Origin of the sequence: Myroides sp. WP-1, assembly GCF_014145635.1 — a bacterium.
GTDB lineage: Bacteria > Bacteroidota > Bacteroidia > Flavobacteriales > Flavobacteriaceae > Flavobacterium.
Genome location: NZ_JACHTC010000009.1, coordinates 57672 through 115342, shown reverse-complemented (window position 1 = coordinate 115342; position 57671 = coordinate 57672). Strand labels below are relative to the sequence as shown.

50 protein-coding genes and 2 tRNA genes (2 of these 52 cut by a window edge) are annotated in these 57671 nt (G+C 36.6%); 21 read left to right on the top strand and 31 right to left on the bottom strand.

Going from position 1 to position 57671, the window contains the following annotated elements; all coding sequences use genetic code 11:
• The 6 genes from H4K33_RS10205 to H4K33_RS10180 form a co-directional block, all read right to left on the bottom strand.
• Positions 1–498 carry the 5' portion of a hypothetical protein gene (locus tag H4K33_RS10205; RefSeq protein WP_182648558.1) on the bottom strand. Its footprint begins 126 nt before the window's first position, so 498 of the gene's 624 nt are visible here — the first part of the coding sequence; its start codon is at positions 496–498; the stop codon falls past the left edge of the window.
• Positions 480–1052 carry an RNA polymerase sigma factor gene (locus tag H4K33_RS10200; protein WP_182648556.1) on the bottom strand — a complete coding sequence of 191 codons (573 nt, stop codon included), beginning with the start codon at positions 1050–1052 and terminating at the stop codon, positions 480–482. Before H4K33_RS10200 ends, H4K33_RS10205 begins: the two co-directional genes overlap by 19 nt.
• Before the next feature lie 653 nt (positions 1053–1705).
• On the bottom strand, positions 1706–2686 hold the full coding sequence (locus tag H4K33_RS10195; protein ID WP_182648554.1) for a polyprenyl synthetase family protein: 981 nt from the start codon (positions 2684–2686) through the stop codon (positions 1706–1708).
• A 99-nt stretch (positions 2687–2785) separates the two neighbouring features.
• Positions 2786–3826, bottom strand: a complete 1041-nt coding sequence (gene rlmN / locus H4K33_RS10190) for a 23S rRNA (adenine(2503)-C(2))-methyltransferase RlmN (protein WP_182648551.1) — start codon at positions 3824–3826, stop codon at positions 2786–2788.
• Positions 3827–3917: 91 nt separating this feature from the next.
• Positions 3918–4658 carry an SDR family NAD(P)-dependent oxidoreductase gene (locus H4K33_RS10185; RefSeq protein ID WP_182648549.1) on the bottom strand — a complete coding sequence of 247 codons (741 nt, stop codon included), beginning with the start codon at positions 4656–4658 and terminating at the stop codon, positions 3918–3920.
• Positions 4659–4814: 156 nt separating this feature from the next.
• Positions 4815–6416, bottom strand: a complete 1602-nt coding sequence (locus H4K33_RS10180) for a fumarate hydratase (protein WP_182648547.1) — start codon at positions 6414–6416, stop codon at positions 4815–4817.
• A gap of 269 nt (positions 6417–6685) precedes the next feature.
• On the opposite strand from H4K33_RS10180, the gene H4K33_RS10175 reads away from it, so the two are divergent.
• Positions 6686–7543: an alpha/beta hydrolase gene (locus tag H4K33_RS10175; RefSeq protein ID WP_182648545.1), complete on the top strand. Its 858-nt coding sequence runs from the start codon at positions 6686–6688 to the stop codon at positions 7541–7543.
• A gap of 130 nt (positions 7544–7673) precedes the next feature.
• Complete coding sequence (locus tag H4K33_RS10170; protein ID WP_182648543.1) at positions 7674–8465, top strand: hypothetical protein; 792 nt, start codon at positions 7674–7676, stop codon at positions 8463–8465.
• A 76-nt stretch (positions 8466–8541) separates the two neighbouring features.
• On the opposite strand, the gene H4K33_RS10165 is transcribed toward H4K33_RS10170, so the two are convergent.
• The 9 genes from H4K33_RS10165 to hemA form a co-directional block, all read right to left on the bottom strand.
• Positions 8542–8955 (bottom strand): c-type cytochrome, encoded by a 414-nt coding sequence (locus tag H4K33_RS10165; RefSeq protein ID WP_182648541.1) that lies wholly within the window; start codon positions 8953–8955, stop codon positions 8542–8544.
• A gap of 149 nt (positions 8956–9104) precedes the next feature.
• A complete protein-coding gene (locus H4K33_RS10160) occupies positions 9105–11444 on the bottom strand; it encodes an outer membrane beta-barrel family protein (RefSeq protein WP_182648539.1) in 2340 nt (779 codons plus the stop codon).
• Positions 11445–11609: 165 nt separating this feature from the next.
• Positions 11610–12602, bottom strand: coding sequence for a porphobilinogen synthase (gene hemB / locus H4K33_RS10155; RefSeq protein WP_182648537.1), 993 nt, complete (start codon positions 12600–12602; stop codon positions 11610–11612).
• Between the two features lie 186 nt (positions 12603–12788).
• A complete protein-coding gene (gene hemF, locus H4K33_RS10150) occupies positions 12789–13703 on the bottom strand; it encodes an oxygen-dependent coproporphyrinogen oxidase (RefSeq protein ID WP_182648535.1) in 915 nt (304 codons plus the stop codon).
• A gap of 39 nt (positions 13704–13742) precedes the next feature.
• Positions 13743–14102 carry a hypothetical protein gene (locus tag H4K33_RS10145; RefSeq protein ID WP_182648533.1) on the bottom strand — a complete coding sequence of 120 codons (360 nt, stop codon included), beginning with the start codon at positions 14100–14102 and terminating at the stop codon, positions 13743–13745.
• 60 nt (positions 14103–14162) lie between these two features.
• Positions 14163–15191, bottom strand: a complete 1029-nt coding sequence (gene hemE, locus H4K33_RS10140) for a uroporphyrinogen decarboxylase (RefSeq protein WP_182648530.1) — start codon at positions 15189–15191, stop codon at positions 14163–14165.
• Between the two features lie 36 nt (positions 15192–15227).
• Positions 15228–15884, bottom strand: a complete 657-nt coding sequence (locus H4K33_RS10135; RefSeq protein ID WP_182648528.1) for a uroporphyrinogen-III synthase — start codon at positions 15882–15884, stop codon at positions 15228–15230.
• Position 15885: 1 nt separating this feature from the next.
• Complete coding sequence (gene hemC, locus H4K33_RS10130) at positions 15886–16821, bottom strand: hydroxymethylbilane synthase (protein ID WP_182648526.1); 936 nt, start codon at positions 16819–16821, stop codon at positions 15886–15888.
• Positions 16814–18073, bottom strand: a complete 1260-nt coding sequence (gene hemA / locus H4K33_RS10125; protein WP_182648524.1) for a glutamyl-tRNA reductase — start codon at positions 18071–18073, stop codon at positions 16814–16816. The genes hemC and hemA overlap by 8 nt, the downstream gene beginning before the upstream one ends.
• 227 nt (positions 18074–18300) lie before the next feature.
• On the opposite strand from hemA, the gene H4K33_RS10120 reads away from it, so the two are divergent.
• The 5 genes from H4K33_RS10120 to H4K33_RS10100 are packed head-to-tail and all read left to right on the top strand — an operon-like array spanning position 18301 to position 23012.
• Positions 18301–19176 (top strand): AraC family transcriptional regulator, encoded by an 876-nt coding sequence (locus H4K33_RS10120; protein WP_182648523.1) that lies wholly within the window; start codon positions 18301–18303, stop codon positions 19174–19176.
• Complete coding sequence (gene hemH / locus H4K33_RS10115; protein ID WP_182648521.1) at positions 19176–20195, top strand: ferrochelatase; 1020 nt, start codon at positions 19176–19178, stop codon at positions 20193–20195. The genes H4K33_RS10120 and hemH overlap by 1 nt, the downstream gene beginning before the upstream one ends.
• A 9-nt stretch (positions 20196–20204) precedes the next feature.
• Positions 20205–20747, top strand: a complete 543-nt coding sequence (locus H4K33_RS10110) for a CopD family protein (RefSeq protein WP_182648519.1) — start codon at positions 20205–20207, stop codon at positions 20745–20747.
• 4 nt (positions 20748–20751) lie between these two features.
• A complete protein-coding gene (locus tag H4K33_RS10105) occupies positions 20752–22221 on the top strand; it encodes a PAS domain-containing sensor histidine kinase (protein WP_182648517.1) in 1470 nt (489 codons plus the stop codon).
• 11 nt (positions 22222–22232) lie between these two features.
• Positions 22233–23012, top strand: a complete 780-nt coding sequence (locus tag H4K33_RS10100) for an enoyl-CoA hydratase/isomerase family protein (protein WP_182648515.1) — start codon at positions 22233–22235, stop codon at positions 23010–23012.
• A gap of 85 nt (positions 23013–23097) precedes the next feature.
• Here H4K33_RS10100 and H4K33_RS10095 read toward each other — a convergent pair.
• Both H4K33_RS10095 and H4K33_RS10090 read right to left on the bottom strand, forming a co-directional pair.
• A tRNA-Gln gene (locus tag H4K33_RS10095) sits at positions 23098–23168 on the bottom strand.
• Positions 23169–23564: 396 nt separating this feature from the next.
• Positions 23565–23635, bottom strand: a tRNA-Gln gene (locus H4K33_RS10090).
• A gap of 177 nt (positions 23636–23812) precedes the next feature.
• Here H4K33_RS10090 and H4K33_RS10085 point away from each other — a divergent pair.
• The 6 genes from H4K33_RS10085 to H4K33_RS10060 all read left to right on the top strand — a co-directional run bounded on the left by H4K33_RS10085 (position 23813) and on the right by H4K33_RS10060 (position 35079).
• Complete coding sequence (locus H4K33_RS10085) at positions 23813–27067, top strand: DUF2723 domain-containing protein (RefSeq protein ID WP_182648513.1); 3255 nt, start codon at positions 23813–23815, stop codon at positions 27065–27067.
• 135 nt (positions 27068–27202) lie between these two features.
• Positions 27203–28246, top strand: a complete 1044-nt coding sequence (thiL, locus tag H4K33_RS10080) for a thiamine-phosphate kinase (RefSeq protein ID WP_182648510.1) — start codon at positions 27203–27205, stop codon at positions 28244–28246.
• A 139-nt stretch (positions 28247–28385) separates the two neighbouring features.
• Entirely contained in the window at positions 28386–28760 is a 375-nt protein-coding gene (locus H4K33_RS10075; protein ID WP_182648508.1) for a hypothetical protein, read from the top strand.
• Between the two features lie 186 nt (positions 28761–28946).
• The gene (locus H4K33_RS10070) at positions 28947–29324 is read left to right on the top strand and encodes a hypothetical protein (protein WP_370576674.1); all 378 of its coding nucleotides are present in this window, start codon (positions 28947–28949) and stop codon (positions 29322–29324) included.
• Positions 29325–29552: 228 nt separating this feature from the next.
• Positions 29553–33911 carry a CusA/CzcA family heavy metal efflux RND transporter gene (locus H4K33_RS10065; RefSeq protein ID WP_182648505.1) on the top strand — a complete coding sequence of 1453 codons (4359 nt, stop codon included), beginning with the start codon at positions 29553–29555 and terminating at the stop codon, positions 33909–33911.
• A gap of 10 nt (positions 33912–33921) precedes the next feature.
• Positions 33922–35079, top strand: a complete 1158-nt coding sequence (locus H4K33_RS10060) for an efflux RND transporter periplasmic adaptor subunit (RefSeq protein WP_370576676.1) — start codon at positions 33922–33924, stop codon at positions 35077–35079.
• 31 nt (positions 35080–35110) lie between these two features.
• Here the strand turns inward: H4K33_RS10060 and H4K33_RS10055 are convergent, their stop codons facing one another.
• Positions 35111–35515 carry a hypothetical protein gene (locus H4K33_RS10055; protein ID WP_182648501.1) on the bottom strand — a complete coding sequence of 135 codons (405 nt, stop codon included), beginning with the start codon at positions 35513–35515 and terminating at the stop codon, positions 35111–35113.
• A gap of 229 nt (positions 35516–35744) precedes the next feature.
• On the opposite strand from H4K33_RS10055, the gene bla reads away from it, so the two are divergent.
• The 3 genes from bla to H4K33_RS10040 all read left to right on the top strand — a co-directional run bounded on the left by bla (position 35745) and on the right by H4K33_RS10040 (position 38839).
• Entirely contained in the window at positions 35745–36488 is a 744-nt protein-coding gene (gene bla / locus H4K33_RS10050) for an MUS/TUS/MOC family subclass B1 metallo-beta-lactamase (RefSeq protein ID WP_182648499.1), read from the top strand.
• A gap of 88 nt (positions 36489–36576) precedes the next feature.
• On the top strand, positions 36577–38121 hold the full coding sequence (locus H4K33_RS10045) for a glycine--tRNA ligase (protein WP_182648497.1): 1545 nt from the start codon (positions 36577–36579) through the stop codon (positions 38119–38121).
• A gap of 142 nt (positions 38122–38263) precedes the next feature.
• Positions 38264–38839, top strand: coding sequence for a YceI family protein (locus tag H4K33_RS10040; RefSeq protein WP_182648495.1), 576 nt, complete (start codon positions 38264–38266; stop codon positions 38837–38839).
• 60 nt (positions 38840–38899) lie between these two features.
• Here the strand turns inward: H4K33_RS10040 and H4K33_RS10035 are convergent, their stop codons facing one another.
• The 3 genes from H4K33_RS10035 to H4K33_RS10025 all read right to left on the bottom strand — a co-directional run bounded on the left by H4K33_RS10035 (position 38900) and on the right by H4K33_RS10025 (position 40203).
• On the bottom strand, positions 38900–39532 hold the full coding sequence (locus H4K33_RS10035) for an NAD(P)H-binding protein (RefSeq protein WP_182648493.1): 633 nt from the start codon (positions 39530–39532) through the stop codon (positions 38900–38902).
• Positions 39533–39635: 103 nt separating this feature from the next.
• Positions 39636–40007, bottom strand: coding sequence for a YchJ family protein (locus H4K33_RS10030; RefSeq protein ID WP_182648490.1), 372 nt, complete (start codon positions 40005–40007; stop codon positions 39636–39638).
• A 1-nt stretch (position 40008) separates the two neighbouring features.
• Complete coding sequence (locus H4K33_RS10025) at positions 40009–40203, bottom strand: hypothetical protein (protein ID WP_182648488.1); 195 nt, start codon at positions 40201–40203, stop codon at positions 40009–40011.
• A 104-nt stretch (positions 40204–40307) separates the two neighbouring features.
• Here H4K33_RS10025 and H4K33_RS10020 point away from each other — a divergent pair, with 104 nt between their 5' ends.
• Entirely contained in the window at positions 40308–40988 is a 681-nt protein-coding gene (locus H4K33_RS10020; protein ID WP_182648486.1) for a ComF family protein, read from the top strand.
• A 68-nt stretch (positions 40989–41056) separates the two neighbouring features.
• Complete coding sequence (locus H4K33_RS10015; RefSeq protein WP_182648484.1) at positions 41057–42664, top strand: Ig-like domain-containing protein; 1608 nt, start codon at positions 41057–41059, stop codon at positions 42662–42664.
• 41 nt (positions 42665–42705) lie between these two features.
• Here the strand turns inward: H4K33_RS10015 and H4K33_RS10010 are convergent, their stop codons facing one another.
• Positions 42706–43929 carry a hypothetical protein gene (locus tag H4K33_RS10010; RefSeq protein ID WP_182648482.1) on the bottom strand — a complete coding sequence of 408 codons (1224 nt, stop codon included), beginning with the start codon at positions 43927–43929 and terminating at the stop codon, positions 42706–42708.
• Positions 43930–43939: 10 nt separating this feature from the next.
• Positions 43940–46528 carry a DUF2339 domain-containing protein gene (locus H4K33_RS10005; protein ID WP_182648479.1) on the bottom strand — a complete coding sequence of 863 codons (2589 nt, stop codon included), beginning with the start codon at positions 46526–46528 and terminating at the stop codon, positions 43940–43942.
• Positions 46529–46912: 384 nt separating this feature from the next.
• Here H4K33_RS10005 and H4K33_RS10000 point away from each other — a divergent pair, with 384 nt between their 5' ends.
• Both H4K33_RS10000 and H4K33_RS09995 read left to right on the top strand, forming a co-directional pair.
• Positions 46913–47335, top strand: a complete 423-nt coding sequence (locus H4K33_RS10000) for a lipocalin family protein (protein ID WP_182648477.1) — start codon at positions 46913–46915, stop codon at positions 47333–47335.
• A 21-nt stretch (positions 47336–47356) separates the two neighbouring features.
• Positions 47357–47773, top strand: coding sequence for a lipocalin family protein (locus tag H4K33_RS09995; RefSeq protein WP_182648475.1), 417 nt, complete (start codon positions 47357–47359; stop codon positions 47771–47773).
• 46 nt (positions 47774–47819) lie between these two features.
• On the opposite strand, the gene H4K33_RS09990 is transcribed toward H4K33_RS09995, so the two are convergent.
• From H4K33_RS09990 to H4K33_RS09960, 7 genes are all read right to left on the bottom strand, one after another.
• Entirely contained in the window at positions 47820–48587 is a 768-nt protein-coding gene (locus H4K33_RS09990; RefSeq protein ID WP_182648473.1) for a nitrilase family protein, read from the bottom strand.
• Positions 48588–48743: 156 nt separating this feature from the next.
• Entirely contained in the window at positions 48744–49523 is a 780-nt protein-coding gene (locus H4K33_RS09985) for a hypothetical protein (protein ID WP_182648471.1), read from the bottom strand.
• A 95-nt stretch (positions 49524–49618) separates the two neighbouring features.
• Positions 49619–50425, bottom strand: coding sequence for a hypothetical protein (locus H4K33_RS09980; protein ID WP_182648469.1), 807 nt, complete (start codon positions 50423–50425; stop codon positions 49619–49621).
• 129 nt (positions 50426–50554) lie between these two features.
• Positions 50555–51295 (bottom strand): succinate dehydrogenase/fumarate reductase iron-sulfur subunit, encoded by a 741-nt coding sequence (locus H4K33_RS09975; protein ID WP_182648467.1) that lies wholly within the window; start codon positions 51293–51295, stop codon positions 50555–50557.
• A gap of 51 nt (positions 51296–51346) precedes the next feature.
• Entirely contained in the window at positions 51347–53347 is a 2001-nt protein-coding gene (locus H4K33_RS09970; protein WP_182648465.1) for a fumarate reductase/succinate dehydrogenase flavoprotein subunit, read from the bottom strand.
• A gap of 17 nt (positions 53348–53364) precedes the next feature.
• Positions 53365–54192: a succinate dehydrogenase cytochrome b subunit gene (locus H4K33_RS09965; RefSeq protein WP_182648463.1), complete on the bottom strand. Its 828-nt coding sequence runs from the start codon at positions 54190–54192 to the stop codon at positions 53365–53367.
• Positions 54193–54374: 182 nt separating this feature from the next.
• Positions 54375–55229 (bottom strand): ChaN family lipoprotein, encoded by an 855-nt coding sequence (locus tag H4K33_RS09960; RefSeq protein ID WP_182648461.1) that lies wholly within the window; start codon positions 55227–55229, stop codon positions 54375–54377.
• A gap of 157 nt (positions 55230–55386) precedes the next feature.
• Here H4K33_RS09960 and H4K33_RS09955 point away from each other — a divergent pair, with 157 nt between their 5' ends.
• Complete coding sequence (locus H4K33_RS09955) at positions 55387–56172, top strand: alpha/beta fold hydrolase (protein WP_182648459.1); 786 nt, start codon at positions 55387–55389, stop codon at positions 56170–56172.
• Between the two features lie 42 nt (positions 56173–56214).
• Here the strand turns inward: H4K33_RS09955 and H4K33_RS09950 are convergent, their stop codons facing one another.
• On the bottom strand, positions 56215–57671 hold the 3' portion of the coding sequence (locus H4K33_RS09950) for a PD-(D/E)XK nuclease family protein (protein WP_182648457.1). It continues 1303 nt past the right edge of the window; the window shows 1457 of its 2760 coding nt (coding positions 1304–2760); the start codon falls outside the window, past its right edge — the gene reads right to left on this strand; its stop codon occupies positions 56215–56217.

The window sequence follows — 57671 nt, the reverse complement described above, 5'->3', positions numbered from 1 at the left end:
GCTATTCACAATAACTCTCGATGGTTCACTGTTTTTCCATTGTTCTTTGAGCCCCACTGAGTCTGTCATTTCGCGTTCTGCTTGTACTGGAATCTTCACTTCCATTCCGCGTTCTGCCAATTCAAGTACTTCTTGTTTCAGAACAAGACGTTGTGTTTTTTTCAGGGGTATTGCCTCTTCCTCTCTTTGGTTAGCCTTTGAATTACTTGACTCTTCTTTTATCTGTTCTTTCTCTGTCACCACATAGTGTTCTTCTACAGAAAAATCAGTAGGAATGGGTTGTAGTATAGGTTCTGTCTTTAAGAAAAGCAGCCCTAAAATACCCCCAACAACCAAACAAGCAGCGATACTCATCCACTTATAGTAGCTTCTTTTTTGGGTTTTCTTTTCTTGACGATCTAACTGGTTGGCCAATTTATCCCATGCCTTGGTTGAAGGAACTATGGTTCTCTCGTCCAATCTATCTTTCCACTCCTGTTCTATTTTACGCCATTCCATACTCCTTGATTTTTTAAAGTTCCTAATTGTTGTTGTAACAGTTTTCGCGCTTGCGCTAATTGCGACTTAGATGTTCCTTCTGTCACTTGAAGCATTTTTGCAATTTCTTGATGTTTATATCCCTCAACGACATAGAGATTGAAAATTGTTTTACACCCATCGGGGAGTTGATCAATCAGGCGTTGAATATCTTCGAGTGAAAGATCACAGTCGTACGCTTCAATTTCTTCAGCTGGGTTCATCCACTGCTCATCAAAATACGTTAACTGCTTTTGCGCTCGTAAAAAAGAAATGGATTCATTTACCATGATGCGACGAATCCAACCTTCGAAACTTCCCTTATTATCGTATTTATCCATTCTTGTAAACACTTTCATAAAAGCAGAAACCATAACATCTTCGGCATAGTGAATATCTTTGATGTATTGTCTACAGACGCTCAACATCTTACCCGACAACAGCTGGTATACCTCTTGTTGGGCCGTTCGCTTCTCCTTTCGGAGATCATCAATGTAGTCTTCTACTTTTTTAGGATATAGTCGTATCAATTTCATTTGAATTTGGCTTTGCTAATTTCAAAAAATATAATTTACAAAATCAGCTTTTCTATAATTTAAGATAAAACAAGAGAGACAAATGCCCAGATGATTTGCAACAAACTAACGATAAGTAGTAATAATCCTTTCATAATGGTTGATGTATTGGTTGATCTATTACATAGACGCAAGAAAGTTGAAAAAGGTTGGAAAGAAAATTACTTTTTTTTATTTAGAAAATAAAGCTTTGATTTCATCCTAACATAAAAACAAGAGAGCCCCTTATATGGGGCTCTCTGTACAATTTAAAATGAGTTGGTTACGCTAACGGAACCAACGGAAAAAATTCTTCGTTCATTAGGTTACGAATTACCTTCAGTTTGAATAACTGATTTATAATCTTTCTTTTACTCTTCGTTGGTTAGACTTGATGTAATATACGCCAATTCTAGGTAAATTTCCAAAATTCAAACGACTATTTTTCTATTTGAATGTTAATACGGCTTTATTTTATTTACTTTTAAGCCAATATCCTGTCTATATAGGAAACAATATCTGCGAAATAATTCACTTTTCTATTGCTTCGACCTCTTCAAATGTTCTGGAAATAGAATCTTTGTTCTAGTAGACGCAACGATCCAACAAAGGTTGGTTTTCGATTTAATTTTATTTTATTTTTTTCGCTCAATTACATAATTAACCATCGTGATTAATGCTTCTTTAAAAGGAGAAGATGGGAAATCCTCAAGTATCAACAAGGCTTCTTGTTGATAGTCGATCATTTTTTGACTTGCATAGGTTAATCCACCCACTTCTTTGACGTAATCAATCACCTCTTTTACTCGACGCTTGTCTTCATTGTGGTTTTTTACGGAGTTAATGAGCCATTTTCTTTTTTCTTTTGTAGCGGTATTGAGTGCGTAAATTAGAGGCAAGGTCATTTTTTGCTCTTTGATATCGATACCAGTTGGTTTACCGATAGGGCCATCGGTGTAGTCAAACAAGTCGTCCTTAATTTGAAAAGCCATACCGATAACTTCACCGAATTTGCGCATTTTCTCAATGAGTTCGGTATTATCAGGTTGTACAGAAGCAGCACCTAGAGAACAACAAGCAGCAATAAGAGTAGCTGTTTTTTGACGGATAATTTCATAATAAACCTCTTCTGTAATATCCAAGCGACGGGCTTTTTCGATTTGCAGTAATTCTCCTTCGCTCATTTCACGTACAGCTACTGAAATAATACGCAACAAATCAAAATCTCCGTTGTCAATAGAGAGTAAAAGTCCTTTAGAGAGTAGATAATCGCCAACTAAAACGGCGATTTTATTTTTCCACAGGGCATTTAAAGAGAAGAACCCTCGGCGTTTATTGCTGTCATCCACTACATCATCGTGAACCAAGGTAGCGGTATGAATCAATTCGATAACCGATGCTCCTCGATATGTGCGTTCATTGACTCCGTTTTCACAGACCATCTTCGCAACGAGAAAAACAAACATCGGTCGCATTTGTTTTCCTTTGCGGTTTACAATGTAATACGTAATTCGATTTAGTAAGGCTACTTTGGTAGCCATGGATTTGTGGAACTTCTTTTCAAAAAGCTCCATTTCAACCTTAATTGGTTCCTGTATTTGCTGTACAATATTCATTATAAACAAATTTATGACATTTTATGTCATAGTACACAACTATACACAATATCTAGTTAACAAAAAAAGACAGTTTGCCTTGATTTGATTTCACTTTTGTTATGATTTATTGGCTAATTGCCCGCAAGCGGCATCGATATCTTTTCCGCGACTGCGTCTAACCACCACTGTGATATCATTGCTTTCTAAGGCTTTAATGTAATTATTGATGGCTTGGTCATCTGCTTGTTGGAATTCTCCATCATCAATGGGGTTGTATTCAATTAGATTAACTTTACTCGGCATTTGCTTACAGAACTTTACCAACGCATCAATAGATGCTTTGTCATCGTTAATACCTCTCCAAACAACATATTCAAACGTAATTCTACTTTTTGTTTTGCTATACCAATATTGTAGTGCATCTCTTAAGTCTGTCAGTGGAAAACTCTTAGAGAAAGGCATAATGCGATTACGCGTTTCTTCAATAGCAGAATGCAGTGAAACAGCTAGTTTGAATTTTACTTGATCATCTGCTAGTTTTCGAATCATTTTTGGAATTCCAGATGTAGAAACGGTAATGCGTTTTGGTGACATTCCCAAACCTTCTTCTGAGGTGATCTTATCAATTGCAGCTTGCACGTTGTTGTAGTTCATCAACGGTTCACCCATCCCCATGAAAACGATATTTGACAAAGGACGACCGTGATTTTGTCGGCTTTGTTGATCAATAGTTAAGACCTGATCATATATTTCGTCTGGATTTAAATTTCGCATGCGTTTCAATTTTGCTGTAGCGCAAAACTCACAATCTAAACTACAACCAACTTGAGAAGAGACACAAGCCGTAGTACGGGTTTCGGTCGGGATCAAAACAGATTCCACAATCAATCCGTCGTGTAATTTTACCCCGTTTTTGATTGTTCCATCCGAACTAATTTGCATATTATCAACGCGAATGTGATTAATCACAAAATGATCTTCCAACATTTGACGGGTAGCTTTAGATAGATTGCTCATATCCTCAAAAGAATGAGCACCTTTACTCCATAACCACTCGTACACCTGATTCCCTCTAAATGATTTATCCCCTTGAGAAACAAAAAAATCTCTCAATTGTTCTTTTGATAAACTACGTATGTCTTTTTTCTCTAATTGCATGCTGCAAATTTACTTTTTTTAGTCGAATAATTGCCATCTCAATTTTAGATATAAAAAAAGGATTTAGTCGAAACAACTAAATCCTCCCTATTTATTTTGCTAAATAACCTCCTTCAATGGGATAATAACCTCCTGTTGCAAATGAAGCTTTATCGGATGCTAGCCAAAGTACCAACTCTGCTACTTCTTCTGATGTCCCCAAGCGCTGCATAGCGTGTTGAGATTCTAAGAAATGCTTGACCTTGGGATCCATCGATGTTAGCAATGGGGTTTCGATAAAACCAGGACCGACAGCATTGACGCGAATACCTTGCGTACCGTATTCCCAACCTGCAGATTTTGTTAATCCTACTACACCGTGTTTAGCAGCAACATAGGCCGAAGAGCCCGCAAAGCCAACTTGTCCTAAAATAGATGCCATATTAATAATACTTCCCTTTCCATTTTTCAACATTGCTGGAATTTGATAGCGCATGCCATAAAACACGCCATCTAAATTAATTGACGTCACTTTTTTCCATTCATCAATATCATATTCTCCTGTAGGAGCACTTGCTCCACCAATTCCCGCGTTATTCACTGCAACATCTAATTTGCCAAATTTCTTTAGCGTTTCTGCAACTAACGTTTCATTGTCTGCGGGTAAAGCTGCATTTGATTTTACAAAGTGTGTATTCGCACCTAGACTAGTTGCCAATTTATTTCCCAATTCTTCATTCAAATCCGCAATTACCACTTTTGCTCCTTCTTTGACAAATAATTCAACAATGGCTTTTCCAATTCCTGAAGCTCCTCCAGTAACAATCGCAACTTTATTTTCTAATATTTTCATATTTATTGTTTTTTAGTTCCTATTAAGTTACGCATTGTAATTGAGAATACTGGTTTCCAATGATTTAATTAACAGAGTTTTAATTTTCAAAGGCAAAAAAAAACTGCCTTACCGAAGTAAGACAGCTTTTTCTCGTTATTGAGTTATTTGTCTATTTTACAAATTTTGGAAGAAATCATTTCCTTTATCATCTGTGATAATAAAAGCAGGGAAATCTTTTACCACGATTTTGCGAACCGCTTCCATTCCCAACTCTGGGAAATCAACGACCTCAACGCTCAAGATATTCTCTTTTGCTAAGATTGCTGCAGGTCCACCGATTGATCCTAAATAGAATCCACCGTGTTTTTTACAAGCATCTGTTACCGCTTGCGAACGGTTTCCTTTGGCTAGCATAATCATGCTTCCGCCAACAGCTTGGAAGGAGTCTACATAAGGGTCCATACGTCCTGCTGTAGTTGGTCCAAAACTTCCTGAAGGCATTCCCTCTGGGGTTTTTGCTGGTCCGGCGTAGTAAACAGGGTGATTTTTGAAATATTCTGGCATCGCTTCGCCATTGTCTAACATCTCTTGAATCTTCGCATGTGCAATATCGCGAGCAACGATAACTGTTCCATTTAACATTACACGTGTTTTTATTGGATGCTTAGTCAATTCTGCCAATTGTTCTTTCATTGGTTTATCTAAGTCAATTACCACAGGCTCTTCCAAGTGAGGAGCTACTGCAGGCAATAAACGCGCTGGATTTTCTTCCAACTGTTCAATGAATAGTCCTTCTGCTGTAATTTTCGCTTTGATGTTGCGGTCTGCAGAACATGAAACACCTAATCCTACAGGACAAGAAGCTGCGTGACGAGGTAAGCGAATTACACGTACGTCATGGGTAAAATATTTACCACCAAATTGTGCTCCAATATGAGACTCTTGGCAAATTAATTGTAACTTTTTCTCCCATTCAATATCGCGGAATGCTTGTCCCCCCATATTACCAGAAGTAGGTAAGTTATCGTAATATCCTGCAGATGCTTTTTTCACTGCCGCAAGGTTAGCTTCTGCCGATGTACCACCAATCACTAAAGCTAAGTGGTAGGGAGGGCAAGCTGAAGTACCTAGGTCCATGATTTTGTCTTTGATAAACTCTGTTAAGTTTTTATCATTCAACAAAGATTTTGTCTTTTGGTACAAGAACGTCTTATTGGCAGATCCACCACCTTTTGCCAAAAATAAGAATTCATATTTTTGACCTTGTGTAGCGTAAATATCGATCTGTGCAGGTAAATTTGATCCTGAATTTTTCTCTTCAAACATACTGATGGGTACAATCTGAGAGTATCGTAAATTCTTCTTTTGGTACGTATTAAAAATACCTTTAGATAACGACTCTGCATCATTGGATCCCGTATAAACATTTTCTCCTTTTTTGGCTACAACAATTGCTGTTCCTGTATCTTGACAAGAAGGTAATTGTCCGTCTATAGCTACAACTGCATTTTGCAATAAATTATATGCCACAAAACGATCGTTATCCGTTGCCTCAGGATCGTCTAAGATTGCTTTTAAACTTTCTAAGTGAGCCGTTCTCAACATGAAAGAAACGTCTGTCATTGCTGCTTCAGACAAAACTTCTAAAGCCTTTGGATCAACAACTAAGATTTCGCGATCGCCTACTTTTTCGATTTTTACAAAATCAGAAGAAATTTTTTTATACTTCGTATCGTCCTTTTGAATGGGATACGGATCTTGATATATAAAGTCCATTAGATTGTTCGTTTATTTTTGAAGGATAAAATTACGAATTATACTAATCAAATAATATTAGAATGCTTCTAAATAACCCGTCACTACTAGGGTTTTCATCGATGCTCCTTTTTCTTTTTTGCCTTTTTTTACCTAAAAAACAGGTTCTAATTCAAACAAGTTGAACTTCCCTCAACTTTGTTTTGCTTCAAATTATCTATTCTTTTTCAGGTTTAAACACCGTTCTCCCTGACATTTTAGTTACATTTGAAATTATTAATTTATAACCTATGACAGTTTTAAACAAAGTGCTTACTGCTGCTTTTTTCTTACTTGCTTTTGTAGCATTTGGACAAAAAGAAGCACAAAAAATATCAATTGGCGAATCGATTACTTTAGAATCGAATATCCTAAACGAAACGAGAACGATTAATATTTACCTACCTCCCTATTACCAACCCAATGACACAATTAAGTATCCTGTAGTCTACATTTTAGATGGTGGAGTAGAAGAGGATTTTGTTCACTTAGCGGGGATTTTCCGCGTGAGTTCACAACCTTGGATCAATCGCTTTCCTGAAGCTATTGTGGTAGGGATTGAAAACGTCAATCGTCGAAGAGACTTTACCTTTGCTGTGCCAAATATTGATTTTTTAGATAAAGTAGGGTTCAGTAGAGACTACTTTACACAATATGGAGGAGCAGAACCCTATGCTGCCTTTTTAGAAGGAGAGTTAATTCCCTATATCAATCAACATTATCCCACTACAGATGAACGAACAGTTGTAGGGGAATCTATGGCAGGGCTAATGTCTGCCTATCTGTTGACCAAACACCCCCTGATCTTTACGAATTACATCATTGTTAGTCCGAGTTTATGGTGGGGTGAAGAGCAACTGTTAGACGAGACAACGGCTTGTTTATTGAAAAAAATAAAAAATCCTGTAAACGTTTATGTTGGCGTTCCTAATGAAGCGGAAGATCAAATGATGTTTGACGAAGCCAAGCGTTTTTACCACATGCTACAAGCAAATCCACTGATTCACTCTCATTTTGACTATATGGAAGATGAAGTACATGCTACAGTTTTACATCAAGCGACTTTAAATGCGTTGAAAAAGAAATTCCATCATAAAAGCGAACAATAAATCGTTCACTTTCGGACACTTTTCGTATTAAACAATACGCATTTAGCTGAAATACAACCGAGTAACAAATAGATTAGTCATGGCACATTGATTGGATTATACTATACAATACGTATAATCCAATCAAACCATGAAAAAAACATTACTCTTGTTCTTACTAGGCACAACCTTAGCCTTGGGGCAGAAGCAAAAAGACAACTACATCAAAGAACATTTTCCTTTGTTACTTGAAAACTTATCCTCAGAAGAGCTACAGGCCTTTAAAAGCACAATGAAAATGGCTTCTAAAGACAAGCTCAAATACATCGACTCCAATTTACTCCGAAAAGGTAGTGGAGATCAATTTGGTGTGTACTACCAAATTTTTTCTTATGATCTTACAGGGGTTCACAATCGGGTAACGATTATAGATGAAGACAATAGAGAGATTGTAATTGAAGTAGACGGGACCATATCTTTTGACAATACCCAACCAACAGAAAAGGTAGCTTCAACGCCTCTTGCAACAGAGGTAACTCAATTTACTACTTTCGCAGGTCAAACGCATGAATTGGAGGATCTTTTGGCAAGAGATGGAGTGTTTATCATAACTTCTACAAATTGTGGTCCATGCATGCAAGCCTATCCAGCGCTTAATCAGTTAGCAACTGATCCTGCTTATAAAAATATTCCTTTCACCGCCTTGTACATTAGTTCGGCTGCTAATTTGAAAAATTACACAGAAGGCAGTGCTTATAAAAACTTTGGGTCACTTGAGAACCCTTGGGATGTATTTACCTCAGAAGTATTGATCAAACACTTAGTTCCCAACTACAATTTAAAGAATAAAGCTGTTCCTTATGTTATGGTGAAGAAGAATAACAAAGTCGTTTACTCTTCGAATCGAGGTATTAAAATCGATCAAATCAAAAAGCATATCTAACCAATGAAAAAGCTTGAGTACCGAATCTGTACTCAAGCTTTTTATTTAGATGACAATAACGTATAAAAAAGGATACTTACATGCTACGCATGTAGGCTTCCAAAGCCTCTAACTCAGCATCACTAAATTTCTTAGTAATCTCTAAGTTTGCCTGCATAATAATAAATTGTGCAGGATCCACGATGGCTTCTTCTTGTCCTTTTAAAAAGGAAATTAGACTCACATCGTGTTTATCGTAAATCTCAATAATTTCTCTAACACTCGGACCAATTACTTTTTTATCTGCAATATGGCAAGAAGCACAGGTTCCTTTTCCTTCAAAAATTTGTTTTCCCAAGGCAATTTTCTCTGCTTGGCTCATTTCTGTTGCACCACCACGCTCAGATTCATATACAGGTTCCGGCATCGTTGGTTTTTCTTCTTTTTTACCACATGATACTAAAAGAACTGCAGCAAAAAACGGTATGGTTTTAAGTAGGTAGTTACGCATAGGTTGTTTGTTTTTTTTTGTTGTATCAAATGTACAAAAACAATTTGGGTTGCCTCTTTCACAAATCACTCCAATTCATGTAAAAAAACGACATCTATCTCCCTTTTACTTACATTAAAAAAACACGAGCATTTAGTATCCCTATTAACTTAATACCTACCTTTCACTTCTTCAATTTCCATGCTTCTAATGTCTTCCTCTACTTCCTTTCCTCTGTTAAAATTATATTTGATGGATAAAAAATAACTTCTAGAATTATACCGTTGATCTGTATAACTATATAAATCATTAATATTGTATTCATGACGTGATTGCAAAGAATCAAATAGATCATTTACCCCAAATATCAAGCTAAATGAAGGAGATAAAGGATAGTATACCGTGCAATTGACAGTACTAACTTGTTTAATCTTTGTATATAGAACTCGATAAGCTGAAGTGTAAGAATAATCAACATTTAATTCCATATCACGAAAGAGATGCCATGTGTTGTTTATATTAAGATTTGCATACAATGAGGAGAACTTCTGATCTGGCAATTTAAAATTCAAATATGCACCTGTAGCTTTAGTTGAAATTTCCCACCAATTAGCGATTGTATAAGGCCAAGAAATAAAGGCAAATAAATCATTTCGATAACCCGCATTTATTGGGTTAGTAACTACAATCCCCTTAACATTTGAAGGCAGAATTACAATGTTATTCTTTACATAATTATACCGCCAATTCAAGGATATATTATTTCTTAATCGATACCCCATTTGGAGACTATAAATATCCGTAGGTTTTAATTTATCATTTCCTCTGGAAGCACTTATAGGACTATCTTTGACATAAGTGGTATTAAATAGCGCATAGCTTGGTCTTGACAACCGTTGAGAGGCTGAAATGTAAAAAGGGCTACCATCAAATGTAGTATTATAATTCAGGTTAGGTAGTACTCTAAAGTTATTGTTATTTCCCTTCTCAGCAGAAGTGCTAAAATCGTTATAGTTATATTCTGCTCTGATTCCAACGGTGAGTTTTGACTTTTTCGCCATGGGAAGAGAAAGATTGGCAAAAGTGGAATATATGTATTCTTTCAAGCAAAAATTGTTAGAAAAATCCATTTCTTCACTCCAGTTACTTTGGGTTGATTCTACAAAATGAAAGTAGTCTTTGTTATTTATCCACGAAACTCGAGTTCCTAAGGTTAGTGTTTTTTGGTTAGTATACTTCTTCTGCCATTGTGCATTTAGCACATAGATAACATTTCTTGCTTTAGCATTTTGAGTATTTTGCTCTCTTGTGATTACTTGTGCTTTTTGGTATTCATTTTGTTGTGCAAAAGGATTGAAGTACTTTTTCGTTGCAAAGTCAAAAGCCACTGTAAATTTTGACCCTAACGTATCTAAATTACTTGTATAGGATAAAGAAGAAGAATGCATCTTATTTACTTGATCAAAAAATGTTCGAGATAGAATTAGAGAATCAGAAGCTAATGTAGGTCCCGTAATTGTAGAAAGAACTGTTCGTTGGTGATCATCATCTTTATCATCTTCAAAAAGATACAACAGACTAAAACTACTGTTTTCATCCAATTGATAATCTGCTCCTATTGTCAAATAATCACTCTTTCTATTCACCTTACTTTTTTCTGTATTAGCGTAGTGAAGTGTCTCGATATTCTCTTCTAAAACTCCTTTTGCTTGTGCAAACGTTTTATGTCTTGCGTGATAATAATTTCCAAAAACTCTAAATTTTTGACGCTCATAAAATAAACTCGCATCCGTCGAATACCCCCATTTATCGTTATATGAGGTGTTTTGGCGTATATTTCCTGTCCAGCCTTCGTTTTGAATCGTGGTAATTCTGATTATTCCCCGCTTTTCTCCTTCTATACTTCCATCCACACGATCGACTATTTCAATTTCATCAATAATACTTGGATTTAAAGTTTCTAAAAAAGTAGCTATTCGGCTTTTATCTATCCTTATATCTTTACCATCGACTTGGACTAAGATTTCATCACTTTCTAATATTTTAATTCCATCTGTTGTGGAGATATTGGGTGCATAATTTAAAATCGAAAGAACATCAGGTTGATTTTTTAACCGCGTTTCAGATACGCGAAGTAAAATGCCTTCATCTGTTTGTGTGATAGGTTTCTGCTTAGTTTCTATAACAAGTTCTTCCAATTGTTGAGGATCATCCTGCAAAATTAAAGGAAGTAACACTAAATCTTGATCGACTAAAACTGTTTGTACAGCGGTTTTAAAATAAATAGAACTCACATATAGAGTATACGACTCTGGAACTATAGATTTGATTACAAAATAGCCTTGTTCATCGGTAAAGACTCTTTGGATGAGGCTATCTCCTTGGTATAATTCCACAACTCCATAAGAAACACACCCTCCATTAGAAGTGATTAACTGACCTGAGAGTTGATGTTGGGCGTAGCCAATCAAGGAAAAAAACAAAGTGATAATTACAAAGTAATACTTCATCTGAATTAGTTGTGATGTATTAAACTAATTTACAACGAAATACTTTATTTACAATTTAAAACGTTGATCAAACCATACCTTAAAGCACTAATTATCAAACATTAACCTCCTGTACTACAGAAACAAAAAAGAGAGATCTTTTCGATCTCCCTTTTGATATGATTTCTATTTATTCAGCAAGATTGCTGCTTCTTTTGCAAAATAAGTGGAGATGATACTCGCACCAGCGCGTTTGATACAGGTTAATTGTTCCATCATCACTAGATCGTGATCCAACCATCCTTTTTCAGCAGCAGCTTTGACCATAGCATACTCTCCAGATACATGATACACCGATACAGGTACATTCACTGCATCTTTCACTTCACGTACAATGTCTAAATAAGCTATTCCCGGTTTTACCATAACGATATCTGCTCCTTCTTCTACATCATACAATGCTTCTTTAATAGCTTCAATGCGATTGGCATAATCCATTTGATAGGTTTTCTTGTCTTTTGGAATTTCTACATTTGCACGAGGTGCACTATCTAATGCATCTCTAAATGGTCCATAGAATGCTGAGGCATATTTTGCAGAATAACTCATGATACCCACATCCGTATAACCGGATTGATCTAAGGCTTCACGCATGCGCAACACACGACCATCCATCATATCACTTGGCGCCACAAAATCTGCTCCTGCAGCAGCGTGAGACACACTCATTCTAGTCAATGCATCTACGGTTGCATCATTGATCACCTTCCCGTTTTCAATAATCCCGTCGTGTCCGTAAATCGAATACGGATCTAACGCCACATCAGGCATAACAATCATTCCTGGGCAGGCATCCTTTATTGCCTTTATTGCCGTTTGCATCAATCCGTTTGCATTCCACGACTCAGTACCTGCGTTATCTTTTAAATGATCACTTACCTTTACGTAGATATTTACAGCGCGAATGCCCAACGCGTATAATTCTTTCACCTCTTTCACTGTTAAATCTACTGATCTTCTATAGATCCCAGGCATAGATAAAATAGGTTCTTCAACATTTGTTCCCTCAGCAATAAACATGGGAAACATAAAATCTTGTGGGGTCACAATCGTTTCTCTAACTAGACTTCGAATGGACTCACTTGTTCTTAATCTTCTACCTCTTTGTAATGGAAACATAGTATTTGGTTTACGTTTGACAGTTTACTGTTCACTGTGTACTGTCAACTAATTAATTATTTTATTTATTTAAACAAACGTTGTTTATCAAAGATCGCTTACAGTTGACGGTGTACAGTTAACAGTTTGAATGCTCTGAACGATACATTACTCAACAATATACATTCCCTCCACGTCTGTGAACCGTTAACCGTTAACTAATAACCAATCCACTGGATTAGCCAATACCTTCAATAACTTTTCTTCTTCGCTATTTTCTTCAGGTTGGTGATCGTATATCCATTGAACATGCGGAGGCAAACTCATTAATATGGATTCGATACGTCCATTGGTTTTTAATCCGAACAGCGTTCCTTTATCGTGCACCAGGTTAAACTCTACATAACGACCTCTTCGAATTTCTTGCCAAGTGCGTTGTTCTGTTGTATAGGTTAACGCTTTGCGTTTTTCAACAATAGGCACATAGGCTTCTAGAAAGCTATTGCCAACTGTTGTAACAAAATCATACCACTGTTGAGCTGATCTGTCCGTTGTTTCTTCCAATCGATCAAAAAATAACCCACCAATTCCACGAGCTTCCTCGCGGTGTGCATTCCAGAAATATTCGTCGCATTGTTTTTTATAACGCGGATAAAATGTTGCATCGTGTTGATCACAAGCCTTCTTACACACTTGATGGAAGTGGGTCGCATCTTCTTCGAATAAGTAATACGGCGTTAGATCTTGTCCGCCTCCAAACCAAGAACGAACTACTTTACCTGTTTTATCGTACATTTCAAAGTAGCGCCAATTGGCGTGAACTGTAGGTACCATAGGGTTTTTTGGATGGATAACTAAGCTCAATCCACACGCATAAAAATCGACATCTCCTACATTAAAATACTTTTGCATAGCCGCAGGTAATTCCCCGTGAACAGCAGAAATATTCACTCCTCCTTTTTCAAATACACGTCCATTTTCAATAACACGTGTTCTTCCACCACCACCTCCAGGACGTTCCCACAGGTCTTGTTGAAATTTAACTTCTCCATCAACCTCCTCCAATTTTGCAGTAATTTGATCTTGAAGTTGCTGTATATAGTGATAAAATTTTTCTTTCATACTTCCCTTAAACAAGCGTATCGGTTTTATTTCTTTCTGTTACAGTTGAGCGATTTTACCCATTATTTCAAAAGAGAAAGCTTTACTTTCATTTTGAATAAAAGTATATAAGTTCTTCGCTTTAGCTTTGAATTGGGGCTCTGTCTTAGACCAGTTAACTAATACATCGGCAAATTGTTCCATACGATCCCAACCAAAATTGAATTTCAATAGGTGTGCATGGAGTGCTGTCGATTCCATTGATGCTAAGATCTCATATGTCAAACCCATTTTTCCTAGTTCAGCATCAATTTCTTCTTTTACTTGTAGCTCATCAGGAACGAATCCAATTGATGAAAGTTTTACGACAATCGATTCAATTCGTCTGTCTTCTTCGCTTTTTACTCCTTTATTTAACATAGATCTCCATATCAAAAGCAAAAAAGTTTACGCTATATCCGTAAACCTTTTGCCGTATTTTTATTTGTGTTCGTATTCTTTTACTGCTTCAATAAAAGCTTTAGCGTGATCAACTGGGATATGTGGTAAGATCCCATGTCCTAAGTTCACGATGTATTTATCTTTTCCGAAAGCATCAATCATCTCATGCACCATTTTTTTAATGGTAGGAATTGGGGACATTAATCTACTTGGATCAAAATTTCCTTGTAGCGTGATATTCCCACCTGTAAATAAACGTGCATTTTGTGGGCTACAAGTCCAATCTACTCCTAGAGCAGAAGCTTTAGACTGTGCCATTTCAGGCAAGGCAAACCAACAACCTTTACCGAATACGATAACAGGTGTAATTTCTGCTAGTGCATCAACAATTTGATTGATGTATTTCCATGAGAATTCTTGATAATCTACAGGAGATAGCATTCCTCCCCAAGAGTCAAAAATCTGAACGGCATTTACCCCTGCTTTTACTTTTTCTTTTAGATATAAAATCGTGGTATCTGTAATTTTTTGCAATAATGTATGAGCTGCAACTGGATCAGAAAAACAAAATCCCTTAGCTAAGTCAAAGCTTTTAGATCCTTTTCCTTCCACGGCATAGCAGAAGATTGTCCACGGCGAACCTGCGAAACCGATCAAAGGCACCTCGTCATTCAACATTTCTTTGGTTACTTTAATAGCATCCATTACATAACCCAAAGTTTCTTCAATATTCGGAATAATAACCTGCTCAACATCCTTAGCTGAGCGGATAGGATTCGGTACCCAAGGTCCTATTCCTGGTCTCATTTCCACATCGATATTCATGGCTTGTGGAACAACTAAAATATCCGAAAATAGAATAGCTGCATCTGGTTGTACAATACGAATAGGTTGTACCGTAATTTCAGCTGCAATTTCAGGCATTCTACAACGGGTAAAAAAATCGTATTTATCTCGTAAAGCGCGGAATTCCGGCAAGTATCTACCTGCTTGACGCATCATCCAAACGGGTGGTCTCTCCACCGTTTCTCCTTTTAAAGCTCTTAAGAATAAATCATTTTTAATCATTTCTAAACCATTTAATTACGTCAATTTTAGCTGACACTATTTATAATATGCTAAACACGCTTGTAGGGTAGCTTCTATTGTCGGTTGACTTGCTACCACAATTTGCGTAGTAATCTCTTTGAGTGCATCTGCAGTTGTATCGCCAATACAAAAGCACACTTCCGTGGTAATTTGATTGTTTTGCAAAAAACTCTCAATGGCCGATGGGCTGTAAAAACAGATCCCTTCTACTTTTTGTTGAAGCACATGAGGTTGTTTGATTGTTTGATAAGCTTCATACTCATCAAAAATCAAGTTGTGTTGTTTAAAAAATGTAGGCAAAACCTCTCGTCGGATATTACCACAACAGAAAGAAAAACTGCAATTAGCAAAATCTCGTTCAATAACTTCGGTTAATTCCTTTGCATAGTGTGTCCAAGCCAATACCTTCCATCCGTGTTCTTCTAAAAGTGCTTTGGTTTTAACCCCCACACAAATAGCCGGTTTGGTCTTGAGCAATTGTGCCTGCGGATTATTCAACACACTTTTCACGGCATTTTGACTGGTAAACACCACAATATCCCTTGCTTGATCAACGGTAAACGCTAGCGGAGTTATCGCTATAAAGTCTTGCTCGATCCACGAGAGCGCAGCAGTCTCAAGCATTTGGCGATGCACGTCATTCAATATTCGCGTTGATAAAACTACAGGCATATTAAGAGCGTTTTAATTCCTGACGAAGTTTTTCCATCAAGGCTTGTCCTCCATTAGCCAACAATTCTTGTGCAGCGAAGAACCCTAGTTTTTTCCACTCTTGAATGGCAACTGTTTTTTTAATTTCAAACTTTTCTTTCCCGTCTAACGACAGTAGTACCCCTGTAAAATCAATTGTTTCTTCTTTTTGATTATAGGTAGCGATTGCTCCAATTGGCGCCGTACACCCACCTTCTAAAGTACGCAAGAATTGACGTTCAATATGCGTAGTCATTTCCGCTTCATAGTCATTTAATTGACGTAAAGCATCCAAAGCAAAAGAATCCTCTGCCATAGCTACTACCACCATTGCACCTTGTGCGGGTGCTGGAATCATCCAATCTAAATTGACAAATCCCTTGGGTTTTTTCTTGATGCGATCCAATCCGGCTGATGCAAAAATTGCTCCATTCCAATCTGCATTGTCATTTAGTTTTTGCATTCTTGTATTGACATTTCCGCGCAAATCAACGAGTGTGTGTTTAGGAAAACGGTTGAGCCATTGGGCTTTTCGTCTTAAACTTCCCGTTGCTACCACTGCCTCTACCTCGGGATCCAAAAAAGTTGTATTTCCTTTGTGTAATAAAATATCTACTGTATTTGCTCTTTTTAGTACAGCAGCTTGTACGATGCCCTGCGGTAAAGCCGTTGGAACATCTTTCATCGAATGCACGGCAATGTCCACTTTTTTGTTGATCATGGCCACATCCAAGGTTTTGGTAAAGATACCGGTAATACCCATTTCATATAAAGGCTTGTCTAATATCAAATCCCCTTCAGACTTCACCGGAACTAATTCCGTTTTATATCCTAAAGCATTTAATGCCTTTTCAACTGTTGTTGCTTGCCACATTGCAAGCTCGCTATCGCGTGTACCGATACGAATAACTCTATCCATTTTGTCTTGTGTCTAATTGAAAAACTTTTTCTATCCATTCAATGCTATCATCAACAACGGTTTCTTCTTGTCGCAAATGATTGGCAAAATGTGTGGTGATCTTCTGAATAATACGCATTGTGATTACTTCAGCTTGTTCACTATCAAAGTTCTCATATTTTTTTCGATGGTAGTCAATTTCTCCATCTTTTATTTGTTCTAGACGCGTTTTTAGCGCGTGAATAGTTGGAGCAAACTTTCTCATCTTGGTCCAAGCGACAAATTCTGACATCACTTCGTCAATAATTTCTTCTGCCTGAGGGATGAATTCTTTTCTTCTTTCAATAGTTTTATCCGTCATCTTAGACAAGTCATCCATGTGAATTAGTTCCACCATGGGATGAGAAGCGACCATTGGATCTACGTTTTTGGGAATAGATAAATCTAGGATCGTTAAAGGTTTGCTCAGCTGTAGTTTTGTCAGATCAACTGTTGGTTGTTGAGCACCAGTTGCTACGACTAATACATCTGATTTTGCAATTTCTTCCTCTAAATTTTCGTAATCTTTGACGTGTAAATTAAACTTCCCCGCCACTTCTAAAGCGCGTTCCTTTGTTCTATTGATTAAAACAATATGATCGTTGTGGGTGTGTTTGACAAGATTTTCACAGGTATTGCGACCAATTTTCCCCGTTCCAAACAAAAGAATGTTTTTAGCGGAGATGTCTTGCACCTGATCCATGATATACTGTACGGCTGCAAAAGAAACAGAAGTAGCTCCAGAACTGAGTTCCGTTTCATTCTTTATGCGTTTACTAGCTTGAATAACCGCATTAACTAGACGCTCAAAATAGTTCGTTGTCAATCCTTGCTCTTTGGCTAATACAAAGCCATTTCGAATTTGACTAATAATTTCAAAATCACCTAAGATTTGACTATCTAACCCTGTTCCAACGCGAAATAAGTGACGTATTGCCTCATTGTTTTTACACACATAAGCAACTTGTCGGAAATCGTCAACCGTTCCATTACTATTATCACATAATAACTTAATCAATTCAAAAGGATGCTGCGCAAAACCATAGATCTCCGTACGATTACACGTAGAAATAACGATTAAGCTTTCAATCCCTTCTTCTTTCGCTTGATGTAATAGATTTTCTTTGGCCTCTTCACTCAAACTAAACTTTCCCCTCATCTCAGCGTCCGCTTTTTTATAGCTTAATCCCACTGCATAAAAAGTAGTTGATTTGACCTTATCTATTTTTTCCATACCTATTTCAATTTCAAAAGTAAGCAAATTTAGCGCTAATGATTCGATAAAAGTAACGCTAGAGGGACTATTAATAACGCTCAAAGAAAAAGAAAAACAATTAGCAATATTTCATTATATTACAGTACATTTGCAGTATTAGCAAGGGTTAGAAATGATTCTATATAGAATCATTCTAAATAAAAAATACAAGATTACGTTTCCCTACTGTTCAAAAAAATAACGCTATGAGTCCCATAGAAGAAATCAACATAGACCCCGAATTTTCGGTCTACAAAATAGATAATTCCAGTCCACAATCGCTGAGTTTCCACAAGGAGATCAGCACAGATATTATCCAATTCTACTTTTGTTTGAAAGGGAGTGGACAGTTTATTTACAACCACGGAGCCTATACCTTGGATCTACCCGAAGAGAAGTCACTTCTGTTATACAATCCTCAAAAGCAACTACCTGTTCACCTAGAAATAAAGGGGCAATCTGCGATTATTTGCTTGATGATTTCCATTAAAAAATTCCACTCCTTATTTTCATCAGAAGCGGAATTTATCGGTTTTTTAACGGAAGAGAATAAGGAAAAAAAATACTATACAGAAGAAAAGATCACACCAGCCATTGCCATTGTCTTAACGCAAATGCTCAATGCTACAATGCATCCTTCTGTAAAAAACCTTTTTTACAAAGGCAAGACATATGAGTTACTCAGTCTAGTATTCAATTACAACGAGGAACAAAACATTGACAATTGTCCGTTTTTATCGGACGAGGAAGATGTTTTAAAAATCAAACAAGCCAAAGACATCATTATTCAACAGATGACCGAACCGCCTACGTTGCAGGAGCTAGCGGATCATATCGGCTTAAACATCAAAAAGTTAAAAATTGGTTTTAAGCAAATTTACGGAGACTCTGTTTTCAGCTTCCTCTTTGACTACAAGATGGAATATGCACGAAAACTATTAGACGAAGGAAATTACAACGTCAATGAAGTGGGATTGAAAATTGGATACAGTTCAGCTAGCCATTTCATTTCTGCCTTTAAAAAGAAATATGGCATAACGCCAAAAAAATATTTAATGTCAATTAATTCAAACAATCAATAATGAAAGGGATACTACTTGTAAATTTAGGTTCGCCAAAATCTCCAACCCCTGAGGATGTAAAACCTTACTTGGATGAATTTTTAATGGACAAAAGAGTCATCGATATGCCTTATTTACTGAGAGCATTTTTAGTAAAGGGAATTATTCTCAATACAAGACCTAAGAAATCAGCTGCTGCTTATCAAAAAGTATGGTTACCTGAAGGATCACCGTTAATTGTAATCTCTCAACGTCAGCAAAAAAAATTACAACAAAAGACGGATTTACCTATTGCATTAGCCATGCGTTATGGTGAGCCTTCAATCAAAACAGGTTTACAGGAACTGCATGACAAAGGAGTAACCGATGTATTTATGATTCCTTTGTATCCGCAATTTGCTATGGCAACCACAGAAACCATTGAAGTATTGGCTGAAGAATTGCGCAAAAAGCACTTTCAAAACATGAGCATTACTAGTATGCCTGCTTTTTACAATAAACAGGAATACATCGACGCTTTAGCGAATTCTATTCAAGCACATTTGGACAACAACGAGTGGGATCACATTTTGTTTTCTTACCACGGTGTTCCAGAGCGTCACATCTATAAATCAGACACCACAAAATCACATTGTAAAATCGATGGATCGTGTTGTAACACTCCTTCTGTAGCACATCAACATTGCTATAGACATCAATGTTTGGAAACGACCAGACAAGTCGTTGAAAAACTCAATATTCCAGAAGAAAAATACACCAATACTTTCCAATCGCGATTAGGACCAGACAAATGGTTGCAACCTCCTACAGACAAAACAGTCAATGCATTAGCTGAAAATGGAATCAAACACCTAGCTGTTGTTACTCCCGCTTTCGTAGCAGATTGCTTAGAAACACTTGAGGAAATTGGCATGGAAGCAAAGGAGGAATTTCTACACCACGGCGGAACTTCTTTTAAGACAATCCCTTGCCTAAACGATAACGACGATTTTATTGATGCCTTAGCCACTTGGATTACAACCTGGCAACAAAAAAAATAACGAAATTTTATGGCCTATTTATATTTAAAAGCACTACACGTCATCTTTGTTGTCTGTTGGTTTGCAGGCTTATTTTATATTGTTCGCCTCTTCGTTTATTACGTGGAGGCCAATGAAAAACCACAAGTTGAACAAGACATCCTCAAGAAGCAATATCGCCTCATGACTAATCGTCTTTGGAATATTATCACATGGCCTGCAGCTATACTTACCTTGCTTTTTGGTCTTTCGCTTTTTGTGGTGAATCCCTATTTATTAGAACAACCCTGGATGCATGTTAAGTTGTTGTTTGTCTTATTTTTAATCGCTTATCACCTCAAATGCCATCAATTCGTAAAGCAAATTAATCGAAATACGCTAACGAAATCATCTTCATTTTTCAGAATATGGAATGAAGGAGCAACAATTATTTTATTTTCTATTGTTTTTTTAGTATTTTTAAAAAATGCTTTCAACTGGATATTTGGTGTAGTAGGACTACTAGGTTTGGCTATATTATTAATGATAGGTATTAAGCTTTATAAACGAATTCGTCAACGAAAGAAAGAGTGAGTGAATGAAAGACAAGTTTTTTTTAAAAAGTTTCTCCCTACAAAATAGAATTTTTTTCTCCTTAATTTTCTTGAGCATCATATCTTCGATATTGATCTCGGCAGTTTCTGTCTATCAATTTAAGGAAGAAGCACGCACCTATCACCAATATAGGCTAGAACGAAAGGAAAGTTCTATTACAGAGAACATAAACTACATCTTAACCACCACTCCTTATCAACTAAACACCGAAAATCTCCCTCTGATTTTCAAAGATAAAATACACGAGCTTGCCTCTATACACAATACCGAATTACATATTTATGATCTAAATGGCAAGTTATTACTCTCTTCTAAGGGGAGTTTCTCCATTGACAGCGTCAAGTCGAATATTCCGATTATCATCTTAAAAACAATAAAAGCCTCTCCTGTCAAGCGTTTTGTTGACGTAGAGGAGATCGATAATTCGCGTATTCGAACTTCCTATCGCTACTTGAAAGATCAAAAATTTAAACCCCTGGGAATCATAAAGATTCCCTATCCAGAAGAAACTGAATTTTACGAAAATGAGGTGCGCAATTTCATGTATAAATTCGGACAAGTCTATATTATCATGTTGATTATGTCTATCGCCATTTCTTATTTTCTATCCAACTACATCACCCAGAGTCTAAATAAGCTCAGCATTAAAATGACGAGCACCAAGCTAGGACAGAAAAACGAAAAGATTGAAGACATCTCCACAAGTAAAGAGATATCTAACTTAATCAATGCCTACAATGACATGGTTGAGAAATTAGACGAGACTTACCAACAATTAGCGCAAAATGAAAGAGAACAAGCTTGGCGAGAAATGGCGAAACAAGTTGCTCATGAAATTAAAAATCCGTTAACACCTATGCGATTAACGGTACAGAGTTTTGAGCGAAAATTCGATCCAACCGATCCAGACATTACCACAAAAATCAAAGACTATTCCGCTGTTCTCATCGGACAGATTGATACCATGTCATCCGTTGCAACTGCCTTCTCAAGCTTTGCCTCGATGCCTGCTCAACAAAACGAAACGCTAAACGTTATTAAAACGATTCGAATATCTTTAGATATATTTACCGAAGATTTCATCTATTTTGAACACGAAGAAGAGGAAATCATCGCAATTATCGATCAAACACAACTTATCCGTATTATTACTAACTTAGTAAAAAATGCAATTCAGGCTATTCCCGATAGTAATCCTAGTCCGATTGTGATCGTAAAAGCCTATCAAAATAGCAAAAACATCGTTATTTCTGTTACCGACAATGGAACGGGAGTTACTATTGCAGATAAGACGAAAATATTCGAACCGAAATTTACCACCAAAACAAGTGGAATGGGACTTGGTCTGGGGATTATAAAAAACATTGTTGAAAATTATAAAGGAACCATTACTTTTGAAACAGAAGTCGGCAAGGGAACAACATTTACCGTAACTTTACCGCTGACCAAATAAAAATTTGAAATATGGAATATGAAAATATTTTAGTTGAGACAGATGATCATATATCGGTCATAACGATTAACAGACCAACGAAATTAAACGCCTTAAACAAACCTACAATTGAAGAATTACACCGTGCACTCCTTCAATTAGAAGAAGACAAATCAGTACGCGTGGTAATTATTACCGGAAGTGGAGAAAAAGCCTTTGTTGCAGGCGCGGATATTAAAGAGTTTGCAAGCTTCAATGTAAGTGAAGGCTCACAATTAGCTGCTAAAGGACAAGAATTGCTATTTGACTATGCTCAAAACTATTCTAAGCCGATCATTGCAGCTGTTAACGGTTTTGCTTTAGGTGGAGGATTAGAATTAGCTATGGCTTGCCATTTTAGAGTTGCTTCAACTAATGCCAAAATGGGGCTACCTGAAGTAACGCTAGGTTTAATCCCTGGTTATGGAGGAACACAACGCCTACCTCAATTAATAGGCAAAGGACGCGCGATGGAATTAATTATGACAGCAGACATGATTAACGCACAAAAAGCATTGGAATATGGCTTAGTAAACCACGTGGTTGAACAACCTGAATTGCTAACTTTCACAAAAGCTATTGCCCAAAAGATAGCAAACAATTCGTCTTCTGCTATTTCTAAAGCTATTAAATCAATCAACGCTAACTTCAAAGATGGTACAAACGGATACCACGAAGAAATTAAGCACTTTGGTGAGTGCTTTAATACGCAAGATTTTACAGAAGGCACAACAGCTTTCTTAGAAAAGAGAAAACCAAATTTTAAAGGATAAGAAAAAAGGTTGGAATTTACATTCCAACCTTTTTTATTTACACACAAGGTCATAAAAAAAGCTCCTTGAAATTCAAGGAGCTTTGTTGGCCTACTAGGACTCGAACCTAGAACGACTGAACCAAAATCAGCTGTGTTACCATTACACCATAGGCCAGTACCACTTTGCCATTCAAAAGTAAATTACTTCTGTATTGCGGATGCAAAAGTAGCATTATTTCTGTACTTACCAAAGATTTTCAAAATAATAATAACTCCACACACACGACTCCCACTACAATTCACTAATAATCAATTGAAAGCGAAATAAATTTTAACATATTTTTTTGCAAGGGGGGAGATGAGTCGTTGAGGTGGTGAGTCGTAGAGGTGATGTGGTGATGTGGTGATGTGGTGATGTGGTGGTGAGGTGGTGAGGTGGTGAGGTGTTGTGGTGGTGAGGTGTTGTGGTGGTGAGGTGTTGTGGTGGTGAGGTGATGACTCGCTTAGAGTTGTCTTCTGATAACCAATAATCAAATAAAAAAAAGCTCCTTGATTTCTCAAGGAGCTTTTGTTGGCCTACTAGGACTCGAACCTAGAACGACTGAACCAAAATCAGCTGTGTTACCATTACACCATAGGCCAGTACCACTTTGCGACTCAAAAGTAGGAACTACTTCTGCATTGCGGAGGCAAAAGTAACACTTTTTTTATATTATCCAAAAACAAAACGCAAAATTATTTTTTTTTAATCTGGTTCATATCTAATAAAAAAAGACTTTCTTTGTATATATTGATTAAAAATACCAAGAATATTCTTATATGTTAACATTCAACTACAAAAAGTGGAATATAATCGGGGGATGGCTATGCTTCCTCGTTGCGTTAATCACTTACACTTTGACCGTAGAACCTACCGTTAGTTTCTGGGATCCAGGAGAATACATTGCTACTTCAGCCAAACTCGAAGTGGGTCACCCTCCAGGGGCTCCTTTTTACCAAATGCTAGGTGCTTTGTTCTCTCTTTTTGCGGCTTCACCTCAACATATCGCATTAGCTGTGAATATGGTAGCCGTTTTATCGAGTGCTTTTACTATCCTTTTTATGTTTTGGTCGATGACCAATATCCTAAAAAAAATAGTAACTAAAACTTCGGAATGGACAAATTCAAATGCCATTGCCGTTTTAGGTAGTGCAGCTATAGGTTCTCTTGCTTTTAGCTTTACGGACAGTTTTTGGTTTAATGCGGTAGAATCAGAAGTTTACGCTTCGGCTATGGTTCTTACTGCTCTTCTCCTCTACCTAGGATTGAGATGGGTAGATGAACTTGATCAACCTAGAGGAAACCGCTGGTTGTTATTGATCGGCCTAGTAGCAGGATGTTCTTTTGGTGTTCACCTTATGGCCCTGTTAACTATTCCGTCTATCGGTTTACTTTACTTCTTTAAGAAATATGAAAAAGTAACAATAAAGAACTTCATCATAGGTAATATTGCCTCTGTTGCAGCACTATTCTTTTTGTTTGCGTTTTTCTTCCCTAAGCTCCTCGCTTTCTTTGGAAAAACAGAAATTTTCGCAATCAATACACTAGGACTTCCCTTCAATAGCGGAACTATCCTTGCCTTCCTTATCTTAATTGGACTTACTGTATTTGGCTTGTATTACACCCGTAAGAAAGGGTATGTAATGTTTAATACCATTATCTTAACTATCGTTTTCGTTTGTGTTGGTTTAAGTGCTTGGTTAATGTTGCCTATTCGCGCTAATGCAAACGTAACCATTAACGAAAATACTCCTTCCGATGCAGCGGAATTATTAGCTTACTACCAACGTGAACAATACGGTGATGAAAGTATTTATTACGATTCATACTTTACAAAAGCCTACGTTGGACTGGATGCTAACAACCCGTGGAAAGATCAACAACCCAACTATGAAAGAGACTACAAAACAGGAAAATACGTTGTCGTAAACGAATGGAAAAATGCGGGGCAAAACTTTGACGAAAGACACAAAGGATTTCTTCCGCGTATGTGGAGTACAGATAAAAACCACCGCGTAAACTATATGCGTTATTCAAAACCGCTAAATTTCAACATTGCACCGGGATATACGAATAACGATAAATTGGTCTACTTAGACCGTGCTGTCAAACAAAAATTAGCGAGTGGCGAATTTGGCGTTGAAGAATTAGACAATTTCTTTAGCCAATATGGTCAAGCACTAGATATTGAGGTACCTTCTTTCTCTGATAATATGTCTTTTATGTTTACCTATCAATTTGGGTATATGTACTGGAGATATTTGATGTGGAACTTTGTAGGTCGTCAAGATGATATTCAAGGTCAAGGAGATTTAGAACACGGAAATTGGTTGAGTGGGATTAAGTTTTTAGACGAAATACGCCTTGGTTCTCAGGATAATCTTCCTTCTGATGTATTAAACAATAAAGGTAGAAATACGTACTTTTTCTTGCCTTTCATCCTTGGTATTATTGGAATTGTATTCAACTACCGAAAAGATCCAAAAATGTTCTGGGTATTATTGGTCCTTTTCTTATTTACAAGTTTAGCACTGAAAATATTCTTAAACGAGCGTCCTTTTGAACCAAGAGAACGCGATTACGCAGTTGTACCTTCGTTTTATATCTTTGCGATGTGGCTTGGATTTGGGGTATATTCAATCTATGAAGGATTGAAAAAATACCTTTCTCCAAAAATGTCAAACATTATTGTATTAACTGTTTGCACCCTTGCTGGCCCTGTTTTATTAGCGCAACAAAATTGGGATGATCACGATCGTTCTAACCGTTATACCGCTTTAGCAAACGCACGAGCGTATTTAGATTCTTGTGATCCAAATGCGATTATCTTCACCATTGGTGATAACGATACCTTCCCGCTTTGGTATTTACAAGAAATTGAAGGCTATCGTACCGATGTACGCGTCGTTTGTACTAGCTTACTAACACAAGATTGGTACATTGACCAGATGAAAGCCAAAGCCTATGACTCTGAGCCATTGCCAATCAAATTTACTCATGATCAATATGTAGGAAACAAACGCGACGCGCTTTTGGTTAAACCTGTAGCAGATCAACGTTTTGACTTATCCCTTTTATTGGATGTTGTTCGCTCAGACGATCAACGTACGAAGCAATTAACAGAAGCAGGTACAACACTGTACTTATTCTCATCAGATAAAGCCTCTTTACCTGTTGATCGTGAAACAATTGCAAAAAACAATATTGTTTCTCCTCATTTAATGGATCAAGTGGTTTCCTCTATCGACATTGATATTACGGATCAAGTAATTTACAAACACCGTTTAATCATGTTAGACATTATTGCTAACAACAAATGGGAAAGACCTATCTATTTCTCTGGTGGTAGTTTTAACAACGACGATTTCGCTTGGATGAAAGATTACCTACAACTCAGCGGTTTAATCTATAAGCTTGTTCCGATCAAATCTGAAGGTCAAAATGCACATCCGGTAGACTTGGGTAGCATTGATGCAGATCGTATGTACAATACCGTGAAAACATGGTATTGGGGTAATATGGGTAGTGATAAGATTTACCATGATCCGCAAACACGTAGAAATTCATTAAGCTATCGCCTTAACTTGAGTCGTTTAGCAGAGCAGTTGATTGAGGAAGGTAAAAATGAAAAAGCAAAAGAAATCCTCGATACGGCAATGACTAATATGCCGATTCAATATTATGGCTATTATCAATTGGTCATTCCTTTTGTAGAATGCTATTACAAAATTGGCGAAGCCAAAGTAGCACAAAAGTATGCACAGGAATTAGCGCAAAAATCAAATGAGAAGTTGTTCTATTACAAGAATCTTCCTCTTGACGAACAGAATTTCTACGCTTATGAAATCCTTGCAGAACTCAATATTTGGAAGCATTTGGTTGATATTGTTGATGTAGAAGACAAACAAACAGCTTTTGTCAAACAATACAAAGACGACTTCAATTCGTACTTCACTCATTTCAACTACTTGTTCAAAAAATATCAAGGAGAAGCAATGGAAGAAGAAGGAGACTTTATCGAATCCGAAGAATAACAAATTTTCATATAATAAAACAGCCTTTATTACTTAATAAAGGCTGTTTTTGTTTTCCTACTAACTCCAAAAACAATTCGAAGGAGCTCCTTCTATTTTTTTAGTAACTTTGCGATTCAAAAGGATATATACGATATGATTGAAAATAAAAATCAAAGTAAAACACAAGTAGAGCAATTGGGCGAATTTGGACTGATTAAACAGCTAACCAAAGACTTCTCTATTACACAACCATCTACCCTAAAAGGGATTGGTGACGATGCCGCTGTGCTAGACTTTCCCACAGATAAAGTAGTTATTTCAACCGATTTACTCATCGAAGGTGTTCATTTTGATTTGGCTTATGCTCCATTGAAACACCTAGGCTATAAAGCTATTGTTGTCAATCTATCTGACATTTGCGCAATGAATGCTGTACCTACGCAAGTTACCGTTTCTATTGCCGTGTCAAATCGATTCCCTTTAGAAGCTTTAGAAGAATTATACGAGGGAATTGCATTGGCTTGTAATTACTATAAAGTTGACCTAATTGGAGGTGATACAACTTCTTCGCAAAAAGGATTAATCATCAGTGTTACAGCGATAGGTAAAGCACAAGAAGAGGAATTAGTTTACAGAAACAAGGCACAAGACAATGATTTATTAGTCCTTACTGGAGATATTGGTGGTGCTTATATGGGACTCCAAGTGCTAGAAAGAGAAAAACAAGTTTATCTAGTAAATCCAAATAATCAACCGGATTTATCTCTCTATGACTATATCATTGAAAGACAATTAAAACCCGAAGCTCGCACAGATATCAAACAACTATTAGCTGAACTTGAGGTTCAACCAACGAGTATGATTGATGTATCAGACGGGCTTTCTTCTGAAATAATTCATTTATGTACGCAATCTAAAGTAGGATGCAACTTGTTTGAAGACAAACTTCCACTTGATCCACAATTTATTAATACCTGTGAGGAATTTAATATAGATGCAACAACAATCGCTATTAATGGTGGTGAAGATTATGAGTTACTATTCACCATCAAAATGGAAGATTACGACAAAATTAAAGGAAACCCGAACTTAACTGTTATTGGTCATATGACACAAGAAAGCGAAGGCGTTCACCTCATCACAAGAGATAACACGAAAATTCCAATCAAGGCAAAAGGATGGAATGCCCTACAATAATTAAGAAAACTGGTTCTGTAACCAGTTTTTTTTTGCTCTATACTATCCCTCATTCTCAAAGTGTAATTCCTATAAAATATTAACCATAATTTGTGAATATTTGATAATTTATTTTAAATTTGAATAAAAACCCACTAGTATGGACACAAATTATCAAGAAGAAAACCAAGAAAAAGCGGTAGAGTCTACACAACAAACTGAAGTAGTAACTCCTCCCACTCAAGCAACGTATCAAACTGTTCCACCACTTGTACAACAACCTATTGAAAAGAACAACATAGGACTAACAGGATTTATCTTGTCTATCGTTGCTGTTGTGATTTCCTTAGTTCCCATTGTAGGATGGCTGTGTTGGTTATTGGGACTCGTCCTTTCAATTGTTGGACTATTCAAAAAACCAAGAGGTTTTGCCATTGCTGGTCTTGTGATCTCTCTAATAGGATTTATCATCATGTTCTTCTTGTTGGGAATTCTTGGAATTGCAGCTGCAGCTGCCGTTGCATCAGAAATGTAAGATCAATACCACTCATACAAAAAAACAGAACTTAGGTTCTGTTTTTTTGTACGTTAAATAATTATTAGATTTTTATTAGAATTAAGCTAAACCTTATTTTGAATTCGAACAAATTAGTACCTTGCACCGCGATTGTAAAAAAGATTACTTAATTTTGTTCTAGTTAACAAACTCAAAACAAGCCAAGTGAAAAGAAAAATAGCGGTATTTTTTATGCTTATGTTTCTGATTTCAACAACTGAATTTGGTCAGTTATTGAAGTTCCCTTTGCTTGTGGAGCATTATGTTGAACACAAAGGTTTAAATCCTGATTTGACAATTTGGGGATTTTTACAAATTCACTACGACAACAATCACAAAGAAGATGGTGATCCAACAGATGAGAAACTTCCTTTTGTTTCTCATGCTCCCATCATGCATATCGTTGCGACAACTCCGCCGACTATGCTAAAAATTGAGCGTATCAAAATCTCAACTCATAATACCAAGGTTGAGCGTTTTCACGACGCTGTTTTCGAAAGTAGTTTTTTATCCTCTATTTGGCAACCGCCTAAATACTGTTAATACATTTTATCCTCACACTTCGTGGTTTGTTTATATCAACTAAATCACGTAGTTCTTATCGTATTTATGTATCAACTCAAGGGCAGTATTATCTCTTCGCATCTCTGAGTTTATGTGCAATCTTACCCTTTCTCAAAACACTTAGTTTACGGGGGTAAATGAATTATATGCCGTAAACTGTAGGTTAGGACTAGATTGATAGCTGCAATTGAACATAACAGTAGTAGTATGTTAAACAAAATAATTGCTTATTCTGTAAAGAATAAACTTATCATAGGCTTAATGGTACTAGGGCTAATCGGTATTGGTATATTTCAAATGACCAAATTACCTATCGATGCTGTACCAGATATTACAGACAATCAAGTTCAAGTTATTACGGTTGCGCCGAATTATGGGGCTACGGATATTGAACGTTTAGTTACTTTTCCTATCGAACAGGCCAATAGTAATATTCCTGGAATGAAAAGTATCCGAAGCTTCTCGCGCTTTGGTTTATCCCTTATCACCATTGTTTTCGAAGAAGATGTCGACATCTATTGGGCAAGACAACAAGTTGGCGAACGCCTACAACAGGTGCAGAATGACATTCCGAAAGAGGTTGGCAGACCCGAATTAGGTCCCATTTCTACTGGTTTAGGAGAAATTTACCAATATGTGGTACGCCCAGAAAAAGGGTATGAAAAACAATTTGATCTGACAGAACTGCGATCTATTCAGGATTGGATAGTTCGACGCCAATTAATTTCTGTAAAAGGAGTTGCCGAAGTAAGTAGCTTTGGCGGAAAGCTCAAACAATATGAAATCGCTATTGACCCCAATCGTTTAGATGCCAGCGGCCTGACTATTACAGATGTATTTGAAGCACTCAATCAAAACAATGAAAATACAGGAGGTGCATATATTGAAAAGGGACCAACTGTTTTATACATCCGTTCTGAAGGTTTAATTGGAACGATTGAAGATATTGAACAAATTGTTATTCCTTCAAAAAACAACGAATTACCTATTTTGATTCGCGATATTGCCAAAGTGCAAATTGGGCATGCAACGCGCTACGGCGCAATGACCTACAACGACCAAGGCGAAGTTGCGGGCGGAATTGTCATGATGTTAAAAGGAGAAAATAGCAACAATGTAATCCAAGATGTAAAAACTCGTGTTGCTGAAATTCAAAAATCCCTGCCTAAAGGGGTAGTAATTGAACCGTTTCTCGATCGTACTAAAATGGTTAACAACGCCATTGGAACAGTAGAGACCAACCTACTAGAAGGTGCATTAATTGTCGTTCTTGTACTTGTTTTGTTTCTTGGAAATTTACGTGCAGGTTTACTTGTTGCATCTATCATACCCTTGGCGATGCTATTTGCCATCTCGATGATGAATTTATTTGGTGTCAGCGGAAACCTGATGAGTTTGGGGGCTTTGGATTTCGGATTAATCATAGACGGAGCCGTCATCATTGTGGAAGCCGTCCTCCATCAATTCAGTCACAACAACAAATTCAAGAAAAAAATACTGCTCAAACAAGAGGAAATGAACCAAACTGTGGTACAATCTGCTTCAAAAATGATGAACAGTGCGGTGTTTGGTCAAATCATTATCCTTATTGTATATATCCCAATTCTGACTTTACAGGGAATAGAAGGGAAAATGTTTAAGCCTATGGCACAAACCGTAGCGTTTGCCTTATTGGGAGCCTTTTTGCTTTCGTTGACTTATGTTCCCATGATGAGTTCTTTAATTTTGAGTAGAAAAGTAGATCCAAAACCTAACTTTGCCGATCGCTTTATGGCAAAATTGGAAAAAATATACCAGAAAGCTTTAGTTAAAGTATTGGAAATACCTAAAATCATCTACAGTGTAGTTGCTTTATTATTTGTCAGTGCAATCTATATTCTTTCCACCCTCGGAGGAGAATTTATTCCATCTTTAGAAGAAGGTGATTTTGCCGTAGACACCAAAGTGCTCAACGGAAGTAACCTTACAACAACCATAGAAAGCACACAAAAAGCAGTTCATATTTTGGTGAATCAATTTCCGGAAGTGGAAAAAGTAGTAACAAAAATAGGTAATAGTGAGGTTCCTACCGATCCCATGCCAATGGAGGCAGGAGATATGATGGTTATCTTAAAAGACAAAAAAGAATGGACCTCTGCTTCTTCTTTCCCTGAATTGGCAGAGAAAATGACCAAAGCACTCGAAGAAGTTCCTGGAATTACAGTCGGATTTCAATTCCCTGTACAAATGCGATTTAACGAACTAATGACCGGAGCTAGACAAGACGTTGTTGTTAAAGTCTTTGGAGATAATTTAGATACTTTAGCTACTGCTGCCAATCAAATTGGACAACTGATCAATACCATTCCTGGTGCAGTCAATTTATACGTTGAACCTATTACTGGAATGCCGCAATTACTCATTGAATACAACCGCGCAGCAATTGCTCGTCATCATCTGTCAATTGGTGAGATTAACAGCATTGTTAATACCTCATTAGCAGGTCAAAGTGCTGGTGTGGTTTATGAAGGGGAAAATCGATTTGATTTGGTTGTTCGCATGGAGGAAAAAAGCAAAAAAGACATTCAACAAATTCGCAACATACTGATTCCTACTCCTTCTGGAATGCAAATCCCTTTAAGTCAATTAGCTTCAGTAGAAATTAAAGAAGGACCGAATCAAATTCAACGTGAAAATGCACAACGCCGTATTTTTGTTGGCTTTAATGTAAAAGGACGTGATGTTCAAAGTATTGTAGAAGAACTACAACAAAAAGTAGAAGCTAAAATTACTTTACCTACAGGGTATCGTGTTACGTATGGAGGGCAATTTGAAAATTTAAATGAGGCGAAAGAACGTTTAGCCATTGCTGTTCCTTTGGCGTTAGTTTTAATATTCGTGCTTTTATTTTTTGCCTTTCGAGATATCAAAGAATGCTTAATGATCTTTACAGCAATTCCGCTATCCATTATTGGAGGAGTATTTCTTCTTGCACTAAGGGGTATGCCTTTTAGTATCAGTGCAGGTGTTGGATTTATTGCACTATTTGGTGTAGCTGTATTAAACGGTATTGTGCTAATTGCAGAATTCAACCGCTTACAAAAATCAGGAATTACCAACATCGTTTACGTCGTTGTTCGAGGAGCAAAAAGCCGTTTACGTCCTGTATTGATGACCGCTTCTGTTGCGTCTTTTGGATTTCTACCTATGGCATTGAGCAATGGCGCAGGTGCAGAAGTACAACGCCCATTGGCCACCGTTGTAATCGGAGGACTAATCCTCGCCACTTTCTTAACTTTATTTATTTTGCCTTTGTTATATATCACTTTCGAACAAAAGCTGAACTTCTCTTTCTTTAAAAAGAAAAAAATCAGCACCGTTGTAGCAACAATTGGACTATTGTTATTCACAAACAGTCAAACATTTGCGCAAACACCTATTGCACTGGACCAAGCCATTGACCGTGCCTTGACCAATAACAATGCCATACGAACGGAACAATTGCGTTCGGATTTTGCCAAGGCCTTTATCCATACCGCAACGGATATTCCACAAACAACTGTATCAGGTGAATTCGGACAAATTAATGGCCCTTACACGGATAATAAATTTAGCATCAGTCAGGATATTGCCTTCCCTACAATTTACAACAGACAAAAAAAGGTATACCAAAAAAATTGGCAAAAAAGTATTTTTGATTTAGAACTCAAAACGATTGAAATCAAGAGAGAAGTAACCCAAAGCTTTTTTGATTACTACTATTGGAAGGAAAAAGAACAACTCTTACTTCAAGCAGATAGCCTCTATATTTCCTTTTACAACAAAGCTACATTGCGCTTTCAAAAAGGAGAAAGCACTATATTGGAACAAACAACGGCCAAAAATCAGTTGATTAAAATTCAAATGCAACTAGCTGAAATTGCACAGGCTAAAAGTTTAGCTCAGCTCCAATTGAAGTACTTACTTAATACGGAGGAAGATTTAATTCCCTCGTTAGAAGCAAACAAAGTCGAATTACTGGGATTAGAACAAGATTTGGATCAAAATCCACAATTAAAAATCGCAGAACAAAACAGCGAAATCGCGCATGCCCAAACGCAATTGGAACGATCAAAACTATTACCTACACTACAATTGACTTACAACAACAGTAGTTTTATGGGGTTAGCAGCGAATGATGTGTACTACGACCGAAAAGACCGCTTTCACGCCTTTCAGATTGGCTTAACCTTGCCCCTATTTGACTTTGGGCAAAAAGGTAGAATTCGCGCATCTAAAGAGGCAGAAAAAGTAGCAGAAGCAGAATTGGCAATGACCCAGCAAAACATGGTTAACCATTATCAACAATTGTTGATAAACCTTACAAGTAGTCAACAAATTTTGATGAGTTATGAACAACAAGCACCAAAAGGCGCTGATGTTATTATGCAAACTGCCGAATTACAGTTCATCAACGGGGAAATTAACTACCTTGAATATGTGCTTTTAACCAATCAGGCATTAGAATTGTTAAGCAACTATTTTGACGCTTTAAAAGCGTATAATGACACTGTCATTCAAATCAATTATCTAACTTCAAATAATTAGCCTTATGTCTATCTTATATAAAACCATTCGTCCATTTTCTATTGTAACTCTGGGCATTCTTCTCTCTACTACCTTCATTCAATGTAAGGGAAATGAAACCAATACAGAAGAAGTAATCATCGAAGAAGAAACAGATATTGTACACTTGACTGATGCACAATTAAAACACGTAGAACTAGAAACCACAAAACTCGAAGAACGCACCATCGCATCTGTTTTGAAGTTAAATGGAAAAATAGATGTTCCGCCTCAAAACTTAATTTCAGTGACCAATCCTTTAGGAGGTTATGTGAAGCAAACGAAATTGATGCCCGGCATGCACATCAAAAAAGGAGAGCAAATCGCCGTTATGGAAGACCCGCGTTATATCGAGTTACAACAAAACTATCTTATTGCGAAAGACAAATATGAATTTGCTAAATTAGATTTTCAACGTCAAAAGGAGCTGAATGCTAGTCAAGCAAGCAGTGACAAGGTCATGCAACAAGCCCAAGCAGAAATGAATGCCCAGCGAATTGCGATGAATGCTTTAGGACAACAATTGAGTTTGATTAACATTAACCCCAACACCTTAACCCACAATTCTATTAGCCGATCAATCGCTATTTATAGTCCAATCAACGGTTTTGTGAGTAATACCTATGTCAATATTGGAAAATATGTTACCCCTTCAGATGTAATGTTTGAACTGATTGATCCTTCGGATATTCACTTAAACCTGAAAGTATACGAGAAAGATTTAGATAAACTAGAAGTAGGACAACGTGTTGTGAGTTTTACCAACAACAACCCCGACAAAAAATACGAGGGAGAAATTGTACTCATTAGCATGGATGTTAATACGGAAGGTACGTCAGAAGTACACTGTCACTTTGAAAATTTTGAAAAGAATCTTTTACCAGGGATGTATATGAATGCAGAAATTGATACACATTCGGCTCAAAGCAAAGCCTTACCAGAAGAGAGTGTCGTCTATTTTGAAGGGAAGAATTTTGTATTTATAGAAATTGACAAACAAACCTATCAAATGACTGCAGTTGAAATTGGAGAAACTGAAAATGGTTTCACAGCCATACACAATACGGATGGCTTAACAGGTAAAACCATCGTTTCTAAAGGAGCTTATACCCTACTCATGAAATTAAGAAATACCGAAGAGGAAGAATAACGTAAAAAGTCCAGCAGTAGCTGGGCTTTTTTTATGGATTTATAGTACAATTGATCGTTTTTGAACAATCTCCTCCTTTGACAATCACCTTAAACTTAAAGGGAGTTTCTCCATAATAGGTATTGGTTCGAACAGCTAATCGCCCATCCTCAAGTTTTCGAACAGAATAATTAGCTGTACTATAGCCCTCAGTTGCCCGTTCTTCATACATATAACCATCTTCACCTACCTTGCCAATTTGAACTTCTTCAATAAGGTAATAGGGCTTGGGATTCACCTCTACAAATTCTTCTCCTCCATTACCAGAAAAAGTAAGCGATGAACGACTGACCTTCGTTGACACTTTACAATCAGGTTCGCGATTCCAAATATCAACACAACTTATTAGTATACCTGTATACAACAGTGCTACAATTGCAATTCGGATTGATTTCATCTTGTTCTTTTCTACAATTTATGTAAAAGGAAAGTACGAACTATAAACTAGTTAAAAAAATAACATCTCTTTTAGGGAGCTCTAATAGACGAACACTACAAACAACAGCAAATAAAATCGTGACAGTATCTCTTTCTTGTATCCTTTTTTTACTTTTGTAGGAGAAGTCTTATTTTTCAATCCAGGCTGCTTTAAACTTTTATACAATCCATTAATCTTATCCTACACCATGAACAAATTCCTTACCTGTTTATCTTTCCTTCTAGGTACTATTCTTGCTTATTCGCAATCAGATAAATTAAAAATCGAAAAACTAAACGATCACATGTATATTTATACAACCTATCAGGTATTTAATGGTGTTTCTTACTCTTCCAATGCATTGTATGTAGTAACAGATGAAGGGGTCATTCTCATTGACACCCCTTGGGACAAGGATCAATATGTTCCATTAGTTGAACACATCAGGAATCAACACCAGCAAGAAGTGAAGTGGGTCATCACCACACATTTTCACGAAGATCGTTCAGGAGGATTAGATTTTTTCAATAAAGCTAAAGCCGAGACCTATACCTATGAGTTAACCAATAAAATATTAAAGGAGCGCAATGATCCTCAAGCGACCTATACTTTTGGAAAAGAAAAAACCTTTACTTTCGGCAATGAGGAGTTCACGGTTTATTTCTTAGGAGAAGGACATAGTAAAGACAATACGGTAGTTTGGTTTCCCAAAGAAAAAGTATTGTATGGAGGTTGTTTGATCAAAAGTGCAGAAGCAACGAGTATAGGCAATATCGCAGATGGCAATACGGAAGCTTGGCCACATACCATCGAAGAAATAAAGCGCAGATTTGGGCAAGCAAAAGTGATTATTCCGGGACATGATGCGTGGAACCAATCTGGTCATATTGAAAATACAGAACGCATCTTATCTGCTTATCAGGCACAAAAATCAAATAACGACAAGAAATAGATTAATAAACCCATAAACTTAAGATTATTAACAGCAAATAGCTTGTGGTGAAGTTTTTAATCTTAAAGTCTTTTATTACTTTTGCAGTATGGCAAAACAAGATGATATTTTTAAGAATGTTATTTCGCATGCAAAAGAGTATGGATACATTTTTCCATCTAGCGAAATATACGATGGTTTAAGCGCAGTGTATGACTACGCTCAAAACGGTGTAGAATTAAAAAGAAATATTAGAGAGTACTGGTGGAAATCCATGGTACAAATGCACGAAAATATTGTAGGAATTGATGCCTCAATCTTTATGCATCCAACCACTTGGAAAGCTTCAGGTCACGTTGATGCATTCAACGACCCTTTAATTGACAACAAAGACAGTAAAAAGAGATATAGAGCAGACGTTTTAATTGAAGACTACTGTGAAAAAATACACCAAAAAGCATTAAAAGAAATTGAAAAAGCGAAAAAGCGCTTTGGAGAGTCTTTTGATGAGGAGCAGTTCATTGCAACTAACCCACGTGTAGTAGAATACTATGCAAAGAAAAAAGAAATTTTAGAGCGCATGGCTCGCGGTTTGGATTCGGGTGATTTAGCGGATGTAAAAGCGCTAATCGAAGAATTGGAAATCGCAGATCCTGATACAGGTTCTAAAAACTGGACAGAAGTACGTCAATTTAACCTTATGTTTGGTACAAAATTAGGAGCTTCTGCTGATACAGCGATGGATTTATACCTTCGTCCGGAAACAGCTCAAGGTATTTTCGTTAACTTCCTAAACGTTCAAAAAACAGGACGTATGAAGATTCCTTTTGGTATTGCACAAACAGGAAAAGCATTCCGTAACGAAATCGTTGCACGTCAGTTTATCTTCCGTATGCGTGAATTTGAACAAATGGAAATGCAATTCTTCGTAAAACCAGGAGAGGAAATGAAATACTACCAATACTGGAAAGACACGCGTTTAAAATGGCATTTATCACTGGGGATGGGAGCGGAAAACTACCGTTACCACGACCACGAAAAATTAGCCCATTATGCCAATGCAGCTACTGATATCGAATTCAACTTCCCATTCGGATTTAAAGAATTAGAGGGAATTCACTCTCGTACAGACTTTGACTTGAAAGCGCATGAGCAATTCTCTGGTAAAAAATTACAGTTCTTCGACAACGAAACAAACTCTTCATATGTTCCTTATGTAGTAGAGACATCTGTAGGATTAGATCGTATGTTCTTATCTGTATTCTCAAAATCACTACAAGAAGAAACGCTAGAAGATGGAACAACGAGAACGGTATTAAAATTACCTGCAGTCTTGGCTCCAACAAAAGCAGCTATCTTCCCTCTAGTGAAAAAAGACGGATTACCTGAAATCGCACAAGAAATCATCGAAGACTTGAAATGGGATTTCAACGTTGCTTATGATGAGAAAGATGCTGTAGGACGTCGTTACCGCCGTGCAGATGCTTTGGGAACTCCTTTCTGTATTACAGTGGATCACCAAACGCTAGAAGACAAAACGGTTACAATTCGCCACAGAGATACGATGAAACAAGATCGCGTTGCTATTGCCGATTTACGTAACATCATCAATGAAGAAGTATCGATGAGAAACTGGTTAAAGAAAATGATGTAATCAGGACAAGATAAAATAAAAAGCCTCTCCAAATAATTTGGAGAGGCTTTTTTCTTTCAATCGTTTCTTAATGTAGGTTAAGTACTTCTCCTTCAGAAGTTCCGTATCTTTGAATCATAGATAATCACAAAATATAATTCATATGAAAAAAATAGCCTTATTCGTTGTAGCTGCTTTATTTTCAGTTACTTCATTTGCACAAACAAAATGGAATGTCGATCCGATGCACTCGTTTTTAAACTTCTCAGTAAAACACTTGGGGATTTCTTTTGTAGATGGACGATTTGATAAATACGAAGGAACTTTTGTAGGAAACCCTGAAGATTTAACCAAAGGAACATTCAACTTTACAGTTGATTTAAACAGTGTAAATACAAGCGTAGAAATGCGTGATAATCACTTAAAATCTGGTGATTTTTTTGATACTGCAAAATATGCAACCATGAAATTCGATAGCAAGTCTATCAAAAAAACGGGAAAAGACAAGTATGAGTTAACAGGTAACTTAACCATCAAAAACATAACTAAACCCGTAACGTTTCAATTAACTTACGGTGGTTTATTAGCAGATGACGGAAATGGAAACACCAAGCTTGGTTTTCAAGCTACGACAACAATCAACCGTTTCGACTTTGATGTAGCCTATGATCCAACAGGACAAGCCATTGGAAAAAATGTTGATATTACGGTAAATTTAGAATTTAGCAAGGCTAACTAATCCTTTATATATCTTTCAAAAAAAGGGTTTACTCTTAGGAGTAAACCCTTTTTTTATTGTTTATATTTCGTCGTTTTCTATAATTACGAGATTGTACCCGACATGACTTACAGCACTATTTCGAATTCGGTCTGCTACTTTAGATACAGGCACAGGGCGATAGGACTGCAGTAATCCAATACGATTGAGAAAAAGTAAAACTTTCACACCCATTTTTTCACCTAATCGATCTGAATTAGGTCGAATGAGCGAACTAGGTCGAATAATAATCGTGCGATTAAAATGTAGTTGCGCAATGGCTTGTTCTATTCTGCCTTTTAAGTACAAGTAAAACACCTTACTGTGATAATCAGCTCCCTTAGAAGAAACCAAAACAAAAGTTTGGATCGATTTGGTCTTGCAATACTTGGCAAATTGAACTACATAATCATAATCAATATGCCATTGGTTCTTCTTACTGCCTGCTTGTTTCTTGGTTGTACCCAAACAACTAAAAGCCACATTACCTTCAATCAAATGGTGCCATTCGGTCATTTTATCAAAATCAACTACATGATAAATTAACTTGGGATGTTGAATATCCCAAGGGCTTCGCACAAATATTTCGACAAATTGATAGCGATCGTCACACAGTAATTGACGCACTAATACTTTTCCAACGGCTCCAGTAGCCCCAATAATAACAGCTCTCATATTAGTAATTTACAAAAAAAATTCAAGCATTTCACTTCTTTTTTATTCGTTATACTACTTATTTGAGTAATGCCATGTAGAAAAACACGAAAACAAACGCTTGCTATTCCTCAAAAGTACCTGATACGTAATACAATTTATCGCCTAAAGTTTCAAAAAGAGAATGTTCCTTATGTAGATGTTCTACCCCTTTTGAATCTTTGAAACAAGCAATAAACGTTACTGTTGTAGCTGTTGCTTGTACAATTTCAAGACCTGTCCATTGATTTTCAGTTGCCCACTGTACAATCGATTTCTTACTGTACAAATGACGCGTTTTTGGATGCGTTGTTTCAATTAAGTACGTTGCATTCGCTAACACATAGGCGGTATATCTTGAGCGCATGAGCGCTTCTGCAGTTGCAGGATATTGCGCTCCTTTTAAATAAGGTAAGCAACACTTTTCTACGGTTTGTTCACTTCCACAAGGGCACATACTACTTACTTTTTATTGTTTGTTGGAGGTCTTCCACAATCTTGTGCATTTTTGCTAGGCGAACCAAGCTATCATCTGAGGTTTCATCATCCATCAACTGTTGTAAACGCTTGCTTATTTCAGCTGCAAAGGGCTTTGCTATCTCGTATTGCTCTTCCTTAATGAGTTGCATCAAATCAAGTATTGCTTTCTCCATATTCTTTTCTCTTATTTCTTATACAATACAAAGATATTGCTTGCATTGATTTAAAGTGGTCTTTTATTTGCCTTATTTTTTTTTATAATCTAAATCCCTTCTTTATGTTGAAAGACTTACTGAATCTACTTTTTCCAAAAAGCTGTTGTGGTTGCACTGCGATTCTCCTCGAAACAGAACTCTTCTTGTGTACCGCTTGCAGCGCTTTTCTGCCCTTTACGAATCAACATTTATCTTCAACCAATGAAGCAATGGGTAAATTTTACGGCAAAATCAACATTACACAAGCTAGCTGTTTACTCTACTATACTAAAAATGGTCGAGTATCGAATCTCTTTCATCAACTCAAATACGGAAATCAGCCCCAGATTAGCTATATACTGGGTAAGATGTACGCCGAAATTTTATCCGAAACAGCTACATTAGAAACCATTGATTGGCTTATTCCTGTACCTATGTATCATAAAAAACGCAAGCAAAGAGGCTATAATCAAGTAGACGGATTCGCTACAGCGCTAGCTGAACGCTACAGAATTCCTATTAATCGAAAGCTATTAACGAAAATCGCCACTACTTCATCTCAAACTACAAAAAGCTTTCGAGAGCGAATCAACCCCCAAACAACCGTTTTTCACTTGACCCCAACTCCTGAGTATACAGGAAAACACTTTTTATTATTAGATGATATCTTAACTACGGGAACTACATTGGAAACCTGCGCTAAACTATTGTTGCAAATCCCTCAAAGCAAGGTGAGTATTTTATGTTTAGCTTATACAAAATGAAGTTTTTAGGGATTGATATTTTCTAAGTAAAAAATATAATTGTTACTTTGTCTTTTCAAAATAGAACTATGTCTAAGTTTCGTCTATACTTATTTACTTGCTTACTCATTTTATGTGTAACTTGTTTTTCTAATTGTGCTAAAAGAGGATTTATTTCAGGAGGACCTATGGACACTCTACCTCCAGTGGTATTAAAGAGTTATCCAGAAAACTTCTCGATCAACTTTGATAAAGATGAAATCAAAATTGACTTTGATGAATTCATCAAGTTGAAGAATATCAACCAAAACTTAATTGTTTCTCCCCCTTTAAAGAACAATCCGGAGATTTCACCGATGGGAAGTCCCAAGAAAACAATGACAATTAAGTTAAAAGATACTTTGCATCCCAACACCACCTATAGTTTTAACTTTGGGGATGCTATTATTGATAATAACGAGGGAAATGTATTACCTCAATTTAAGTACATATTCTCAACGGGAAGTTATATTGATTCCTTAAAGCTTGAAGGAACCATTCAATCCGCTCACAAATTGAAAACTGACAATTTTGTCAATGTAATGCTGTACGATGCTAAGGTGTTTACCGATTCAACCGTATACAAAGAAAAACCACTGTATATCACCAATACCTTAGATTCTTTAACTACATTTTCTATCGAGAACATTAAAGCGGGTACTTATTATTTGGTTGGATTGAAACAAAAAACGAACAATTATTTATTTAATCCTGAACAAGATAAAATTGCTTTTATTCAGGATACCATTACGATTCCAACAGATCAGAAATACAATTTAGTTCTCTTTAAATCTGAAGAGCAATTTAAGGCAAAACGACCGGCCCAACTTGCAGAAAACAAATGGTATCTTCCTTATGTAGGAAATAAAGACGGTGTACAGGTAAAAGTTACAAAGAACGATAGCTTGATAAAGAGTGTTTACACCCCTTTAGAGGCAAAAGATTCGCTACAACTTTGGTTTCCTAAGATTGTAGCTGACTCTCTACATATTACCGTAAGTAAAGACGATTATTTAGAAACCTTTACCGTGCGTCCACGTGCAAAAATGAAAGAGGTGGATACCCTTCGAGTTACAGCCAAAAATAACGCCATCGACTTTAAAGAGTCGTTTGCTTTAAAGACGACAACGCCGATTGCTCGTGTAGACAAAGATTTAATTCAACTTATAAACAAAGATTCCCTACCTGTTTCTTTTGAAATTCAAGAAGTATTAGCGGAACAAAAGGTGGAATTACTCTTCGATAAAGCACAAGAAGAATTATACAGTATTCGCCTACTTCCCAACGCTTTAGTCGATCTATTTGGCAAGGGTAATGACACACTAAACTATGCGTTAAAAACCACTAAACACAGTGATTATGGAAATTTAAACCTAAATCTAAGTAGTGTTAAACGCTATCCTATTATTGTGGATTTAATTGATGAACAGGAAAAAGTCTATTTTACTCAAATCATTCATGCCCCACAGACCATTGTATTTGATTTACTTCCACCACGTAAATACTATGTTCGCGTGATCTATGATGACAATCAAAATGGCAAGTGGGATACTGGTTATTATTGGGACAAACGTCAACCAGAAGAGACATTCTATTCGAAAGAACCTATTGATGTACGCGCCAATTGGGATATTAATCAAGATCTAGATTTGAACTAGAGATCGTTGCGGTTTGTCGTTAATGCAAACCGCAAAGACAATTATTTGCCTAGTTTCTTAAACGTCTGATAACAAATATACACAACTAACAATCCGACAACTGATAACACAACCCATAAAAGGGTATTCATGTTGCCTGCTGTTTCACTTGAACGCTCTTTGGCAGTAGCTAACTCGCTACTGGTAAAATCAATCGTTTTGACTGTGGGTAACAGCAACGGAATTTCGTTTTTAAAGTGTTGTATATCATACTCAGGAATTTCTGTTATCTCATTATTCACGATTACATCATATGTTTTACCCGCGTGTAGATAAGCTGTTGCAAATCGAGTTAATGCAGACAGGACCACATCTTTAATTACTATTGGTGGATTATTGCCATTGTATATCTCTATATAAGGATTTTGAACCACAACGTGTTCAACGATAAATTCATTACTTCCCTTAGAAGATAACGTAAGCGGAATAGCTACTTTCGTTATTGAATCTCTCAACATCGCTTTGCGGTAGTAATCTTGAGGATTATCTATCGCGACAGATACTTTATTAAGTTTGTAATATTGCGGTTGACGAATAAAAGACACAAGAGTTGTTTTATTCTTTTGTTGGGTTAATTTGGCATCATATTGCAGCAAAATTGGACTAAACTGTCCATACGTATGTGTGTCAACTACGGTGCTAACCTTATTGAGCTTTAGTGGCGTTGCCTGATTATTGACAAGTTCAATTTCATAATATGGATAATGTCCCTCTGGCATTCCTATAAACAATGTTGCCTCGCCTCCACTAGAAGTCTGATCGGTATAAATTGGTTGTTTTTGCTTCACACTAAACCAATCTTCTCCATTGTTACTTCCTCTCACCGATGCAGTTATAACAACATCTGCTTTGTTGATCGTCACGTAAAAGTCTTTTATTTCTCTCTTTTCAGGATTGTGAACCACAAAGCGATTAATGCTATCTTTTTCTATGCGTTGGAATATAGGATAATCGATCATCTTTGTTTCCTTAGAAGAAGGCTGAACAGCTCTTATGAAATAGGGAATTTCCATTGTATCGGCCGTATCTTGTTGTACAATTCGGAGATTGGAAAAGTTATCTTTAGCACACCCTACTAACCTATTGTCTAATTCGATATTATAATACCCACTTTCCATTACAGGAGCTAACTGAGCTTGATATGCTTTCGCTTGCCCATAAACAGATGAAACACCTAACAGAACAGCGCCCCATAAAACCAACAGTAACGTAGTAAATATTTTCATATAAAAAAGTTTAAACATCAGACGATTCATCTTCTTTAGGAAGATTCGGCGTTTGATCTTCTTTATCCTTTAAAAGCAACTTGATGCGCTCTAAAAGAAAAGAAACGATTAAAAGAATAATTCCCAACACAACAAAAGAAGCAATTTTCCCTCCTTGATTCATACGCCAAACATCATAGAGGTAAAACTTCAGAATGATGATTCCAAAGCTTACCAAAGATAATTTTCTCCATTCGGCTTTTTCTTTGTTGATACCCAAAATCATCAATATCATCGCCATCAATCCCCAAAGTATTGGATAACCATACGCGTGAACATGATCTAAAATTGTGTAATACGTTTCAGGAATACTGAGTATCCATATCATCATATTATCCAACTCTACAGAAAACAGAACAACTAATGAAATAAACAAAACAGCGTTTAATCCTTGGATTGCACTGACTTTTACCTGAGACAAATTGCGATATAACATCCAGTACAAATACAACAAAACAGCAAAGCTTAACAGGTGAAGTGTAAAATATCCCTTAGGGTATACGCTGTAATTAAATATATCACTTCTCACTTCTTCAATTGAAAATGCAAATACCAACAACAATATACTCGTCAAGGACACATAGATCAAGTATCCTACTTTTGTTGTCTTATGCTTGTCTAAAGCAAAGTAAACGGCTCCAAAAAGCAAGCTATACGTTACCAAAGCAAGCGTTTTATAAATCCCGTTCGTTTCTCCTATTATTGGGTATTCAATTCTACCCCCTACTTGATAAGAAAGTTCAAGAAACAGGATAATATAAGCCAACACAAAGAGAACAATTCTCAATCCTTTTTGGATTTCTCCTGTAGTTGGCTGGGTTATTGATTTTAATCCGATGGTATCCTCTTCCTCCAATTGACTCTTCTTTGCGCATTGATACACAAAAAGGAAAGCAATTAGCATGACAATACCAGTCAGAGTATACTGATTGACAATGATAGGTAAAAGGTGTGCTAAAACCGTTGATTCTGTTGCTTCTTGATATTCAAATGTAGGGCTGAAACTGCGAATATCGATTAAGTAAGAAAAAACAGTGAGTACGCTCAAAAGCAGTGCTCCAACTCGAAACAAGTTTGCTCTTGTACGTGTCCATATCCAAAATAACACTCCCATTTCAATGGCCCATACAATAGTAATATACACTTTGCTTAGTTGCACAGGGATAGCTAATGACACAAGTCCGATAGTAATAGCCAAAAGAGTATACGTGAAATTTTTATCCAATGACTGACTTTTTCCTCTAGTTGTACTAAGGATAAACAAAGCATTAACTAGAGCCATGCCGATGATGATAACCCCTAAATAATTTACCCCAGTACTTTTGGCGTGAATCGCAAAGAAACAGATCAAAGCTGTAAAATTCGTCAAAGCCATATAGAGCAATTGCCCCCAAGGAGATTGGTCTTCTGTTTTGTTTTTATAACGCAAAACCAATAACAACATAAATTGCAGGAAGAACAACGCGGTAAATAAAATTGCAGCACCTTGATTGACCTCTTGATATTTCACCCATAACCACGTTCCTAGATACAGAAAAGTCAACACATAACTAAACTTATCGATGAGCAACCACCTTTGTCGAACCGCAACAATTAACACTCCTGTATTAAGCAAGAGTATATAAGAAAACAGTACGATATGATTACCTGATCCCGTGCTGATCAACAAGGGGGATAGCATCCCGCCAATAAAGGCGAAAATAGCCACTTCTTGTCTTTTATATGCAAGAGAAAGCAGTACGGCTAATACTGTTATAACAATTAAAATAACAAAAGCTGTAGTCTGATTAAAAATTTCATATTCGCGGAAAGCCAAGGTTATCGTAGTGTAAAAAGTGGCAAATCCACCTCCTAATAAAATAGAAGAAAAGACGCGATACTTTACACTTAGTTTATGAGCAATTCCCACTAAAATTCCCCCCACAGCAATTCCCAGGGCCACACGTCCTACTTCATTAATCCAATCTTGATCAATCGCATATTTAACAAAGAAACCAATCCCCAAAACCAAGGTAATAATACCGATGGCATTCAGCCAATTGACTTCTTTTAATCCTTTTACAAATTTGCTTTCTTCCTCTTCTTTGGAGAAGTGATCAACAGCTTGAGGAGCAGCAAAAGAAGGTACAGTGGCTTGTATCTCCTCTTCTTTAGCAACACGTTCTTCTACTGCTTGATTATTCAAAGATAAATCCACTGATTTTTGATTGACATGATCCAAATCAGAAGCATATGTTTCTATTATAGTATCTGAAGAAGTTATAGCAACATTTTCCTCAACAACAGGAGTAGGAATAGGCGGAGGAACAACTACGCGTTCTTCCTCTAGCTCTGGTTGTATTACGCGGTCGGGATCTGTTTCAATAACAGTACTTGACGACGTGAGATCCGACGTTTTCAGTGCATTAATCTTCTGTTGAATATCCTGTAAAACCTCTGATAAGGTAACAGTTCGACGATTAACCTGATCTAACTGTGTCCGGATCTTGTCAAACTTATTCATCAGGCTTAGTACTAAAATAACCAAGACTACGACGAGAAGGAAAAGTGTAAAAATCATGCTACTTCAACTTTAGTTTAAATTATCTCTTCTTTAACTCCATTTTTAAATAAAAAAAAGGGGATAATTACCAAATTTAGTGAAAAATAACCTCGTAAATTGATCTGTATTTTCAAATAGTAGAAAAATCACTAGAAGGAGTGATTTTTTTCTTTTATTGAATAACTAGGATAGCTCTTCCTTTTTTCACTTTTTCTTCTCTAGGTGAACCGCCGTGAAACTCTTCTCGAAATATTTAACTAAAACACGCACATCTATTCAAAATAAAATTTTCAAAACACTAAAAAACAGCAAGTTACAGGCTTGGTTAAATTATTATTAAAATGATTTTTTCACACTTTCCTGTCATACATTTGATCTATCAAAATTTAAATTTAATCCACGATGAGATTAACAAAAATGACTTTAGCTATTGCTTTTTTAGCTATTGGTTTCGCTTCTTGTAAACAACCAAAAGAAGCTCCTGTTGAAGAGACAACAACTACAGAAGTAGTAGAGGAAACAACAACACCTCAAGCTGTAGATACGAAAGTATTAGTTGCTTCTTGGACACAACCTAACCCTATTAATGACAAAGAAGTACAAGGTTTCGAATTAAAAGAAGACGGAACAGCTGCTTCAATTAATATGGCTACACTTCAAACGAAAAAGTGGTGGGTAGAAGGAGACAAATTATTCTTGGAACAAGAGAGCATCGGTAATGGTACGTCAAGTATTGATACAGTATCTTACCAATTTGAAGTAGTTGATGGTACTACTTTAAACTTAATTAACGGTGAGTCTAAAGACTCTTTCACTAGAAAATAATCTTTTTACAAGATTTAGTAGATGAAAACAAAACAAACTGTACTTGCTTTAGCTTTTGTAGCTATCGCTTTCGCTTCTTGTAAAGATCAAAAAGAAGCAACTGTAGTTGAAGAAACTACAACAGTAACAGAGCAACCGGCTCCGGAAGTGGATCCTACCCAAAGTTTAGTTGGCGTTTGGACACAGGCAAATGCAACAGATCCAAGTATTCAACAAGGGTTTGAACTGAAAGCTGACGGAACAGTGGTAGCGGTGAATGATCCAACGATGGTGTTTACCAAATGGAAATTAGTGGATAACACGCTTGTTTTTGAAAGTGAAGTTGCCAATAACGATCCTGCATCTGTTAAAATTAGCACAGTAAAATACGAATTGGTAGAAGGCAAGACTCTAAACCTAGAGGTTGAGGGAACTAAGGTGACATTTACCAAACAATAAAATCTAAGTTAATAAAAGCAAAAAGCTATCCATCTGGATAGCTTTTTTATTTTACTACGATTTGATCGGCATCCTTTAAGAAGGCGAACCGATTTCGCGCTTTATCTTGTGTTGTTTTATCCAAGCTAACATATTGTATTTGCTCCCCTTCAAGAGGCTCAACAAGGTACTGTCCCATATAGTCAATAGCCTGAGAATGCCCTGTGTATTGATTGTCGTTTTGATCTTCACCACAGCGATTTACTCCTACCACATAGCTCATATTTTCAATAGCACGTGCTTTTAGGAGAGAATCCCAAGCGTAAATGCGTTGATCCGGCCAACTAGCAACATAGAGTAATAGATCGTATACTTCGCCAATATTTCGTGCAAATGCAGGAAATCGCAAATCATAACACACCAACGGGCAGATATTCCATCCTTTGTAGTTGACGATTAAGCGATTCGTTCCTGGTGCATATACTTTTTCTTCCCCTGCGAGGGAAAATAAATGTCGCTTATCATACGTCTTGAATTCACCTGTAGGCCAAATAAAGAACAATCGATTGTAGAATTGGTTTCCCTCTTTGATAACGACACTACCTGTTAAGGCAAAATTAAGCGATTTACAGCACGATTGTAGTTCAGTAATAAACTTATCTTGCATAGTCATAAAAACACGCTCAGGATTCATGGTAAAGCCTGAAGTGAACATTTCTGGTACTACAACCAAATCCGTTCCCTTTTCAATTTGCTGTAATTGATTTTTAAAATAGGTCGTGTTTTGTTGCACATCCTCCCAAACTAGAGGTGCTTGAATCAAAGCTACTTTCATACGTTTGTTTTAAGTCTTTCAAAAATACGAAATATTCTTTGTTCATTGTTGTTGGTTGACTGTTGTTGGTTGACTGTTGATTTTTATTTCTTGTTCACGACAAACGACAAACAACCAAACTCTCATTAATCCTACATCTGTTTCACAAGACTACTACTAATTTTCGTGTGTACAAAGTTCGCTGTACTTGTCTAATATTTGCTTGATAAAAATAAAATCTTCTTCTATCTTATATTCTACCCTTGCCTCTTTATTCTTCAATCCCTTAGCTACTTGTTGCTGCATAAAGTTGGTTTTGTTCTCTTTCAATTGCTTTAACGCCTGTTTATATGCCGATTTATAATTGGATGAATCAATATAATTGGTTTGAATAAAGGAAGTAAACGCTTGACAATTTGGATCTAGGTGTTTCATAATCTCCGCCATTTTTCCATTTTTCTTATAACCTCCATCTAACTTAAAATAATAATCAGTTCCCTTGACAGGAAATAAGAAAACCTCATTGGCGTACTTTCCATTGACAAATAGATGCAACCGTGCAAAAGATATATCATTATAGTGAACAAGTTGAAAATAGTCGACATAATATTTATCGGAAAAAACACCTCTTTGTTTGTATTCTCTAAGTCGGATGGGAAAATACTCTGTAGCATATTCCTCCTTTTTTCCATGATATACAATGATTGAATTAAATGTTTCAGAAGACACTAGTCGATAATCCTCCGCTCCATTATTTTTAAACTTTAGTTCGTCAGGATCATTGCGTCTAAATCCAATTAAAGGACCATTTTCTTTGACTGTTCCTATTTCTCTCGTTCCGTCTTTAAAATTGATAACAGCTTTTGCAGTAAGCCCATCAAATACGTTCAATCCAAACTGAGCATAACTGCCAAAAGACGTGTACAAAAGGATACATATAAGTAGTAAGGTTCTCATTAAAATTTTATTATTTTGTGAATGACAATCAAGATTAAGTTAAATAAAAAATTTGTCAATATAAATAAGGAAAAACGACTTTAATCAGCAGTGATTTAATCGTGATTTTCGTGTGTACAAAGTTCGCTGTACTTATCTAATATTTGTTTAAAATAAATAAAGAATTCCGCACTCTTGTATTCAATCTTTGCCCCTTTACTGCTATAGCCTCTTGCTTTTCGTTCCGCGACAAACTCAGATTTTGTTTTCTTAAACGCTTTTACAGCTGCCTCATAATCTGCTTTGTAGTTATCAGTATCTAAATAATTCTCCTGCATATACGCTTGAAAAGCCTCGCAATTCTTGTCCAATAGCATCATAAACTGAGCAGATTCTTTATTACTTCTGCGGAACCCTCCGTCAAATAAAAAATAATAGCCCGTTTTACCAACAGGAAAATAATAATGGTCTACCATGTGGTTCTGAAAAGTATAAGAATTCGCTCCAAAATAGATTACAATTCTAGCAAAAGGAATTCCTTTATAACTACTCAAAGGATAAAAGTCCACATGATATTTATCCGAAAAAGTATACTTTTTACCAAAGTCGCGAATGCGGATTGGAAAATACTCTACGAAAGATTGTTTGTCTTTCGAATCGTAAATCACAATCGATTTCACCTGATTAGAAGAAATGGTGCGATACTCTCTCTCCCCTTTACTTTTAAATTTAAACTCGTAAGGATCCTCATATCGATAACCAAAAAGGATTCCACTTCCTTTAAATATCCCCTCTTCCGAAGAGCCATTTTTGAAATTAATAACAGTATTTCCCTGCGGTCCATTAAGATCCGAAATACCTAGTTGAGCATGACACATCACGGAAGTGCATACTAATAAAAAACAAATGAGTAAGGTTTTCACTAAAATTGAAATATTATGTTAATTGGCGCCAAATTTAAGTTAAAGAAAAATAAAAACGAAAGAATACAAATAAAAAAAGCAGCACAAAATGTGCTGCTTTTTCCTTTTTCAAAAAAATATTAAAATCCTCTATAAGGCTGCTTTTAAGTATTCTCTGTTCATACGAGCAATATTCTCTAGAGAAATACCTTTTGGACATTCAACCTCACAAGCACCTGTATTTGTACAGTTACCGAAGCCTAAAGCGTCCATCTCCGCTACCATGTTCATTACACGGTCTGCTGCTTCTACTTTACCTTGTGGCAACAAGGCAAATTGAGAAACTTTTGCAGAAACGAATAACATAGCAGAAGAGTTTTTACATGTTGCCACACATGCTCCACATCCGATACAAGTTGCTGCGTCAAATGAACGGTCAGCATCGTGTTTAGGGATAGGAATAGCGTTAGCATCCTGTGTATTACCAGAAGTATTTACCGAAATAAATCCTCCAGCGTGTTGAATTTTATCAAAAGCAGTACGGTCTACTACTAAATCCTTGATTACAGGGAAAGCTTTTGCTCTGAATGGCTCGATATAAATCGTATCACCATCTTTGAACTTTCTCATGTGTAACTGACAAGTAGTAATTCCTCTGTCTGGTCCGTGTGCTTGTCCATTAATAAACAATGAACACATTCCACAAATACCTTCACGACAGTCGTGGTCAAATGCTACGGGATCATCCCCTTTCTCAATTAGCTCGTTGTTTAAAACATCAAGCATTTCTAAGAAAGACATATCAGGAGAAACATCATTGATTTTGTACTCAACTATTTTTCCTTGTTCTTTAGCGTTTTTTTGACGCCATATTTTTAATGTAAGATTCATCTGCATCGAATTTTTACAACAAGATATGATTCAAGAATCAATACCTCAATATTATTTATAACTACGAGTTACCAACTTAATGTTTTCATACACCAACTCTTCTTTGTGTAGAACAGCATCTCTAGGATTTCCTTTGTACTCCCATGCAGCAGCATAAGCAAAGTTTTCATCATCACGTTGTGCTTCTCCATCTTCTGTTTGGTGTTCTTCGCGGAAGTGTCCTCCACAAGATTCTTCACGGTGTAAAGCATCTTTAGCGAATAATTCACCTAACTCTAAGAAGTCAGCAACTCTAAGCGCTTTTTCTAACTCTTGGTTAAAGCTATCTGCAGTACCAGAAACTTTCACGTCTTTGTAGAATTCTTCTCTCAATGCAGCAATTTCGTCCATTGCTTCGTTTAGACCTTGTGCATTACGAGCCATACCTACTTTATCCCACATAATTTTACCCAATTTCTTGTGGAAGTAATCTACTGAATGTGATCCTTTATTGTTCATTAAGTGATCAATCATATCTTGTACATTTTTCTCCGCAGCAACGAATTCTGGTAAGTCTGTTGGGATAGCACCTGTACGAATATCATCAGCTAAGTAATCCCCGATTGTATAAGGTAATACGAAATATCCGTCAGCTAAACCTTGCATCAAAGCGGAAGCACCTAAACGGTTTGCTCCGTGATCTGAGAAGTTAGCCTCACCAATAACATAACATCCCTCGATTGTAGACATTAAGTTGTAATCTACCCATACACCACCCATTGTGTAGTGAACAGCTGGATAAATCATCATTGGCGTTGTGTATGGATCCTCATCAACGATTTTCTCATACATTTGGAATAAGTTTCCGTATTTATTCTCTACAACGTCTCTACCTAATTTGTAAACTAATTTAGCATCGTTCTCATCCAAGTGGTGAATACGCGCTTGTTCTTTACCGTAACGCTCAATCGCTGAAGCGAAGTCTAAGTAAACTGCTTCTCCTGTTGCGTTAACTCCATATCCAGCATCACATCTTTCTTTCGCTGCACGAGACGCAACGTCACGTGGTACTAAGTTTCCGAATGATGGATATCTTCTTTCTAAGTAGTAATCTCTATCTTCTTCTGCAATTTGAGTTGGTTTTAATTTTCCTTCTCTAATTGCAACTGCATCTTCCATTTTCTTTGGAACCCAAATACGTCCATCATTACGCAAAGACTCTGACATCAATGTTAATTTTGATTGGTGGTCTCCTGTAACAGGAATACAAGTTGGGTGAATTTGTGTAAAACAAGGGTTAGCAAAGAAAGCTCCGCGTTTGTGTGCTTTCCAAGCAGCAGTAACGTTAGAACCCATTGCATTTGTCGACAAGAAGAAAACGTTTCCGTAACCACCTGTAGCGATAACTACAGCGTGTCCTGAATGACGTTCAATTTCCCCGTTAATTAAGTTACGAGCGATAATTCCTCTTGCTTTTCCGTCTACTAATACCAAGTCAAGCATTTCATGACGGTTGTACATTTTGATCTTACCACGACCAATTTGACGGTTCATTGCAGAGTAAGCCCCTAACAACAACTGTTGACCTGTTTGTCCTTTTGCGTAGAACGTACGTGAAACTTGTGTTCCTCCGAAAGAACGGTTATCTAATAAACCACCGTACTCACGAGCTAAAGGCACACCTTGAGCCACACATTGGTCAATAATATTCGCTGAAACTTCAGACAAACGGTGAACGTTTGCTTCACGAGCGCGGTAATCTCCACCTTTTACAGTATCGTAGAACAATCTGTAGATCGAGTCACCATCTCCTTGGTAGTTTTTAGCAGCGTTAATCCCTCCTTGTGCTGCAATTGAGTGCGCACGACGAGGTGAATCTTGATAACAAAATGCTTTTACATTATAACCTAACTCTGCTAATGTAGCAGCAGCAGATCCACCTGCTAATCCAGTTCCAACAACGATAACATCAATGTTACGTTTATTTGCTGGGTTAACTAATTTAATGTGGTTTTTATAATCAGACCATTTCTTATCGATTGGTCCTTGAGGTATCTTAGAATCTAATTTCATAATCAATTTCTTTAGGACTATTTAATAAAGTGAATGTATAATGGAATGATTGCAAATAAAGCAGGAACTAAATAAGCAAATAAATAGCCAATGCCTTTGATCAAACAGTTATACTTTGGATTATTTATCCCTAAAGATTGGAATGCGCTTGCAAAACCATGAGATAAATGGAATCCAAGAACAATCATTGCGATTACATATAAAATTGTGCTGATCAATCCTGTAGAAGGATCTTTGAAAAACTCAATTGTGATTTTATGTAAATCTTTGTAACCATCTGCAAGTTTTAAATCTGTCCCTTTTTGGTAGAACGAAGTTCCTTTAATTTCTAACTGTCCCATTTCAACCGCTCTAACATCAATTGGTTGTTCTTGAACTGTCTTGTAAATAAATACAGGCTCTTCTTGACCTTCAATATTAACTTCTATCGTTTGTAATGGCATAGCCGAAAAGTGCATTTTCGCCCAGAAATTTACCATGTGTGTTACGATAAAAACTAACAATAAAGTTCCTAATACCGCCATATTACGAGAAGCCCATTTGCTGTTTGCTCCAGCATTGTTTTTCGCGTATCCGATCGGACGAGCTTTTTTGTTTTGAATTGTTAGAACTATACCATCAATCGCGTGGAAAAGGATTGATATATACGTTAAATAAGATAATACTTTTACAGCTGGATTAGTTGTCATGAATAAGGCATACTCATTGAATTTTGACGCATCCCCAAAAATCAACTGAAGATTCCCTACCAAGTGACCAACTAAAAACAAGCATAAAAATAACCCTGTAAGAGACATCCAATATTTCTTTGCAATGGATGACTTTAAAAGTGCAGATTTTGCCATAATGTAATTTTAATTGTTTTTCTTGAAAAAATCTCTCAAAAATACACCTAATTAACGTTATCCGCAATGCGTGAGCGTTTATTTATATTGAGTATAAACAATAATTTTCACGTTATTTTACTTAAAAAAAAAGTATTCCTAAACTAGATTTAAGACCAAATAGTCAATTATTCCACAAGATTCTAAAACGATTTTAAAATATTCGCATCTATAACAAGAATAAAGTCCGCCAATCCTTGATTGAGTTTTTCGAAATGATCGACATTCTCTGCCTCTACCATAGTAATCGTAGCTACTTTAAGCTGTGGAGCGTAGTTTTTCAAATACCAAAAAATACCCTCATACTTATTGCTATGATAAGAACCGTTGTAATGAACAAAGAGCTTTCCTTCTTCAACATTGCGTTGAATAAAATGTGCCATCGTAGCATCTTTAATTGCCTGTGCTTTCGGCAAATTTTCATTGACATGTTCTGCTTCAAACATTGTTAACATCTCCTTATAACCTGGCAATTCCGGATCATATGGAAAAGGTAACGGAGCTATCCATGCTTTTTCTTCAATCTTCAACGTATCTAATGCTTCCATGCCTCCCTTAAATAGCATACTCGCATAACGACGTGGCACATTGGTAGCAACAAACGGCAACTGATTCGATTTGGCATACTCCACCAAGGGACGGTAATCTCCTTTATAGTTATTCCACAAACGCACTTCTTTAGCAAATTCTTCTTCATTAATCTTTGAAGTCACATAGTTTGTCAATCCTTGCTGATTATCGGATTCAAACATCTCTGCTCCTAAAACTAAAGCGTGTTGCTGACCTAAGCTTTCCGTAACTTTTAATTGTAACCAATGTCCCAATGAATTGTTGTGGTATTCTCCAAATAAAACAACTTCTGATTTACCGAGTTGTTTAATCATTTCTTTATACGTAACCTTTTTTCCTTTTGCATTGTAAATCTGATACGGCTGCCCATTTCCAGCAAACGTTGTACTCAAAAACAAAGTAAGCAATAGGGTATAAAAATATTTCATGTCTAATGTGTTTTTATCAGCCTCAAAGATAATTTTATTTCAGTAATTTAGAATAAATAAAAATTAAAAAACCATCGCTAAACAGCGGATTTATACCGCAGAAAGTTTGTTTTTCACCTCGCATCCTGTACTTTTGCCCCTCAACAAAACACAAATAATGATTCAAAAATCGCTGATATATAAAAACATCCAAGTCAACTACTATGACAGCGGCAAAGGAAACGCATTGATCTTTTTACATGGCTTCTTAGAAAATGCCAAAATGTGGACGGATTACGTTGCACATTTTTCTTCTAAACACCGCGTCATTAGTATTGATCTGTTGGGACATGGTCAGACGGATTGTTTAGGTTATATCCACACCATGGAAGATATGGCAGATATGGTACTTGCGGTAGTATCTCATCTCAAACTAAAAAAAGTAACACTGATCGGTCATTCTATGGGTGGTTATGTTTCACTTGCATTTGCAGAACTATATCCCGATTTAGTAAAAAACATAATCTTAGTCAATTCAACAGCACGTGCGGACAGTTTGGAACGCAAACAAAATAGAGATAGAGCAATTGAATTAATTAAGAAAAATGCGGCCTTGTTTATCAACATGGCTATTAACAATCTCTTTGCAGACCACCTCAGACCTGTGCTTCAGCCGGAGATAGACCACAGCAGAGAAGAAGCATTAAAAACTCCGACGCAAGGAGTCATAGCTGCACTAGAAGGAATGAAAACCCGCATTGATAGAGAAGTGCTCTTACACTTTGCTCCTTATAGCATTTCTTTCATTCTCGGCAAGGACGATCCTGTTATGCCTTATGAAGAAACGCTAGAACAAGCAACAGGCACTAATGCTTCAGTATTCACTCTAGAAGGAGGACATATGCTACATATAGAACAAAAAGAAGCGTTGAAACAACTCCTTACTGAACTGATAAAAAACTAATTTTACAAAACATAAAAGCGAGAACTAATGTTCTCGCTTTTATTATATAGTTTCTACAAAAGCTATCTCTGGATCTAAAATAACTAAAATAAGCTGAACTAATTCTTCTCTAAATGCCTGTAGTACAGCTGGTGTAATATCGTGATCCACTGTTCTTCCCTCTCGAACGCCAAAAAACAAAAAACCTTCTCTTCTGTTTTTAAAGGAATAAATCCCCGCTTCAAGCGTCTCGATATCATGCTGTTCGGCATACATCAATGCATAACACAACAATTGTATAATTTTATCGTTTTTCAACTGTGTTGTCAATCCATCCCAGTGCGATAATTTTACCTGATTAGATTCTACCTTTCCCGTCTTGTAATCGATAACCCGAATTTTTCCATTTCGACATTCGATGCGATCTACAAAACCAAACAATTTAATTGGATAAGGCAAACGACTATCAATCAATTCATGTTCTAATCTTGTTTCTAAAGCCAACAACTCTACCTGATCTCCTTGCTCTAATCCTTTTAGCTCTTCTCTTAAAAAGTGATAAACATTGCGTTTAGCTACCTCAAAGGCCAGCAAGTTTTTTCCCATCTTCTCTTTATCGCTGTTGTAAATCTCTTCAAACTGCGTCTGCACTTCTTGATCCGCTTCTTTCTGGATCGCCTTGATCATTGCAACATCTAATACTTTCCCAACATAGGGTTGGTACAAATTTTCTAAAGCATTGTGTATAATTGTCCCTAGGGTATTTAAAGCCACACTTTCCTCTACCTCCTCTACTTCGCGAATACGCAAAACCTGTTGAACATAGAACTGTAAGGGATTACGCAAATACGCAGTCAAGGCAGAAGGAGAAAACCCTTTAACTGTCGCTATGGTCTTTAACTTGGAGATTAACTCCTCAGACTTCTCAATAGCAATAGGCTCATATGCTTTGTCAGGTAAATAGGCAGAATAGGTAACATTACGCAACTGATGTTTGGGTTGAGTTTCCATTTCTAATTGAGCTAAAAAACGACTTTTCTCTCCTGCATCTATTCCTTCCGCTTGTGAATTGTAGATCAAATACACTTGTTTTGCCCTCAACAACAAGTGGTAGAAGTGGAAGCTGTAAATCGCATCCTTTTCTTTATAAGTTGGTAAGCCCAATTCTCTTTTTACATCATATGGGATAAAGGAATTTTGGCTTTTTCCAGAGGGAAACTTACCTTCATTAACTGAGGTAAGAATAACCGTTTCAAAATCCAACACCCTACTTTCTAAAATACCCATAATCTGCAAGCCCTCTAAAGGATCTCCTTCAAAAGAAACCTCACTCATATCCATGATTTGCTTATACAACACGTGCAACAATTCAATAGAGTGAATAAATGGATATTTCTCGCAATAGGACAACAAGCGGTTTAACAGATTATATGTCGTAAACAAAAACGTTTTCATTAACCGATTTTGCTGACTATCTACGGCTAGTTTATTCTTAACTCGAATAACCAAGGCTATTAATC

Bases quoted from the DNA above. Each gene is read 5' to 3' on its own strand.
- H4K33_RS10030 (WP_182648490.1), bottom strand. From the start codon at position 40,007: ATGTGCCCTTGTGGAAGTGAACAAACCGTAGAAAAGTGTTGCTTACCT.
- H4K33_RS10200 (WP_182648556.1), bottom strand. From the start codon at position 1,052: ATGAAATTGATACGACTATATCCTAAAAAAGTAGAAGACTACATTGAT.
- H4K33_RS10120 (WP_182648523.1), top strand. From the start codon at position 18,301: ATGAGTCCCATAGAAGAAATCAACATAGACCCCGAATTTTCGGTCTAC.
- H4K33_RS10085 (WP_182648513.1), top strand. From the start codon at position 23,813: ATGTTAACATTCAACTACAAAAAGTGGAATATAATCGGGGGATGGCTA.
- H4K33_RS10075 (WP_182648508.1), top strand. From the start codon at position 28,386: ATGGACACAAATTATCAAGAAGAAAACCAAGAAAAAGCGGTAGAGTCT.
- hemE (WP_182648530.1), bottom strand. From the start codon at position 15,191: ATGATTAAAAATGATTTATTCTTAAGAGCTTTAAAAGGAGAAACGGTG.
- H4K33_RS10015 (WP_182648484.1), top strand. From the start codon at position 41,057: ATGTCTAAGTTTCGTCTATACTTATTTACTTGCTTACTCATTTTATGT.
- H4K33_RS10065 (WP_182648505.1), top strand. From the start codon at position 29,553: ATGTTAAACAAAATAATTGCTTATTCTGTAAAGAATAAACTTATCATA.
- H4K33_RS09995 (WP_182648475.1), top strand. From the start codon at position 47,357: ATGAAAACAAAACAAACTGTACTTGCTTTAGCTTTTGTAGCTATCGCT.
- hemF (WP_182648535.1), bottom strand. From the start codon at position 13,703: ATGAAAGAAAAATTTTATCACTATATACAGCAACTTCAAGATCAAATT.
- hemH (WP_182648521.1), top strand. From the start codon at position 19,176: ATGAAAGGGATACTACTTGTAAATTTAGGTTCGCCAAAATCTCCAACC.
- hemC (WP_182648526.1), bottom strand. From the start codon at position 16,821: ATGGATAGAGTTATTCGTATCGGTACACGCGATAGCGAGCTTGCAATG.
- H4K33_RS10145 (WP_182648533.1), bottom strand. From the start codon at position 14,102: ATGTTAAATAAAGGAGTAAAAAGCGAAGAAGACAGACGAATTGAATCG.
- hemB (WP_182648537.1), bottom strand. From the start codon at position 12,602: ATGTTTCCATTACAAAGAGGTAGAAGATTAAGAACAAGTGAGTCCATT.
- H4K33_RS10105 (WP_182648517.1), top strand. From the start codon at position 20,752: ATGAAAGACAAGTTTTTTTTAAAAAGTTTCTCCCTACAAAATAGAATT.
- H4K33_RS10010 (WP_182648482.1), bottom strand. From the start codon at position 43,929: ATGAAAATATTTACTACGTTACTGTTGGTTTTATGGGGCGCTGTTCTG.
- H4K33_RS09970 (WP_182648465.1), bottom strand. From the start codon at position 53,347: ATGAAATTAGATTCTAAGATACCTCAAGGACCAATCGATAAGAAATGG.
- hemA (WP_182648524.1), bottom strand. From the start codon at position 18,073: ATGGAAAAAATAGATAAGGTCAAATCAACTACTTTTTATGCAGTGGGA.
- H4K33_RS10165 (WP_182648541.1), bottom strand. From the start codon at position 8,955: ATGCGTAACTACCTACTTAAAACCATACCGTTTTTTGCTGCAGTTCTT.
- H4K33_RS10170 (WP_182648543.1), top strand. From the start codon at position 7,674: ATGAAAAAAACATTACTCTTGTTCTTACTAGGCACAACCTTAGCCTTG.
- bla (WP_182648499.1), top strand. From the start codon at position 35,745: ATGAACAAATTCCTTACCTGTTTATCTTTCCTTCTAGGTACTATTCTT.
- H4K33_RS09975 (WP_182648467.1), bottom strand. From the start codon at position 51,295: ATGAATCTTACATTAAAAATATGGCGTCAAAAAAACGCTAAAGAACAA.
- H4K33_RS10185 (WP_182648549.1), bottom strand. From the start codon at position 4,658: ATGAAAATATTAGAAAATAAAGTTGCGATTGTTACTGGAGGAGCTTCA.
- H4K33_RS10000 (WP_182648477.1), top strand. From the start codon at position 46,913: ATGAGATTAACAAAAATGACTTTAGCTATTGCTTTTTTAGCTATTGGT.
- H4K33_RS10135 (WP_182648528.1), bottom strand. From the start codon at position 15,884: ATGCCTGTAGTTTTATCAACGCGAATATTGAATGACGTGCATCGCCAA.
- thiL (WP_182648510.1), top strand. From the start codon at position 27,203: ATGATTGAAAATAAAAATCAAAGTAAAACACAAGTAGAGCAATTGGGC.
- H4K33_RS10025 (WP_182648488.1), bottom strand. From the start codon at position 40,203: ATGGAGAAAGCAATACTTGATTTGATGCAACTCATTAAGGAAGAGCAA.
- H4K33_RS09985 (WP_182648471.1), bottom strand. From the start codon at position 49,523: ATGAGAACCTTACTACTTATATGTATCCTTTTGTACACGTCTTTTGGC.
- H4K33_RS09960 (WP_182648461.1), bottom strand. From the start codon at position 55,229: ATGAAATATTTTTATACCCTATTGCTTACTTTGTTTTTGAGTACAACG.
- H4K33_RS09955 (WP_182648459.1), top strand. From the start codon at position 55,387: ATGATTCAAAAATCGCTGATATATAAAAACATCCAAGTCAACTACTAT.
- H4K33_RS10055 (WP_182648501.1), bottom strand. From the start codon at position 35,515: ATGAAATCAATCCGAATTGCAATTGTAGCACTGTTGTATACAGGTATA.
- H4K33_RS10005 (WP_182648479.1), bottom strand. From the start codon at position 46,528: ATGATTTTTACACTTTTCCTTCTCGTCGTAGTCTTGGTTATTTTAGTA.
- H4K33_RS09965 (WP_182648463.1), bottom strand. From the start codon at position 54,192: ATGGCAAAATCTGCACTTTTAAAGTCATCCATTGCAAAGAAATATTGG.
- rlmN (WP_182648551.1), bottom strand. From the start codon at position 3,826: ATGCAATTAGAGAAAAAAGACATACGTAGTTTATCAAAAGAACAATTG.
- H4K33_RS10180 (WP_182648547.1), bottom strand. From the start codon at position 6,416: ATGGACTTTATATATCAAGATCCGTATCCCATTCAAAAGGACGATACG.
- H4K33_RS10035 (WP_182648493.1), bottom strand. From the start codon at position 39,532: ATGAGAGCTGTTATTATTGGGGCTACTGGAGCCGTTGGAAAAGTATTA.
- H4K33_RS10100 (WP_182648515.1), top strand. From the start codon at position 22,233: ATGGAATATGAAAATATTTTAGTTGAGACAGATGATCATATATCGGTC.
- H4K33_RS10110 (WP_182648519.1), top strand. From the start codon at position 20,205: ATGGCCTATTTATATTTAAAAGCACTACACGTCATCTTTGTTGTCTGT.
- H4K33_RS09990 (WP_182648473.1), bottom strand. From the start codon at position 48,587: ATGAAAGTAGCTTTGATTCAAGCACCTCTAGTTTGGGAGGATGTGCAA.
- H4K33_RS10045 (WP_182648497.1), top strand. From the start codon at position 36,577: ATGGCAAAACAAGATGATATTTTTAAGAATGTTATTTCGCATGCAAAA.
- H4K33_RS10195 (WP_182648554.1), bottom strand. From the start codon at position 2,686: ATGAATATTGTACAGCAAATACAGGAACCAATTAAGGTTGAAATGGAG.
- H4K33_RS10175 (WP_182648545.1), top strand. From the start codon at position 6,686: ATGACAGTTTTAAACAAAGTGCTTACTGCTGCTTTTTTCTTACTTGCT.
- H4K33_RS10020 (WP_182648486.1), top strand. From the start codon at position 40,308: ATGTTGAAAGACTTACTGAATCTACTTTTTCCAAAAAGCTGTTGTGGT.
- H4K33_RS10040 (WP_182648495.1), top strand. From the start codon at position 38,264: ATGAAAAAAATAGCCTTATTCGTTGTAGCTGCTTTATTTTCAGTTACT.
- H4K33_RS10160 (WP_182648539.1), bottom strand. From the start codon at position 11,444: ATGAAGTATTACTTTGTAATTATCACTTTGTTTTTTTCCTTGATTGGC.